General features: G+C 74.5%; 45 protein-coding genes (1 of these 45 cut by a window edge). 25 read left to right on the forward strand and 20 right to left on the reverse strand.

Annotated elements, in window-relative coordinates; all coding sequences use genetic code 11:
* The first annotated feature begins 208 nt into the window (after positions 1 to 208).
* Positions 209 to 889 carry a uracil-DNA glycosylase gene (locus ACFW3D_RS03235; protein ID WP_500500737.1) on the forward strand — a complete coding sequence of 227 codons (681 nt, stop codon included), beginning with the start codon at positions 209 to 211 and terminating at the stop codon, positions 887 to 889.
* Positions 890 to 985: 96 nt separating this feature from the next.
* Here the strand turns inward: ACFW3D_RS03235 and ACFW3D_RS03240 are convergent, their stop codons facing one another.
* Together ACFW3D_RS03240 and ACFW3D_RS03245 are read right to left on the reverse strand one after the other, a co-directional pair.
* Positions 986 to 1495, reverse strand: coding sequence for a DinB family protein (locus tag ACFW3D_RS03240; protein WP_500500739.1), 510 nt, complete (start codon positions 1493 to 1495; stop codon positions 986 to 988).
* A 40-nt stretch (positions 1496 to 1535) separates the two neighbouring features.
* Positions 1536 to 2132, reverse strand: a complete 597-nt coding sequence (locus ACFW3D_RS03245) for a TetR/AcrR family transcriptional regulator (RefSeq protein WP_500500741.1) — start codon at positions 2130 to 2132, stop codon at positions 1536 to 1538.
* 583 nt (positions 2133 to 2715) lie between these two features.
* Here ACFW3D_RS03245 and ACFW3D_RS03250 point away from each other — a divergent pair.
* Positions 2716 to 3927 (forward strand): FAD-dependent monooxygenase, encoded by a 1212-nt coding sequence (locus tag ACFW3D_RS03250; RefSeq protein ID WP_500500742.1) that lies wholly within the window; start codon positions 2716 to 2718, stop codon positions 3925 to 3927.
* A 13-nt stretch (positions 3928 to 3940) separates the two neighbouring features.
* Positions 3941 to 4855: a Gfo/Idh/MocA family protein gene (locus ACFW3D_RS03255; protein WP_500500743.1), complete on the forward strand. Its 915-nt coding sequence runs from the start codon at positions 3941 to 3943 to the stop codon at positions 4853 to 4855.
* Here the strand turns inward: ACFW3D_RS03255 and lnt are convergent.
* Complete coding sequence (gene lnt, locus ACFW3D_RS03260; RefSeq protein ID WP_500500744.1) at positions 4827 to 6356, reverse strand: apolipoprotein N-acyltransferase; 1530 nt, start codon at positions 6354 to 6356, stop codon at positions 4827 to 4829. The two genes, ACFW3D_RS03255 and lnt, sit on opposite strands and share 29 nt — an antisense overlap.
* A gap of 187 nt (positions 6357 to 6543) precedes the next feature.
* Here lnt and ACFW3D_RS03265 point away from each other — a divergent pair, with 187 nt between their 5' ends.
* Positions 6544 to 8964, forward strand: a complete 2421-nt coding sequence (locus ACFW3D_RS03265; protein WP_500500746.1) for a SpoIIE family protein phosphatase — start codon at positions 6544 to 6546, stop codon at positions 8962 to 8964.
* A gap of 626 nt (positions 8965 to 9590) precedes the next feature.
* Here the strand turns inward: ACFW3D_RS03265 and ACFW3D_RS03270 are convergent.
* The gene (locus tag ACFW3D_RS03270) at positions 9591 to 10292 is read right to left on the reverse strand and encodes a hypothetical protein (protein ID WP_500500747.1); all 702 of its coding nucleotides are present in this window, start codon (positions 10290 to 10292) and stop codon (positions 9591 to 9593) included.
* A 146-nt stretch (positions 10293 to 10438) separates the two neighbouring features.
* Here ACFW3D_RS03270 and ACFW3D_RS03275 point away from each other — a divergent pair, with 146 nt between their 5' ends.
* The 5 genes from ACFW3D_RS03275 to ACFW3D_RS03295 all read left to right on the forward strand — a co-directional run bounded on the left by ACFW3D_RS03275 (position 10439) and on the right by ACFW3D_RS03295 (position 14454).
* Positions 10439 to 11314 (forward strand): Fpg/Nei family DNA glycosylase, encoded by an 876-nt coding sequence (locus ACFW3D_RS03275; RefSeq protein ID WP_500500749.1) that lies wholly within the window; start codon positions 10439 to 10441, stop codon positions 11312 to 11314.
* Between the two features lie 63 nt (positions 11315 to 11377).
* Positions 11378 to 11989 (forward strand): NAD(P)-dependent oxidoreductase, encoded by a 612-nt coding sequence (locus ACFW3D_RS03280; protein ID WP_500500751.1) that lies wholly within the window; start codon positions 11378 to 11380, stop codon positions 11987 to 11989.
* Positions 11990 to 12103: 114 nt separating this feature from the next.
* Positions 12104 to 12640 (forward strand): DoxX family protein, encoded by a 537-nt coding sequence (locus ACFW3D_RS03285; RefSeq protein WP_500500753.1) that lies wholly within the window; start codon positions 12104 to 12106, stop codon positions 12638 to 12640.
* 68 nt (positions 12641 to 12708) lie between these two features.
* Positions 12709 to 13875, forward strand: a complete 1167-nt coding sequence (locus ACFW3D_RS03290; RefSeq protein WP_500500755.1) for a lactate 2-monooxygenase — start codon at positions 12709 to 12711, stop codon at positions 13873 to 13875.
* A gap of 168 nt (positions 13876 to 14043) precedes the next feature.
* Entirely contained in the window at positions 14044 to 14454 is a 411-nt protein-coding gene (locus ACFW3D_RS03295) for a hypothetical protein (protein ID WP_500500757.1), read from the forward strand.
* 69 nt (positions 14455 to 14523) lie between these two features.
* Here the strand turns inward: ACFW3D_RS03295 and ACFW3D_RS03300 are convergent, their stop codons facing one another.
* Positions 14524 to 15234 carry a methyltransferase domain-containing protein gene (locus tag ACFW3D_RS03300; protein WP_500500759.1) on the reverse strand — a complete coding sequence of 237 codons (711 nt, stop codon included), beginning with the start codon at positions 15232 to 15234 and terminating at the stop codon, positions 14524 to 14526.
* 133 nt (positions 15235 to 15367) lie between these two features.
* Here ACFW3D_RS03300 and ACFW3D_RS03305 point away from each other — a divergent pair, with 133 nt between their 5' ends.
* Positions 15368 to 15781 carry a VOC family protein gene (locus ACFW3D_RS03305; RefSeq protein WP_500500761.1) on the forward strand — a complete coding sequence of 138 codons (414 nt, stop codon included), beginning with the start codon at positions 15368 to 15370 and terminating at the stop codon, positions 15779 to 15781.
* Here the strand turns inward: ACFW3D_RS03305 and ACFW3D_RS03310 are convergent.
* On the reverse strand, positions 15756 to 17669 hold the full coding sequence (locus tag ACFW3D_RS03310; RefSeq protein ID WP_500500763.1) for a PAS domain S-box protein: 1914 nt from the start codon (positions 17667 to 17669) through the stop codon (positions 15756 to 15758). The genes ACFW3D_RS03305 and ACFW3D_RS03310 overlap by 26 nt on opposite strands.
* A gap of 236 nt (positions 17670 to 17905) precedes the next feature.
* Here ACFW3D_RS03310 and ACFW3D_RS03315 point away from each other — a divergent pair, with 236 nt between their 5' ends.
* Complete coding sequence (locus ACFW3D_RS03315) at positions 17906 to 20320, forward strand: phosphoketolase family protein (RefSeq protein WP_500501199.1); 2415 nt, start codon at positions 17906 to 17908, stop codon at positions 20318 to 20320.
* 22 nt (positions 20321 to 20342) lie between these two features.
* Here the strand turns inward: ACFW3D_RS03315 and ACFW3D_RS03320 are convergent, their stop codons facing one another.
* Positions 20343 to 21215 (reverse strand): DMT family protein, encoded by an 873-nt coding sequence (locus ACFW3D_RS03320; protein WP_500500765.1) that lies wholly within the window; start codon positions 21213 to 21215, stop codon positions 20343 to 20345.
* 635 nt (positions 21216 to 21850) lie between these two features.
* Here ACFW3D_RS03320 and ACFW3D_RS03325 point away from each other — a divergent pair.
* On the forward strand, positions 21851 to 22615 hold the full coding sequence (locus tag ACFW3D_RS03325) for a DUF4097 family beta strand repeat-containing protein (RefSeq protein ID WP_500500767.1): 765 nt from the start codon (positions 21851 to 21853) through the stop codon (positions 22613 to 22615).
* Between the two features lie 70 nt (positions 22616 to 22685).
* On the opposite strand, the gene ACFW3D_RS03330 is transcribed toward ACFW3D_RS03325, so the two are convergent.
* The 4 genes from ACFW3D_RS03330 to ACFW3D_RS03345 form a co-directional block, all read right to left on the reverse strand.
* A complete protein-coding gene (locus tag ACFW3D_RS03330) occupies positions 22686 to 23525 on the reverse strand; it encodes a carbohydrate ABC transporter permease (protein WP_500500769.1) in 840 nt (279 codons plus the stop codon).
* Complete coding sequence (locus ACFW3D_RS03335; RefSeq protein ID WP_499600938.1) at positions 23522 to 24406, reverse strand: carbohydrate ABC transporter permease; 885 nt, start codon at positions 24404 to 24406, stop codon at positions 23522 to 23524. The genes ACFW3D_RS03330 and ACFW3D_RS03335 overlap by 4 nt, the downstream gene beginning before the upstream one ends.
* Positions 24407 to 24548: 142 nt before the next feature.
* On the reverse strand, positions 24549 to 25823 hold the full coding sequence (locus tag ACFW3D_RS03340) for an ABC transporter substrate-binding protein (protein WP_500500770.1): 1275 nt from the start codon (positions 25821 to 25823) through the stop codon (positions 24549 to 24551).
* 9 nt (positions 25824 to 25832) lie between these two features.
* Positions 25833 to 26885: a carbohydrate kinase family protein gene (locus ACFW3D_RS03345; RefSeq protein ID WP_500500772.1), complete on the reverse strand. Its 1053-nt coding sequence runs from the start codon at positions 26883 to 26885 to the stop codon at positions 25833 to 25835.
* Between the two features lie 197 nt (positions 26886 to 27082).
* Here ACFW3D_RS03345 and ACFW3D_RS03350 point away from each other — a divergent pair, with 197 nt between their 5' ends.
* From ACFW3D_RS03350 to ACFW3D_RS03370, 5 genes are all read left to right on the forward strand, one after another.
* Entirely contained in the window at positions 27083 to 27835 is a 753-nt protein-coding gene (locus tag ACFW3D_RS03350; protein ID WP_500500774.1) for a DeoR/GlpR family DNA-binding transcription regulator, read from the forward strand.
* The gene (locus ACFW3D_RS03355) at positions 27832 to 29175 is read left to right on the forward strand and encodes a 6-phospho-beta-glucosidase (protein ID WP_500500776.1); all 1344 of its coding nucleotides are present in this window, start codon (positions 27832 to 27834) and stop codon (positions 29173 to 29175) included. Before ACFW3D_RS03350 ends, ACFW3D_RS03355 begins: the two co-directional genes overlap by 4 nt.
* A 14-nt stretch (positions 29176 to 29189) precedes the next feature.
* A complete protein-coding gene (locus ACFW3D_RS03360; RefSeq protein ID WP_500500778.1) occupies positions 29190 to 32309 on the forward strand; it encodes an alpha-mannosidase in 3120 nt (1039 codons plus the stop codon).
* 281 nt (positions 32310 to 32590) lie between these two features.
* Entirely contained in the window at positions 32591 to 35581 is a 2991-nt protein-coding gene (locus ACFW3D_RS03365; RefSeq protein ID WP_500500779.1) for a glycoside hydrolase family 2 TIM barrel-domain containing protein, read from the forward strand.
* A gap of 133 nt (positions 35582 to 35714) precedes the next feature.
* A complete protein-coding gene (locus ACFW3D_RS03370; RefSeq protein WP_500500780.1) occupies positions 35715 to 36992 on the forward strand; it encodes a glycoside hydrolase family 18 protein in 1278 nt (425 codons plus the stop codon).
* Between the two features lie 66 nt (positions 36993 to 37058).
* Here the strand turns inward: ACFW3D_RS03370 and ACFW3D_RS03375 are convergent, their stop codons facing one another.
* Positions 37059 to 37820: a CAP domain-containing protein gene (locus ACFW3D_RS03375; RefSeq protein WP_500500782.1), complete on the reverse strand. Its 762-nt coding sequence runs from the start codon at positions 37818 to 37820 to the stop codon at positions 37059 to 37061.
* Between the two features lie 448 nt (positions 37821 to 38268).
* Between ACFW3D_RS03375 and cobF the strand changes: the two genes are divergently transcribed.
* Both cobF and ACFW3D_RS03385 read left to right on the forward strand, forming a co-directional pair.
* Entirely contained in the window at positions 38269 to 39036 is a 768-nt protein-coding gene (gene cobF, locus ACFW3D_RS03380) for a precorrin-6A synthase (deacetylating) (protein WP_500500784.1), read from the forward strand.
* Positions 39037 to 39136: 100 nt separating this feature from the next.
* Positions 39137 to 40546, forward strand: a complete 1410-nt coding sequence (locus tag ACFW3D_RS03385; protein ID WP_500500786.1) for an MFS transporter — start codon at positions 39137 to 39139, stop codon at positions 40544 to 40546.
* Between the two features lie 188 nt (positions 40547 to 40734).
* On the opposite strand, the gene ACFW3D_RS03390 is transcribed toward ACFW3D_RS03385, so the two are convergent.
* Positions 40735 to 41796, reverse strand: a complete 1062-nt coding sequence (locus tag ACFW3D_RS03390; RefSeq protein ID WP_500500788.1) for a DUF3800 domain-containing protein — start codon at positions 41794 to 41796, stop codon at positions 40735 to 40737.
* 188 nt (positions 41797 to 41984) lie between these two features.
* On the opposite strand from ACFW3D_RS03390, the gene ACFW3D_RS03395 reads away from it, so the two are divergent.
* Positions 41985 to 43718 carry an RNA ligase family protein gene (locus ACFW3D_RS03395; protein WP_500500789.1) on the forward strand — a complete coding sequence of 578 codons (1734 nt, stop codon included), beginning with the start codon at positions 41985 to 41987 and terminating at the stop codon, positions 43716 to 43718.
* A gap of 1 nt (position 43719) precedes the next feature.
* Complete coding sequence (locus ACFW3D_RS03400) at positions 43720 to 46551, forward strand: poly(A) polymerase (protein ID WP_500500791.1); 2832 nt, start codon at positions 43720 to 43722, stop codon at positions 46549 to 46551.
* A 269-nt stretch (positions 46552 to 46820) separates the two neighbouring features.
* Here the strand turns inward: ACFW3D_RS03400 and ACFW3D_RS03405 are convergent, their stop codons facing one another.
* The gene (locus ACFW3D_RS03405; RefSeq protein WP_500500793.1) at positions 46821 to 47825 is read right to left on the reverse strand and encodes a methyltransferase; all 1005 of its coding nucleotides are present in this window, start codon (positions 47823 to 47825) and stop codon (positions 46821 to 46823) included.
* A 187-nt stretch (positions 47826 to 48012) separates the two neighbouring features.
* Between ACFW3D_RS03405 and ACFW3D_RS03410 the strand changes: the two genes are divergently transcribed.
* Complete coding sequence (locus ACFW3D_RS03410; protein ID WP_500500795.1) at positions 48013 to 49332, forward strand: acyltransferase family protein; 1320 nt, start codon at positions 48013 to 48015, stop codon at positions 49330 to 49332.
* A gap of 692 nt (positions 49333 to 50024) precedes the next feature.
* On the opposite strand, the gene ACFW3D_RS03415 is transcribed toward ACFW3D_RS03410, so the two are convergent.
* Genes ACFW3D_RS03415 through ACFW3D_RS03430 form a run of 4 tightly spaced genes read right to left on the reverse strand, consistent with a single transcriptional unit; the run spans position 50025 to position 53416 of the window.
* Entirely contained in the window at positions 50025 to 50684 is a 660-nt protein-coding gene (locus tag ACFW3D_RS03415) for a response regulator (protein ID WP_500500797.1), read from the reverse strand.
* A 2-nt stretch (positions 50685 to 50686) separates the two neighbouring features.
* Complete coding sequence (locus ACFW3D_RS03420) at positions 50687 to 51655, reverse strand: sensor histidine kinase (RefSeq protein WP_500500799.1); 969 nt, start codon at positions 51653 to 51655, stop codon at positions 50687 to 50689.
* Positions 51656 to 51708: 53 nt separating this feature from the next.
* Positions 51709 to 52926 (reverse strand): cation:proton antiporter, encoded by a 1218-nt coding sequence (locus ACFW3D_RS03425; protein WP_500500801.1) that lies wholly within the window; start codon positions 52924 to 52926, stop codon positions 51709 to 51711.
* Between the two features lie 4 nt (positions 52927 to 52930).
* Entirely contained in the window at positions 52931 to 53416 is a 486-nt protein-coding gene (locus ACFW3D_RS03430; RefSeq protein ID WP_500500803.1) for a cation:proton antiporter regulatory subunit, read from the reverse strand.
* A gap of 320 nt (positions 53417 to 53736) precedes the next feature.
* Here ACFW3D_RS03430 and ACFW3D_RS03435 point away from each other — a divergent pair, with 320 nt between their 5' ends.
* A complete protein-coding gene (locus ACFW3D_RS03435) occupies positions 53737 to 54504 on the forward strand; it encodes a CAP domain-containing protein (RefSeq protein ID WP_500500805.1) in 768 nt (255 codons plus the stop codon).
* Positions 54505 to 54543: 39 nt separating this feature from the next.
* Here the strand turns inward: ACFW3D_RS03435 and ACFW3D_RS03440 are convergent, their stop codons facing one another.
* Positions 54544 to 55905: a sensor histidine kinase gene (locus tag ACFW3D_RS03440; protein WP_500500807.1), complete on the reverse strand. Its 1362-nt coding sequence runs from the start codon at positions 55903 to 55905 to the stop codon at positions 54544 to 54546.
* Positions 55902 to 56603, reverse strand: a complete 702-nt coding sequence (locus ACFW3D_RS03445) for a response regulator transcription factor (RefSeq protein WP_500500809.1) — start codon at positions 56601 to 56603, stop codon at positions 55902 to 55904. The genes ACFW3D_RS03440 and ACFW3D_RS03445 overlap by 4 nt, the downstream gene beginning before the upstream one ends.
* 36 nt (positions 56604 to 56639) lie before the next feature.
* Here ACFW3D_RS03445 and ACFW3D_RS03450 point away from each other — a divergent pair, with 36 nt between their 5' ends.
* Positions 56640 to 57209 (forward strand): hypothetical protein, encoded by a 570-nt coding sequence (locus tag ACFW3D_RS03450; RefSeq protein ID WP_500500811.1) that lies wholly within the window; start codon positions 56640 to 56642, stop codon positions 57207 to 57209.
* A gap of 34 nt (positions 57210 to 57243) precedes the next feature.
* Positions 57244 to 57457, forward strand: the 5' portion of a protein-coding gene (locus ACFW3D_RS03455; protein ID WP_500500813.1) for a flavin reductase family protein. The gene runs 401 nt beyond the window's last position; 214 of the gene's 615 nt are visible here — the first part of the coding sequence; it begins with the start codon at positions 57244 to 57246; its stop codon lies beyond the right edge, outside the window.

The raw sequence follows: 57457 nt of genomic DNA on the forward strand, positions 1-57457 counted from the left end.
ACGCTCGGCCGGCCGCCCCGCAGCCGGACAGCGCCCCGGCCTGAGCGGCGAGGGGGGGGGGGCGGGGCCCGCCCCCCCCCCCCCCGCCGCGGTGCCGGGCGCGGGGGGCGCCCCCCCCCCCGGCGGCCCCCCCCCCGGCCGGGCGGATTGTCAGTGCGGAACGGTACGTTCGTCCCCAGTAACGGATCGCGTACCGGAGGTTCCCGACGTGCCCATCACGCTGCCCGAGTCCTGGCAGGCCGTCCTCGGTGAGGAGCTGGAGAAGCCCTACTTCACCCAGCTCACCGAGTTCGTGGAGGAGGAGCGCGGGAAGTACAAGGTCTTCCCGCCGCGCGAGCAGGTCTTCGCGGCCCTGGAGGCCACTCCCTACGACAAGGTGAAGGTGCTGGTCCTCGGCCAGGACCCGTACCACGGCGAGGGCCAGGGGCACGGCCTCTGCTTCTCCGTGCAGCCCGGCGTCAAGACGCCGCCCTCGCTGCGGAACATCTTCAAGGAGATGAAGGAGGAGTACGGCTACCCGATCCCCGACAACGGCTACCTGATGCCGTGGGCCGAGCAGGGCGTGCTGCTGCTCAACGCGGTGCTGACGGTGCGCGAGGCGGAGGCCAACTCGCACAAGGGCAAGGGCTGGGAGAAGTTCACCGACGCGGTCATCAAGGCCGTCGCGTCCCGGCCCGACCCGGCGGTCTTCGTCCTGTGGGGCAACTACGCCAAGAAGAAGCTGCCGCTGATCGACACCGAGCGGCACGCGGTCGTCCAGGGCGCCCACCCGTCGCCGCTGTCGGCCAAGCTCTTCCTCGGCAGCCGCCCCTTCACCCAGATCGACGAGGCGCTCAAGGCGCAGGGTCACGACCCGGTGGACTGGCGCATCCCGGACCTGGGCGAGTGAGGCCCGGCCCGGGCCGGGCGGCGCACGGGGGTCGTCGCCCGGCCCGGGCCCGGGGGGTACCCCGCGCCCGGCCGGAGGGGGTGCCGGAGCGCGGCGTCAGTCGCCCGTGACCCCGTCGATGCGCTCGCGGATCAGGTCGGCGTGGCCGTTGTGGCGGGCGTACTCCTCGATCATGTGGACGTAGATCCAGCGCAGTGAGACCTCGTGCCGTCCGCGCCGCAGCCCGACCTCGTCGAGCGACCGGCCGCGGGTCACCTCGCGGGCGTGCGCGATCTCCGCGCGCCACGTGGCGAACGCCTCGGCGGTGTCGGCCTTGTCCAGGTTGTGGAACTCACCGTCGGGGTCCTCCTCGGTGAGGTAGAGCGGTGGCACCTCCTCTCCGGCGAACACGGTCCGGAACCAGCCCTGTTCGACCCCGGCCATGTGCCGGACCAGGCCGAGCAGGGTGAGGTCGGACGGGGGCGCGGCGGCCGTGCGAAGCTGCTCGTCGTCCAGGCCGTCGCACTTCATCGCGAGGGTGTCGCGGTGGAAGTCCAGCCAGCTCTCCAGCATGGTGCGCTCGTCGGCGATGTAGGGCGGGTCGGTGCGCTCCGGTGACGTCGTCATGGCCGCCATGATGGCGGGGACCACCGACAGCGTCGACGCGTCAACCGCCGGAGCCGGCGCCGAGCATCCCCCGCAGCAGGTCGGCCGCAGCCGCCCGCAACTCGGCCTCGGGCGGCGGCGACACGGACCCCGCGCCCGCGACGGAGTGGAAGAGGACGCCGTCGCACCACGCGATGAGGGACCGCGCGTGCCGCTCCGGCTCGGCGGATCCCACGGCGCGCAGCATCGCCTCCAACTGCTCGCGGAACGCACGGCCGGCGGTGTCGTAGACCATCCGCAACTCGGGGCGCCGGGTGGCCTCCAGGGCGAGCTCCAGCCGGGCCCGGGTGAGGTCGCGGGCCTCGGTGACCGAGCGGTGCAGGAAGAACGCGAGCAGCGCGGCCAGGCCCTCGGGGCCGGCCGCGGGGGCCGGAGTCCCGGCGGCGTGGGCGGTCTGCGACTCGCGGAAGGCCAGCCTGCGGACCGCCGCCTCCAGGAGGGCCGCACGGGTCCGGGCGTGGTTGGACGTGGAGCCCTGCGGCAGACCGGCCGCCTCGTCGACCGCGCGGTGGGTCAGCCCCCGCATCCCGCGCTCCGCGAGCAGTGTGAGTGCGGTGTCGGCGATCAGCTCGGCCCGGGACGTCTGCGCGGTGCTCATGACGGCAACCTACCGGCCGCCCCGGACCCGACCCGTCCGGCCCGCGGGCCGGGGAGCTGCATCGCTGCCAACCGGGCGCGGTGCGGCCGGGAGTTCGCTGCGCGCGTTACCCGGGCGGCGGCGCCCGGATTCGGCGTGGCCGGGTGGCCGCTGAGCGCGCTCGTCGGCGACGGGGGTCGGCGCGGCGCGGCCCCGCCGCCGTCGGGCCGGGGGCAACCGGCTCCTTTGCGGGACGGGGCGGCCCGGTAGGCGGTCACCCGACCCGGAGCGTCGGGGTGTCGTGCCGAGGGCCGGGGAGATCCTCGTCCTCGCCTGTGCTCCCGCCGGTCGGCGGGCCGTGCGGAGGGATTCCGGATCCCCTGTCGAGGCTTCGGGCGGCGGCGTCACCGGGTTCGGGGTCGCGGGACGCCGCCCTTCCGCAGGTCCCAGCGCGCCTCCGGCGGCGGGGGCGTGCCCCGGCTCGGCCCCGTTGGTGGTCTCGTCCCGGGGCGGACCCGCTCCTCGGGGTGAACCCTCCACCGCCCACTACAGATGTAGTACGGTTGTCACTACACCTGTAGTGGGCGGAAGGGGAGCGGACGCCATGAGCCGTGCATCGCAGCAGCCGCACGCCGTCGTCGTCGGGGCCGGCATCGGGGGTCTGGCGGCCGCCGTGGCTTTGCGGCGGCGCGGATGGCGGGTGACCGTCCTGGAGCGCGCGGCGGCGCTCGAGCCGGTCGGCGCCGGGATCGGCATCGCGCCCAACGCCCTGCGCGCGCTGGACGTGCTCGGGGTCGGGGACGCCGTGCGCGCCATGGCCGCCTTCCAGGGCGAGGGCGGGCTGCGCCGGCCCGACGGACGCTGGCTGTCGCGGACCAGCGGCGAGGCCGCCGCCGAGCGGTTCGGCGGGCCCGTGGTCATCGCCCACCGGGCGGAGCTGGTGGCCGTCCTCTCCGGACTCCTGCCGGACGGTGCGCTGCGCACCGGGACCCGGGTCGTGTCCGCCTCCCCCGAGGGGAAGGTGACCACCGAGGACGGCACGGTCGACGCCGATCTGGTGGTCGCCGCCGACGGGATCAACTCCGCCGTGCGCGGCGCGCTCTTCCCGGCGCACCCGGGGCCCGTCTACAGCGGGTTCACCAGCTGGCGTACGGTCGTGCCCGCGCCCGCCGCGTACCTGCCGCACGAGACCTGGGGGCGCGGCAGGCTGTGGGGCACCGTCCCGCTCACCGGCGGCCGCGTCTACTGCTACGCCACCGCCGTGACCCCGCCCGGCGGCCGCGCCCCCGACGGGGACGAACGCGCCGAGCTGCGGCGGCTGTTCGGCCACTGGCACCAGCCGATCCCCGAGCTGATCGGCGCCGCCGCCCCAGGGACCGTCCTGCGCAACGACGTCCACCACCTGGCGCGCCCGCTTCCCGCCTTCCACCAGGGGCGCATCGCCCTGCTCGGCGACGCCGCGCACGCCATGACGCCCAACCTCGGCCAGGGCGGCTGCCAGGCCCTGGAGGACGCCGTCGTCCTCGCGCACCTCGCCGCCCCCGACGCCGGGGAGGAGGCCGTGGCGGGCGCCCTGGCCGCGTACACCGCGCGGCGGCTGCCCCGCACGACCGCGGTCGTGCGCCGCTCCTGGAGCATCGGGCGGCTCACCACCTGGTCGTCGCGGCCCGCCGTGGCCCTGCGCGACGGCCTGTTCGCCACCGTCAACCGGGTCGGCCCGCGCCTGGCGCTGCGCAGTCTCGACGGGATCGCCGACTGGCGCCCGCCGACCGGCCCGTATGCTGCCGACGGCACAGGTAGGGCACGGCAGGCGTAGGCGGGAGCGGCACATGGAACCCCTCAGGATCGGGGTCATCGGACTCGGCGACATCGCGCGCAAGGCGTACCTGCCGGTGCTCACGGCCCAGCCGGGGGTCGAGCTCCACCTGCAAACCCGCACCCGCGCGACCCTCGACACCGTCGGCGACACCCACCGCGTCCCGGCCCCGCACCGCCACGACACCCTCGACGCCCTGCTCGACCAGGGGCTCGACGGTGCGTTCGTGCACGCCCCCACCGAGACGCACGTTGAGATCACCGAACGCCTCATCGCCGCCGGCGTCCCCGTCTACGTCGACAAGCCGCTCGCCTACGACCTGGCCGGGGCCGAGCACCTGGTGCGGCTCGCCGAGGAGCGAGGCGTCGGGCTGACGGTCGGCTTCAACCGCCGCCACGCCCCCGGTTACGTGCAGTGCGCCGACCACCCGCGCGACCTGATCCTCATGCAGAAGAACCGCATCGGCCATCCGGAGACCGCGCGCACCGTCGTCTTCGACGACTTCATCCACGTCGTCGACACCCTGCGCTTCCTCCTCCCCGGCCCCGTCGAGCACACCGACGTCCGGGCGCGGGTCCGCGGCGGGCTGCTCCACCACGTCACGCTGCAGCTGTCCGGCGACGGCTTCACCGCGATCGGCGTGATGAACCGGATGAGCGGCTCCAGCGAGGAGGTCCTGGAGGTCATGGGCCAGGACAGCAAGCGCCAGGTGTTCAACCTGGCCGAGGTCGTCGACCACAAGGGCCAGCCCACCGTCCGCCGCCGCGGCGACTGGGTTCCCGTCGCCCGCCAGCGCGGCATAGAGGGCATCGCCCTCGCGTTCCTCGACGCCGTACGGCACGGCAAGCCCCTCGACGCCCGCGACGCGCTGCAGACCCACGAACTGTGCGAGCGCATCGTCACCGCCGTGACCGAGCAGACCTCCTGAGCGCCGCCTCGTACACGCCCGTCCCGGCCAGCACCAGCACCGCCAGCCGGGGCACCCAGTCGCCGAGCCGGTCGTACGGGCTGCGCCCCGAGCTCAGCGGCACGTCGTAGACCTGCGCCGCGCTGCGCGACGTGCCCAGCGCCGGGCCGATCCGCTCGCCGCGGGCGTCGTGGACCACGCTGATCCCGGTCAGCGTCGCGTGCACCATGGGCCGCCAGGACTCCGCCGAGCGCAGCGCCGCCAGCGAGGCGTGCTGCGCGGGCGCCCAGCTGCCCTGGAACGAGGACGTCGAGGACTGCGCCACCAGCAGCTGCGCCCCGTCGTCCGCGAGGTGCCGGCTCATGTCGGGGAAGGCCGACTCGAAGCACACCAGGGGGCCCAGCCGTACCGCGCCCGCGTCCATCACCACCTGGCGGTCGCCGCGGATCCGGTCCTCGCCGGCCGCCCTGCCCACCGACGTGGCCCAGCCCAGCACGGTGCGGGCCGGCACGTACTCGCCGAAGGGCACCAGCCGCATCTTGTCGTAGCTCGGGCCGACCGGGCCGTCCGGGCCCATCAGCACCGAGGTCTTCGATATCCCCAGGCCGTCCGCCCGCCGGGCGTCGACGTTGACCAGGATGTCGGCGCCGACGTCCCGGGACAGCGCGGCCAGCCGGTCCGCGAGGTCGGGGCGCTCCGACAGGTCGAAGCCGACGCTGCTCTCCCCCCACACCACCAGGTCCACGCCCCGGCCCGCGAGCGTACGGGTCAGCCGCTCCCCCCGGTCGAAGCGCGGCTGCGGCCCGTCGATCACCCCCGGCTGCACCACCGCCACCCGCACGGACTCCCCGCTGCGGGACGGGACCGGCGCCCAGGCCCACACCGCCGTCGTGCCCACCGCCGCGGCCGCCAGCACGGACCCGGCGGCCGCCCGGCCGGAGGGCACCGCGAGGAGCGCGGCCAGGGCAGTGTTCACCGCCACCACCAGGAAGGTGACCAGCCACACGCCCCCGACCGAGGCCAGCCGCAGCGCCGGCGTGACCTGCCACTGGCTCGCCCCCAGCAGCCCCCACGGCCCGCCCAGGTACTCCCACGACCGCACCAGCTCGACCAGCAGCCAGGCGCACGGCACCAGCACCGTCGCCGCCACCACCGAGCGCCGGCCGGGCGTGCCCCCGAGCAGCCGCCGCACCAGCCAGCCCCACGGCGCCCACAGGGCCCCCAGCAGCAGCGCTATGAGCACGATGAAGACGTGCAGGCTCGGGATCAGCCAGTGGTGCACGGCCACCATGAAGCCGGCCCCGCCCAGCCATCCGTCCAGCGCGGCCCGCCGCCCCGTCGGCGCGGCCCGCGCCAGCAGCATCCACGGCACCAGGGCGACGTACGCCAGCCACCACAGCGACGGCGCGGGGAAGGCCAGCGCCGGCAGCGCCCCCGCCACCGCGGCGGCCGCGCCACGCGTCCAGGGCGAGGCGAGCCGGGGGGAGGCCGTCAGCGGCTCGTCGACCTTGACCGTCGTCACCTGTGCCACTCCTCACGCTCGCCTGGCCTCAGTCTCGTTCGTCCGGACGGCCTTGCCCAGAGGGCGACAGCGCGTGAGCCGGCGGTCCCGTGCCGTGCACGCCCCGCCGCCGCTGCGCACGCCGGTTGAGACTGCCCCGGCGGGGGACCATGCTGAGGGGAACGGCCATGAGGACGAGGACGTACCCATGGGAAGGCGCACCGGCCACCGGGAGCACGGGGGAGGGGAGGAGCGCCACGGGCCGACGCCGCCCGCGGCCGCGGCCGTCGCTGCCGGTGACACCGGAGTGCTGACCGCCTGGGGCGAGGACGCCCGCCGCCTGCTCGGCTGGTCCTCCGCCGAGGTCCTCGGCCGGGCCGCCCGCACCCTGCTCGCCGACCCGCTGCCCTTCGCCGCACTGCGCCGGATCGCCGCCGGACGCTCCTGGGCGGGCCCCGTCGTCCTCCGCCACCGCGACGGCCGCCGGCTGCCGGTCCGGCTCGGTCTGCGCCTGCTCACCGACGCCGCGGGCACCGCGCACTGGACCGTCACCGCGACCGCGAACACCCCCGGTCGTGAACTGGACGCCCGGGTCCTCGACCAGCTCCCGGTCGCCGTCGCCGTCTACGACCACGAGGTACGGCTGCGCACCGCCAACGCCGCGATGGAGCGCCTGGTCGGCAGGCGGGTGGCGGAGGTGCGCGGACTGCGGCTGCGCGAGTTCATGCACGGAGCGGCCTTCGAGGAGTTCGACCGCGTCCAGGAGGAGGTGGTGAAGAACGGTGAGACCGCGCGCCTGGAGAGCCTGGGCCGCCCGCCCGGTGACGACCGCGACCACGCCTACGCGATGGTGGTCTTCCCGCTGAGGGACGGATCGGGGCAGGTCACCGGGGTGTCCGCCGCGGTCTACGAGACGACCGAGCAGTTCCACGCCCGACGCCGGCTGGACATCGTCAACGAGGCGAGCACCTGCATCGGCACCACCCTCGACGTCACCCGCACCGCGCAGGAGCTCGCCGACGTCGCCGTACGCCGCTTCGCCGACATGGTCAGCGTCGACCTGCTGGACTCCGTCGTGCGCGGTGAGGAGCCGGGCCCGCTGCCCGCCACCGGCGCCCTCGCCCTGCGCCGCGTCGCCCAGCAGTCCGTGCTTCCCGATTGCCCCGAGGCCGCCGCCCAGGTCGGCGAGCTGGACACGGTCCCCGCGTACTCACCGGCCGCACGCGCCCTGGTCACCGGGCGGGGTTCGCTGCACTGCACCCACGAGCCGGACATCCGGCGCTGGACCGAGTACGACCTCGCCCGCGGCAAGAGCGTCGTCGAATACGGCGTGCACTCGCTGATGATCGTCCCGCTGCGCGCCCGGGGCACCACCCTGGGACTGGCGATCTTCATCCGGCACCGGACCCTCGACCCCTTCCACGCCGACGACCTGCTGCTCGCCGAGGAGATCGCCGCCAGGGCCGCCGTCTGCGTGGACAACGCCCGCCGCTACTCCAGGGAACGCTCCACCGCCCTCACCCTGCAGCGCAGCATGCTCCCGCGGCGCTCCCCGCGGCAGGCCGCCGTCCAGGTCGCCTCCCGCTACCTCCCGGCCGGGTCCCGGGCGGGCGTGGGCGGCGACTGGTTCGACGTGATCCCGCTCAGCGGCGCCCGGGTGGCGCTCGTGGTGGGCGACGTCGTCGGCCACGGCGTGCACGCCTCGGCGACGATGGGACGGCTGCGCACCGCGGTCCGCACCCTCGCCGACGTCGACCTGGCGCCCGACGAACTCCTCACCCAGCTCGACGACCTGGTGGTACGCCTCGACATGGAGGAGGGGCAGGGCATCGCGGGCGGCTCCGACCAGTTCTCCGGAGACGTCGGCGCCACCTGCCTGTACGCGGTCTACGACCCCGTCTCCCGGCGCTGCACCATGGCACGCGCCGGCCACCCGCTGCCCGCCGTGGTGCTGCCCGGCGGCCGGGCCGAGTTCCCCGACCTCCCCGCGGGCCCGCCGCTGGGACTCGGCGGGCTGCCCTTCGAGTCGGCGGAACTGGAACTGCCCGAGGGCAGCCTGCTGGCCCTCTACACCGACGGCCTCATCGAATCGGCCGGGCACGACGTCGACGCTGGGCTCGCCCTGCTCGCCCGCACCCTCACCCGGCCCGCCGGGAGCCTGGAGGAACTCTGCGACAACGTGCTGTACGGGCTTCTGCCGGACCGGCCCGGTGACGACATCGCCCTGCTGGTCGCCCGTACCAGGGCGCTCGACGCCCACCACGTCGCGACCTGGGAACTGCCCGACGACCCGGCCGTCGTCGCCGACGCGCGCGGTGCGGCCGCGGAGCAACTCCGGGAATGGGGGCTCGGGGAGGCCGTGTTCATCACCGAACTGGTCGTCAGCGAGCTGGTCACCAACGCGATCCGCTACGCCGGCGGCGGCCCGATCCAGCTGAGGCTGATCCGCGACACCACCTTGATCTGCGAGGTCTCCGACACCAGCAGCACCGCCCCGCACCTGCGCCGCGCCCGCGTCTTCGACGAGGGCGGCCGCGGCCTGCTGCTCGTCGCCCAGCTCACCCGGCGCTGGGGCTCCCGCCAGACCCCCACCGGCAAGACGATCTGGGCCGAACAGGAACTGCCCTGACCCGCCCGGCCCCGCCAAGCCGCCCACGTGGGCCGCGCCCGGTTCGGAACCGGCGCCGGCCCCCAAGGCCGGCCTTGACGCTGCGCCAGGCACCGAGCGGCACCGGATCACGCGGTAGCCGGCTCGGGCCGCGCCCCTCCTGAAGCGAAGCCGGACTCGACGTGGCGCCCGTCCCGAGCGGTGGCGACCGGCTCGGGCTGTGCCCGGCCTGGTCCTGCATCGGCCTCCAGCGGGAGCCTTGAAGCCGCGTCCGTCCCGGAGCGGCATTGGCTTTGATGCGCTGCCGGGCTCAGACGACGCCGTGCCTCGGCGTGGCGCCTGCCCTGCGGTCGTGCCCGGTTCGAAGCGCTCCCTGGACAAGTGCGAGACCGCGGGGTCGGCAGTCCGCGCCGACGGGGCGGAGCGCCGGGGCCGGCCGTCGCGCGGCCACCGCTCCGTCGACGGCCCTGCCGCGCGGCGTCTCGCGCGGGTGACCGCGCCCTTCTCGGGCGTCGGGGAGATCCGGTACCGCGGCCGCGGGGAACGGCCGGCCTTGCGTCCGCGTCGACGTCGAACCCGTCCCCGACCTCCGAACGGCGCCGGCCTGACCCGGCGCCGTTCTGGGGCTGCGTCAGCCCGTGGGCCGCTCAGTCCCCGCGGGACCAGTCGCCCTGGTGGCCGCCGTTCCACTGGTGGCCGCCGGGGCCGCCGCCGGCGCGGTGGCGGCCGCCGAGGTGCCCCGGCTCGCCCGAGCGGTGCGCGGCGATGGCGCGGGTCACGGCCTCCTGCCAGTCCTCGCTGTCCCAGCTGCCGTTGGCGCGGGCGTGGCGGCCCGGGGTGGGGGCGCCGTCCGGGGCGTCCGCCCGTGGGGTGCCGTGCGTGCCGGATCCCGTACCGGTGCTCTTGGCGGTGCCCGTACCTGTGTGCGTGCCCGTGCTCGTGGACGCGGCCTTCGTGACCACCGCCGTGTCGGCCTTCGGGGTCTCGGCGGAGACGGCGGCGCCCGCGGCGGTCGGCACGAAGGCGTCCTCGACGGCGCCGTCCGGCACGGTCCTGACCGGCTCCTGGGCGGCCTCGGCGATGCCGGCCGCGCCGCCGTGCGGCATCAGCATGGACAGTCCCGCGACGGCGCCGGTCGCCGTCAGCACGGCCGTGCCCACGGACGCTCGACCGGGCCCGCGGCGCTGCCCGCGGTGGCGGCCGCCGACGACCTCTCCGCTGATGACCCTGACCTCCGTGGCCTCACCGGCCTCCACCGGCTGCGGCCGGGGTATCACCTCGGTGGGGTCCAGCGCACCGGGGTCCGGATGGTTCGGTGCCTCGGCGGGCAGGGGGAGAGAATCGGCCATGGCTGCGATCATTCACATCCGGCGGCCCGATGTCCAGTTCTACCGAAGATCCAACTGTCTGTTCATGGTGAGGTATTGACGCCGACACCGGGTGGAGCCGCGGTTCGCCGTTCGCACCCCGCCGCCCTCGGGCGCACACTGGTCGCATGCCGGAGCTGCCCGAAGTCGAAGCCCTGGCCGGGTTCCTCACCGGCCGCATGGCCGGGCACGCCATCGCCCGGGTCCTGCCGGTGGCGGTGAGCGTCCTCAAGACGTACGACCCGCCACTGGACGCGCTGCACGGGCGCACCGTGACCTCCGTCGGCCGGCGCGGCAAGTTCCTGGTGTTCACCACCGACGACGGCACGGGCCCGTACCTCGCCGTCCACCTGGCCCGCGGCGGCTGGCTGCGCTGGAAGGACGACCTGCCCGCGACCCCGCCCCGCCCCGGCAAGGGCCCGCTCGCGCTGCGGCTGCTGATGGCGGAACCGCAGGGAGCCGGCTTCGACCTGACGGAGGCGGGGACGCAGAAACGGCTGGCCGTCCACTGCGTACGGGACCTCCAGGACGTCCCCGGCATCGCCCGACTCGGCCCCGAACCGCTCGGCCCCGCCTTCACCCGCGAGGTCTTCGCGGGACTGCTCTCCGGCGAACGCCGCCGCATCAAGGGCGTCCTGCGCGACCAGGGCGTCATCGCCGGTGTCGGCAACGCCTATTCGGACGAGGTGCTGCACGCCGCCCGGATGTCGCCCTACGCGCTCGCCGCGAACCTCTCCGAGGAGGAGGTCAGCCGGTTGTACGAAGCGCTGCGGACCACTCTCCAGGACGCCGTCGAACGCTCCCGCGGCCTGGCCGCGGGCGATCTGAAGGGTGAGAAGAAGACCGGGCTGCGGGTGCACGGGCGCACCGGCGAGCCGTGCCCCGTCTGCGGCGACACGATCCGCGAGGTCTCCTTCAGCGACTCCTCCCTGCAGTACTGCCCGACCTGCCAGACCGGCGGCAAGCCGCTCGCCGACCGCAGGATGTCGCGGCTGCTGAAGTAGCCGCCCGGCGGGCGGTGGCCCAGGATGGCTGGTGACCGTTCCCCGACCCGGAGCCACGCCGACATGCGCATCGCGATCTTCGGAGCCACCGGCCATGTGGGACGCGAACTCGTCGCGCAGGCGCTCGACGCGGGCCACGAGGTCACCGTCCTCGCCCGCGACCCCGCAGGGATCCCCCCGCACGAACGGCTGACGGTGGTGCCCGGCGACGTCCGGGACCCCGAGGCCGTCGGCCGCGTCATCGCGGGCGCCGACGGGGTGCTCAGCGCCCTCGGCACCCGCTCACCGCGCGGCGGGACCGTGTGCGCCGACGGGATGCGGTGCATCCTCCCCGCCATGCGGGCGCACGGCGTACGGCGACTGGTGGCGGTCGGCGCGTACGGGTCGGGACCGGGCAGGCGCGGTGCGTACCGGGCCGCGACCTCGCTGGTCATCCCGGCGATCATGCGGGACAAGGACCGGCAGGAGGAGGTGATCCGCGCCGAGGGCGACCTGTGGACGATCGTGCGGCCCGCGGTCATCACCGGCGGCCGCTACTCCGGTGTCTACCGCACCGGATCCGACCTGCGGCTCGGTCTCGCCTCCCGGGTCAGCCGGGCCGATCTCGCCGACTTCATGCTCCGCGCCCTCGGCTCCGAGGACTGCGTACGGCAGGCCGTGGCCATCGCCTCCTGACCCGGCTCCCGGTGCCCCTCACGACCGCCCGGACGGCCCACCGCGGGCGGCGCGCCCCGCGGCGGGCGCCGAGACTGTCCGTACGCGCCCGCACCGCCCCGGAAGGACCCCGCCATGCCCAACAGCCGCCGCAAGGACCTCGGACTGCTCGCGCTCCGCCTCGGGGCCGGCGCGGTGCTCGTCGCGCATGGCTCCCAGAAGCTCTTCGGCTGGTTCGGCGGCCACGGGCTGGAGGGCACGGGCGAGGCGATGGAGTCCATGGGCTTCCGGCCCGGCCGGCGCAGCGCGCTCGCCTCGGGCCTGGCCGAGGCGGGCGGCGGCACCCTGCTGGCGCTCGGCCTGGCCACCCCGGCGGCGGGCGCGGCCGCCGCCGGCGGGATGGCCGGCGCCGTCTCCGTGCACCTGCCGGCCGGCTTCTTCTCCGCCTCGGGCGGCTTCGAGCACCCGGCCTTCCTCGGCTTCACGGCCGCCGCGATCGGCTTGGCCGGGCCCGGCCGCTACTCGCTGGACCACCTGACGGGCGACGTACTGGACTGCCCCTGGACGGTCGCGGTCTCCTTCGCGGCCAGCGCCGTCGCCGCGGCGGTGGTGATCTCCCGGCGCAACGCCGCCGTACGCGCCGACATGGCCGCCGAACTGCCGGCGGTCTGACCGGACGGTGGACGCGGCGGCCCGGCCCTGACACAGTCCTGCTCTCGGCACCGAGAGACGGGACAGGGATGGGCGACCGGGCGGACCACCAGTACGAGATCTACCTCAACGGGCTCGCGGGCGTGCTGCCCGCCCTCCCCACCGACCTGACACGGCTGGAGGGGCTGGCCGCCGAGCGCCTGGCCCCCGGACCCTTCGGCTACGTCGCCGGCAGTGCGGGCAGCGGCAGCACGGAACGCGCCAACCGGGAGGCCCTGGACAGGCTGCGGATCGTGCCGCGCATGCTGCGCGACGTGTCCGCGCGCGACCTGACGGTGGAGGTCCTCGGCCGCACGCTGGGCGCCCCGCTCGCGCTGGGCCCCGTCGGCGTGCTGTCGATCGTGCACCCCGACGCCGAGCGCGCGGCCGCCCGTGCCGCCGCGGCGCAGGGGGTGCCGTTCGTGCTCTCCTCGGCGTCCAGCACGCCCATGGAAGAGGTCGCCGAGGCCATGGGCGACGCCGAGCGCTGGTTCCAGCTGTACTGGGCCAAGGACCGCGAGGTGACGCGCAGCTTCCTGGGCCGCGCCAAGGCCGCCGGGTACACCGCGCTACTCGTCACCCTCGACACCCCGCTGCTCGCCTGGCGGCCCCGCGACCTGGACCAGGCGTACCTGCCCTTCCTCAAGGGCATCGGCACCGCCAACTACTTCACCGACCCCGCGTTCCTCGCGGGCCTCGCCAAGCCCGTCGAGGAGGACCTGAACGCCGCCGTCCTGCGCTTCGTCGGAATGTTCGCCGACCCGGGCAAGACCTGGCCCGACCTCGCCTTCCTGCGCGAGAACTGGGACGGCCCGATCGTCCTCAAGGGCATCCAGCACCCCGACGACGCCCGCCTGGCCGCCGACGCCGGCATGGACGGCGTCGTCGTCTCCAACCATGGCGGCCGCCAGGTCAACGGCGCGATCGGCGCCGCCGACGCCCTCCCCGCGGTGGCCCGCGCCGTCGGCGACCGCCTCGCCGTCCTCTTCGACAGCGGCGTCCGCACCGGCGACGACGTCCTGAAGGCCCTCGCCCTCGGCGCCTCCGCGGTCCTCCTGGGCCGCCCCTACGCCTACGGCCTCGGCCTCGCCGGCCAGGCGGGCGTCGAGCACGTCATCCGGTGCCTGCTCGCCGAGTTCGACCTCACCCTCGCCCTGTCGGGCCACTCCCGCCCGGCGGACCTGGGCCCGGAGGCGCTGCAGCACGCGGGCGTGTGACCCGTCCCCGCGGTGGCCCGCGCCCGGATCGGAGCGGTGCGGGTCGACCGCGCTCCCCGGCGGCCGCTACCGTGCGATCGGAAAATGATGCCGTGCCACCCCGCGGCGGGAGACGGACCCTTCGTCCTCCGCCGCAAGAATCCGCTCCTGCTGTCCGGAAGAACTCGTATGACGAACGTCGCTCCCCTCGGACCCTTCGGCAGGATCGCGAGCCAGTCCGCCTTCGCGGCCCGTGCCGATGAACTCCGGAGCCTGGTGGGCGCGATTCCCGAAGGGGAACGGGGAAAGATCGCCGGGTATCTTCGCTCCGGCACTCCCGTCATCGCCCTGATGGGATTCTCGGAGGACATCCTGGGGGCCGGGTTCTCCCGTTCCGGCGGCACCGCCATCATGAGCGACGGCCGGTTCTTCTGGCGGCTCGATGCGGCCGACTATGTGGAGCACTACGGGATCGGACTTCCGGAGGAGTTCATCGCCCACGGCACCTCCCGTCGGTGGATCGCCCCGGTCCTGTCCGGCGGCGAGGTCATCGAGGTCGACGAGCGCCTCGGCGAACTCAGGCGAGCCGGGGCCCTGTGACCAGAGCCCGTCAGCACCGATGCCTCTACCTGCCCGGTCCCGACCCGGGCCGACCGGGCCAGGGCTCGGCTAGCCCGCCGGCTTGCGGACGCGGAAGGCGAACTGGCCGCAGTAGGTGAGCTTGCGGAGGTTCGCCAGGGCGGCACCGCGCTTCGTACGCTGCGCCCAGGTGTCGATCTCGGCGTTCAGGGGCGACGCCTCGTCCCAGTAGCGGCCGTACTCGGGCGGCCGCCCGTGGTACGAGCGCATGATGAGGGTCACCCCGTCCAGCGAGGGCCGGATCTCCTCCAGGGTGAGCCCGGCCTCCTCGACCAGCACCCGGAAGCCGTACGGCGTGTAGTTCCAGAGGCTGAAGGAGTGGTACGGCTCGAACTGCGAGGTGCTGCCGATGAAGACCGCGCCCGGCCGCAGCACCCGGCCGATCTCCGCCAGCAGCTCCCTCGGACGGGAGACGTGCTCGAACACCTGGTGCGAGTAGATCAGCGGGACGGCGCCGGTGCGGAAGGGCAGCCGGACGCCGTCGTAGTGGAGGACCGGGTCGCCGCCGGCGGTGCGCTGCCGTGCCTCGGGGGAGTCGCTGATGTCGACGCCCACCCAGCGCACCTGCGGGTCGTGCCGGCGGAACAGCGCGGCCGAGGTGCCGCGGCCGCAGCCGAGGTCCACCACCCGGTCCGGTGTCCGGCCGGAGGTCATGGCCTCGTCGAGGTAGAAGCGCGACGTCACCTGCCGGGCGTGGTCGTCGGGGATGCAGTCGCGCATGAGCTCCCACAGGGTTGCCATGGAACCGATGCTACGGACGGGCCGCGGACCGGGAACGGCGGCGCGCGGCCGTGGCCGCGCCCGCACCGCCGTCCGGGCCCCGGCTCGCCCATCGCGGACCGGAACCGACCGCAAGGCAGGCGAGCATGACGGCATGACGACGACATTCCGCGGTCTGGCCACCGTCCGTCACCACGCGCAGGACCTCGCGGCCGCGAAGGCCTGGTACACCGAACTGCTCGGCATCGAGCCCTACTTCGACACCCCGGACTACATCGAGTTCCGCCTCGGCGACCACAGCCGGGAACTGGGCGTCTCCCGCACGCCGTCCGCGCCCGCCGGTGTGGTCGCCTACTGGCACGTCGACGACCTCGACGCGGTCTGGGAGCGGCTGCTTGCCCTGGGCGCGCGCCCCCACGAGGCGCCGCGCGACCACGGCAACGGATTCGTCGCGGGCGCGGCCGTCGACCCCTTCGGGAACCTGCTCGGCGTGATGTACAACCCGCACTTCGTCGAGGTGGCCGAGGCGACCGCCCCCGGCGTCACCCGTGCGCCAGCCGGAGGGTGAACCACACCGTCTTGCCCTCGCTGGACGGCCGGGTGCCCCAGCCCGCGGCCAGGGCCTCCACCAGCAGCAGGCCGCGTCCCGACTCGTCGCCGAGCTCGGCCGGCCGGCGCTGCGGGATGTGCGTGCTGTGGTCGGTGACCTCGACGGTGATCTCCCGGTCGGTACGGTGCAGCCGCAGCCGCAGCGGCCCCTGGGCGTGCCGCACGGCGTTGGTGAGGACCTCCGAGGCCAGCAGGCAGGCGGCGTCCGAGACCTCCTCGCAGCCCCACTGCGCCAGGGTGTCGCGCACGAAGCCGCGCGCGTCGGCGACCGCCGAGGGGACGGCCGTCACCTCCATGGCGGTCGCGGCGAGCGGCGCCTCGGGCAGCCTGGCCAGCAGCAGGGTTACGTCGTCGGCGTGGCCGTCGGCGTCGGGGCGGAGCGAGGCCAGCACCATGTCGGCGGCCTCCTCGAGGCCGGGGGAACGGGCGAAGGCGGTGCGCAGCTCCGAGCCGAGCCTGCGCAGCTGTTCGTCGATGTCGGAGCGCGGCGTCTCGACCAGGCCGTCGGTGTAGAGCACGAGCGTCGACCCGGCGGGGACGGGCAGGCACACCTGCTGGTGCGGTACGTCGCCCACACCGAGGGGCACACTGATCGGCGCGGGCAGTTCGCGCACGGCGGCGCCCGGGCCCGGGTCCACCAGCAGCACCGGCAGATGGCCCGCCGAGCAGACCGTCACCTCGCCCGCGTCCGGGTCCACCACCAGGTAGCAGCAGGTGACGAGCTGGTCGGGCAGGTCGGTGACGAAGGCGTCCAGCGCCTGCATCAACTGCCGTGGGGGTATCCCGGTCTTGGCCAGCGCACGGGCCGCCGACCGGAGCTGCCCCATCACCGCGGCGGCCTCCAGGCCACGCCCCATCACGTCCCCGATGAGCACGCCGACCTGACCGCCGCCGAGCGGGATGAGGTCGAACCAGTCGCCGCCGACGCCCGCGCCCTGCGTGGCGGGGAAGTAACGGCTGGCGGTGCGCATGCCGGGCGGCTCGGGCGGCGACCCCATGAGGCTGCGCTGCAGGGTCAGCGCGATGTGCCGCTGCTGCCGGTACAGCTCCGTCAGCTCCTCCTCGGCGCGCCTGAGGTCGGCGATGTCGCGCACGATGGAGCAGGCGCCCACGATGGCCCCGTCGCGGCCGCGGATCGGCCAGAGGGTCACGTCGACGTCCAGCAGCTGCCCGGTGCTGGTCACCCGCAGCGTCTCGAAGTGCTCCACCCGCTCGCCGCGGGCGAGCCGTTCGAGCAGAGCCGCGATCTCCTCCTTCATGTGCGCCGGCGCCAGCATGGACACGTGCCGTCCGATGGCCTCCTCCGCCGAGTAGCCGTACAGCCGCTGCGCCGCCGCGTTCCAGTAGGTGATGCGGCCGTCGAGGGTCTTGGCGAGGATCGCGTCCTGGGACGACTCGACGAGCACCGCCAGCTCGTTGATGCGCTCCTCGGCGGCCTTGCGCTCGCTGACGTCGCGCACCGCCGCCGAGATCAGCAGGCCGTCGGCGGTCTGCAGCGGGCTCAGGCTGATCTCGACGGGGAACTCCCGGCCGTCCTTCCGCAGTCCGTACAGCTCCAGCCCGGCGCCCATCGGCCGCACCTGCTGGTTGTCCGCGTAGCCGTGCCGGTAGGCGGGGTGGTGGCCGCGGAAGCGATCGGGGACCAGCACCTCGACGGGGCGGCCCAGCAGTTCCTGGCGGGTGTGGCCGAACAGGGACTCGGTCTGGGCGTTGACCAGTCTGATGACGCCGGTGCCGTCCACGATGACCATCGCGTCGGGGGCCGCCTCGAGCAGCGCGCGGAACATCTCTCCCGCGGCCGGGTCTGCGACGGCCGGCGCCGCCGTGTCGGTCCGGGTCTTGTGCATCGTGGTCCCCCTGTCGATCCGGGCGTCCTTACGGGGCCGATTCCGGGACCGTAGGGCCTGACGGCGGGCGGCACCGGGGATGCGCCGAAAGCGGTCCGGTTCGCCCGAATCCGCTCAATCCGCGATCTTCCCCGCCTCCTCCTGCGGCACGCGCACTCCAGATCACGGCCCGTGTCGGACATCCCGTCGGCGCCCGGACAGCCGGAAGAGGCCCCATCCGGCCCTAGCGGACCGTCATCGCGAATGCCGAGTCTGGGAAGGAGAGGTCCCCCGTACCCGATGTCCCGGAGGAAGCCATGCACGACGAGGAGCTCCGTGCCCTCGACGCCCATTGGCGCGCCGCGAACTACCTGGCGGTCGGCCAGATCTACCTGATGGGAAATCCGCTCCTGGCCGAACCGCTCCGCCCCGAGCACATCAAGCCACGGCTGCTCGGCCACTGGGGCACATCCCCCGGCCTCAACCTCGTCCACACCCACCTCAACCGGGTGATCAAGGCCCGCGGGCAGCGGGCGCTCGCCGTCTGGGGGCCGGGGCACGGCGGCCCGGCCGTCCTGGCGAACTCGTGGCTGGAGGGCACGTACTCGCGGACCTACCCGGACGTCCCCCGCGACGCGGAGGGGATGGGCCGGCTGTTCCGGCAGTTCTCCTTCCCCGGCGGAGTGCCGAGCCACGTCGCACCGGAGACCCCCGGCTCCATCCACGAGGGCGGTGAGCTGGGCTACTCGCTCTCGCACGCCTACGGCGCCGCCTTCGACCACCCCGGGCTCGTCGTCACCTGCGTGATCGGCGACGGCGAGGCCGAGACCGGGCCGCTCGCCGCGTCCTGGCACTCCAACAAGTTCCTCGACCCGGTCCACGACGGGGCCGTCCTGCCGGTCCTGCACCTGAACGGCTACAAGATCGCCAACCCCACCGTGCTCGCCCGGATCCCGGAGAGCGAGCTCGACGAACTGCTCCGCGGCTACGGCCACGAACCGCTGCACGTCACCGGTGACGACCCGCCGGCGGTGCACGCGGCGATGGCCGAGGCGATGGACGCAGCCCTGGACCGCATCGCGGAGATCCAGGCCGCCGCACGCGAGGGCGGCGAGCGCGGGCGCCCGCGGTGGCCGGTGATCGTACTGCGCACGCCCAAGGGGTGGACCGGCCCGGCCGAGGTCGACGGCCTGCCCGTGGAGGGCACCTGGCGCGCCCATCAGGTGCCGTTGCCCGCGGTCCGCGACAACCCGCAGCACCTGCGGCAGCTCGAGGAGTGGATGCGTTCCTACCGGCCGCACGAGCTGTTCGACGAGCATGGCGCGCCCACCGCGCAGGTGCTGGCCTGCGTCCCCGAGGGCGACCTGCGGCTCGGCGCCACCCCCTACGCCAACGGCGGTCTGCTGCTGCGCGACCTGCCCGTGCCGCCCCTGGAGCGGTTCGCCGTCGAGGTCGACAAGCCCGGTGCGACCCTGCACGAGCCCACCCGGGTCCTCGGCGGGCTGCTGGAAAGCGTCATGGCCGGCACCGCCGAGCGCCGCGACTTCCGGCTCGTCGGCCCCGACGAGACCGCCTCCAACCGGCTCGACGCCGTCTACGAGGCAAGCGGCAAGGCCTGGCAGGCCGAGGTCCTCCCCGTCGACGAACACCTCGACCGGCACGGGCGCGTCATGGAGATCCTCTCCGAGCACACCTGCCAGGGCTGGCTGGAGGGATACCTCCTCACCGGCAGGCACGGGCTGTTCTCCTGCTACGAGGCCTTCGTCCACATCGTCGACTCGATGGTGAACCAGCACGTCAAGTGGCTGCGCACCACCCGGGCGCTGCCCTGGCGGCGTCCCATCGCCTCCCTGAACTACCTGCTGACCTCGCACGTGTGGCGGCAGGATCACAACGGCTTCTCCCACCAGGACCCCGGCTTCATCGACCACATCCTCAACAAGGCGCCCGAGGTCGTGCGGGTCTACCTGCCGCCGGACACCAACACGCTGCTGTCGACCGCCGAGCACGTGCTGCACAGCCGCGACTACGTCAACGTCGTCGTCGCCGGCAAGCAGCCCTGCTTCGACTGGCTCGACCTCGATGCCGCCCGCGCCCACTGCGCCCGCGGCGCCGGTGTGTGGCAGTGGGCGGGCACCGAGGACGGCACCCGCGAACCGGACGTCGTCCTCGCCTGCGCCGGGGACGTCCCCACCCAGGAGGTGCTGGCCGCCGCCTCGCTGATCCGCCGTCATCTGCCGGAGCTGGCCGTACGGGTGGTCAACGTGGTCGACCTGGCGCGGCTGCTGCCCAAGGAAGAGCACCCGCACGGCATGGCGGACCCGGACTACGACGCGCTCCTCACCCGCGACAAGCCGGTGATCTTCGCCTACCACGGCTACCCGTGGCTCATCCACCGGCTCGCCTACCGCCGTGCCGGCCACGCCCACCTGCACGTGCGCGGCTACAAGGAGATCGGCACCACGACCACACCCTTCGACATGGTCGTCCGCAACGACCTCGACCGCTTCCGGCTGGTCATGGACGTCATCGACCGCGTGCCGGGGCTCGCGGTGCGGGCCGCGCCGGTACGCCAGCTGATGGAGGACGCCCGGCTGCGGCACCACGCGTGGATCCGCGAGCACGGCACGGACCTGCCGGAGGTCGCCGACTGGACGTGGCCGGGGCGGTGACCCGCTGACCGGCGGTCCTCCCTCACGGCGCGCCGCCCGCGGCCGACGCGGGCGGCGCGTCCTGCTCCGCCTCCCCGAACCGCGCGAGAGCCAGCGCCCCCGCGATCGACAGCACGAAGCCGAGCACGGCGAGCGGGGCCCGGTCGTGCCGCGTGGAGTCCCCCAGCCACACCACCCCGAAGAGCGCGGGCCACAGCGACTCGGTGATGACCATCGCGGCCGTCGCCGCGGTCACCGAGCCGGACTGGAGGGCGTCGACGAGGAAGAGGAAACCGGTGATCCCCGAGATGACGACGGCGTACGTCGCCGGGTCCGCGAGCAGTTCGCCCGGTTCGAACCCGATCAGCATCCGCACCGCCACCGCCACGACGCCGAAGGCGAGCCCGGCCACGGCGCCGAGCACCGCAGCCCGGCTGCGCGTCGCGCGGCGTTCCACGATCCGGCCGGCGACCGCCAGCACCACCGCCGTGACGAGGATCGCCAGCCGCAGCCGCAGGTCACCCTCGCCCCCGCCGTCCCGCCCCGCGGAGACGGCCAGTACCGCGAGCCCGAGGCAGACCGCCCCGACCGCCGTCCACTCCGCCGCGCGCAACCGCACCTTCAGCAGCACCGCCGCCACCACAGCGGTGACCGCGAGCGAGGACGCCAGCGCCGCCTCGACCACGAACAGCGCCACGGACCGCAGCGCGACCAGTTCCGCCGCGAAGCCCAGCGCGTCCATCCCGACGCCCGCGACGAACGGCCAGCAGCGCAGCGCCGCGAGCAGCGTCCGCGCACCCGAGCGCGGCGCCCCCGGCGAGGCGGCGGCGGCCCGGCGCGCGCCCATGGCCTGTATCACCGTCGCCGTCCCCATCAGCACGGCGGCACAGAGGGCGAAGGCGATACCGGGTCCCATGCACGGACCGTAACCGCCTGAGCCGTGCGCCCGGTGCGACCGCCACGCGCTTCGCGGCGGTGCGGATGCGGGGGGTTCTCCGCCGCGTCCCCCACCGGAGCCTTCCCCGGCCCCGCGCCGAACGGCGGCGACCCCGCGAGCACCTGCCCGGCCGGCAGGAACAGCGCGCCGGGCAGCGCCGGTTCACGGGCTTCGCCGTGCGGCCCGTGCTCGTCGACCGAGCCGTACCGGTCCGGCAGCACCCCGGTCGGGCCGGACAGAGCGGCCTTGGCGCCGGCGTGCCCGGCGACGTGCGAGGCGGTGCCCGCGGTGCCGGCGGGGCCAGGGTGGCCACGCCCACCGGGAACGGGCCCACGTGCGAGACGGTGGAGAAGGCCGGCAGCCGCTTCAAGTGCCGTTGCCGCCGGCGCATCACCGCCCCCACCAGCGCGGTCAGCCCCCCGCGCGCCGCGCGCTCGCTCGCTGCCACCCGTGCGCCGCACCTGCCGCGACGCTCCCGATGGATGCGCGTGCACCCGCGCCCGGGCAGGCAGGTCACCCCAACGGGGGATCGGGAATGCGCCGTTCGCGGAGATATGCTCCGGAGGGGACGGAGGGTGACGAGGGGCAGGACGAGGGGCAAGGAGTGAGCTGTGATGAAGAGTCGGTCTGCCGTGGCGGCCGTGTTCGCCCTCGTCGCGGGCGGGTTCCTGGTCTCCTGCGACGCGGGGGGCGGCGCGCGGGAACGGCCCGCAGCCGCGGGCCCCGGCTCACCGTCCGCGCCCGGCGCGGACAGCGATGCGAGCGGCGGCACGCCCTCCTCGTCCCCGCCGCATGCGTACGAGGTGTCCGGCGTCAGGGCGCTGACCGTGCACAACGTGAACGGCACCGTGCGCGTCACCGCGGGCAGCGGGCCGGTGTCGGTGGTGGAGACGCTGGAATACGGCGCCGTCAAGCCCACCACCCGCCACCAGGTGAAGGACGGCACCCTGGAACTGACCGGCACCGGCTGCGGGGACAGCAGCCCCTGCCGGGTCGACTACACGGTGACGGTCCCCGCCGCCACGCCGGTCACCGTCAGGCTCGGCAACGGCGACGTGGACGTCGAGGGGGTGACCGGGCCGGTGGACCTCACCACGCGCAACGGCGGTGTCAGGGGCGCCGCGCTGGGCGCCCGCGAGGCGACGCTGAAGAGCGAGAACGGCACCGTCGAGGCGGCGTTCGCCGCCGCGCCGCGGGACGTCGACGCCGGCACCGGGAACGGCGCGGTCACGGTCGTCGTGCCCGCGGGCCGCTCGTACGACGTCCGGGCCGCGGCCGCCGTCGGGATGCGGGAGGTGAGCGTGCCGGCCGACCCCTCCTCGCCGCACCGGATCACCGCGACCACCCGGACCGGTGTCGTCACGGTGCGCACGGGCTGACCGCCCGCTTCACGTTTTCGGGACGCGGGGTGCCGAGGCCGGCCGCGGCACCCCGCGTCCCGGTGGCGGATCAGCCGCGGACGGCCCCCTCGGTCGCGCCCGCGATGAAGCCCCGCGCGAAGAGCGCGAAGACCAGCACCAGGGGCGCGGAGGCGAGCAGCACGGCGGCCATCACGACGCTGTAGTCGGTGGAGCGGCCGACGTTGAGCTGGGCCAGGGCGACCTGGAGCGTGATGTGCTCGGGGTTGACCAGGGCGATCAGCGGCCAGACGTAGTCGTTCCAGGCGTTGACGAAGGCGTAGATGCCGAGGAACGCCAGCGCGGGGCGGATCATGGGCAGCACCACGTGCCAGTACTGGCGCAGGAAGCCGCAGCCGTCCATGCGGGCGGCGTCGAGGAGTTCGTCGGGAACGCCGCCGCTGATGTACTGGCGCAGCCAGAAGATGCCGAAGGCGTTGGCGAGCGCGGGCGGGATGAGCGCCTTGAGCGTGCCGAGCCAGCCCAGGTGCATCATGATCAGGTACTGCGGGATGATCGCCAGCTGCAGCGGCAGCATCATGAAGACGAGCAGCACCCCGAAGAGCCACCTGCGTCCGGGGAAGTCGAACTTGGCGAAGGCGAAGGCCGCGATCGAGTCGACGAAGAGCACGAGCACGGTCGAGACGCAGGCGACGGCCAGCGTGTTGAGCATCGAGCCGAAGAAGTCGACGCTGTCCAGCACCGTGCGGACGTTGTCCAGCAGGTGCGGGCCGAAGGAGACCTTGGGCGGCGTCCGGTAGATGTCGCGCGTGGTGTTGGTCGCCATGACGATCGTCCAGTAGAACGGGAAGACCGAGACGAGGACCGCGGCGATCAGCACGAGGTGGGCGTAGAGCCCCTTGGGCCGCAGCGACCGTGCGGTGCGCGTCATGACTTCCTCCCGCGCTGGACGAGGCGCCAGTTGACGGCGACGAGCACCAGGATGAGCACGAAGAACGCCCAGACGATGGCGGCGCCGTAGCCGAAGTCGTTGTTGGAGAACGCCGATTGGTAGAAGTAGAGCAGTGTGGTCAGGCCGGCCTGACCGGGGCCGCCGAGATTGGCGTTGGCCGCGTTGCTGCCGAACAGCACCTGCGGTTCGGTGAAGCTCTGCAGGCCGTTGACGGTCGAGATGACCACCGTGAAGAGGATGACCGGACGCAGGATCGGCACCGTGATGCGGAAGAAGGTCCGCACCGGCCCGGCCCCGTCGATCCGTGCCGCCTCGTAGACCTCGCCGGGGATGGCCTGCATCCCCGCCAGGTAGATGATCATGTTGTAGCCGGTCCACTGCCAGGTCATCAGCAGCGCGATGACCAGCTTGATGGTCCACGGATTGCTCATCCACTGGACCTCGGGCAGGCCGGCCATGTGCAGGATCGCGTTGACCAGGCCGAAGTTGTTGCTGAAGACCGCGCCGAAGAAGATCGCGATGGCGACGATGGAGGTGACGTTCGGCAGGAAGAGCGCGATCCGGTAGAAGGACTTGAACCGCCGCACGGAGTTGAGCAGCGTGGCCAGCACCAGGGCCCCGAAGAGCGTCGGCACCGTCGACAGCACCCAGATGGCCAGGGTGTTGCGGATCGACAGCCAGAAGACCGGGTCGTCCATCAGGAAGCGGAACTGCTGCAACCCGACGAACTGCATCTCGCCGATGCCGTCCCAGCGCTGGAAGGCCAGGTAGAGCGAGTAGAACACCGGCCAGAGCATGAAGACGCCGAAGACCAGGTAGAACGGCGAGATCGCCAGGTACTGCGGCCAGAAGGAGAGCACCCCGCGCCGGGCGGCCCGCGCCGCCGGCGGCAGGTGGTGCGCGGGCGCGGAACGGCGCGGACGGAAGCGCGGCCGCCCCGGCCCGCCGTCGGTGGTGCCCACCGCGACGGAGCCGGGGCCGGTGGTCGGAGGCGCCGCCATGTCAGCGCACGCCCTGCCGCTGCGCGATCTGCTTCGCCTGGGCCACGGCGTCCTTCCACGCGTCGTCCGGCTTCTTGCCCTTGGTCTCGACGTTGGTCAGCTCGGTCTTGTACGTCGCCATCAGGGCCGCGTCCGCCGGGGCCTCGTACGCCGCGGGGATCGCCTTGGCCGCCGGCCCGAAGACGTCGATGGTCTTCTGGCCGCCGAAGTACGGGTCGCCGGCGGTCATCTGCGGCATGGCGTACGCCGCGGGGGCGGCCGGGAAGATCGCGGCGTCGGCGAAGCCACGGGCGTCGTTGGCGGGGCTCAGCAGCCAGCTCACGACCTTGAAGGCCTGCTCGGGGTTGCGGCACTGGCGGGGCAGCGCCAGGAACGAGCCGCCGAGGTTGGACGGGCCGCCCGGCATCGGGGCCACCCGCCACTTGCCCTTGGCGTCGGGGGCGGCGGAGGAGATGTCCAGGGCGTGCCAGGCGGCGCCGAGTTCGGTCGCCAGGGTGCCCTTGGCGATGGCCGCGTTCCAGCTGTTGTCGTTGATCTTGGCGTCGAGCCCCAGCTCGTACGGCCGGACGGCCAGGTCCCAGGCGGCGCGGATGTGGTCCTGGTCGCCGACGAAGTGGTTGTCGGTGTCGATGAAGCGCTGCGTGCCCTGTCCGACGGCGATGTCGAAGACCGCGCTCGCGCTGTTGATCAGCGACGCCGACGGCACCGCCCTGTGCAGTTCCCGGCCGGCGTCGAGCCAGTCGTCCCAGGTCTTGATCTGCGCCGCGACCTCGTTCGGTTCGGAGGGCAGCCCGGCCTGCTCGAAGAAGTCCGCCCGGTAGAACATCGCGGTGGGGCCGATGTCGATCGGGAAGCCGATCTGCCGGCCGTCCTCGCTCCGCGCCAGCTTGGTCTTCCACTCCAGGTACTGCGGGGCGACGTCCTTGAAGCCCAGTTCGTTCAGGTCCAGGAAGCGGTTGGCGTTGGGCAGGAAGGAGGCCATGTCCTCGCCCTTGATGCCGGTGATGTCGGGCACGGACTGGCCGCCGGTCAGCGTCGTGAGCAGCTTCTGCTTGAAGTCGCCGCCTATCTGCGCGGACTTCAGGGTCACCGCGGTGAAGTGTGCCTCGGCGTCCTTGACAACCTTGTCACTCAGCCCGCCGCCCCAGTACCAGAGCGTGAGGTTCTTGCCGTTCCTGGTGCCGCCCGCTCCGCCGCCGCCGCACGCGGCGGTGAGGCCGGCGGCCGCGGCGGTGAGCACGGTCGCCTGCAGGAATCGTCTGCGGGAAAGGTCCACGGGGTTCTCCTACTGCTCGGGCTGATCGGCGTGGTGCGGGCCGGCGGCGGTCGTCGCGGCGGCCGGCACGGCGTGGTCGAGGAAGGCGTACGCGGAACGCAGTTCGTCGTTGCCGGGGGAGTCGCGCACGGCCCGCCACCAGCGGCCGACGGCCGCCAGGTCCGGTGCGGCGGCGGCGCCCCCGATCCGCCCGACGGACAGCGCGGCGACGAGGTTGGCGAAGCGCAGCCGGTCGGCGAGCGGCCGGCCGGCCAGGGTGGCGGCGACCAGCCCGGCACCGAAGACGTCGCCGGCGCCGGTGGTGTCGGCGGCGTCCACCGGAAGGCCGGCCACCGACGCGGTCTCGCCCGTCGTGGAGTCCACCGCCAGCGCGCCCCCGGCGCCGTCGGTGACCACGGCGAGCGGTACCAGGTCGGCCAGCCGGGACAGCGCCGCCCGCGGGGTGGTGGTGCGGGTGTAGGCCATCGCCTCGTCGGCGTTGGGCATGAAGGCGTGGCACAGGGCGAGCTGCTCCAGCACCGCCGGGCTCCAGCGCTCCGAGGGGTCCCAGCCGACGTCGGCGAAGACCAGGGTGCCCGCGGCGTGCGCGCGCCCCACCCACTCCAGCGGCTCGGCGCCGATGTGGGCGATCGCGGCCCGGCTGGGCGGCGGTTCGCCGATCATCGCGTCCGGGCCGAGCGGCGGCTCCTGGCCGTGGGTGACCAGCGCCCGGTCGCCGTCGTACGCGAGGGAGACGGTCACCGGCGTCGGCCATCCGGCGAACCGGCGCGAGCGCGACAGGTCGACGCCCTCGGTGACGGACAGCTCGTGCCACAGGTGCGTGCCGAGCAGGTCCTCGCCGAAGGCCGCGGACAGCGACGTACGCAGCCCCAGCCTGCTCAGCGCGACCGCGAAGTTGGCGATCCCGCCGGGGGAGGTGCCCATGTCCTTGGTCCACACCTCGGCGCCCGGGGTGGGCGCCGAGGGGAGCCCGGTGAAACCCAGGTCGAAGAAGAGCAGCCCTGACAGGAAGACATCGGCTGCCTCCTCCCGGGTGCTGCCGGCGTGTGTCGACCGCGGCATTGCGACCTACCTCTCCAGGGGCACCGGGGCGGAGAGCGCCCGGTGCTTCGTGTCCCCCCGGTCCAGGCCCGGACGGGGGGACGCCCCGGCCTGAAGTAGGCAAGAGCTTGCATGCTGTGCAGTGGTTTGACAAGGGTCAATCACAAACCTGCTCGACTTTGATTGACTTTGCAGAGAGCCCGGGTAGGGTTCGGGACATGCTCCCCGACCGACGACATGAGCTGATCCTCCGCGCACTGCGGTCGGACGGCCCCACCTCGGTGACCGTGCTGGCCGACCGGATCGGCGCCAGCCAGGCCACGATCCGCCGCGACCTCATGCAGCTCGAGGACGAGGGCCTGCTGAAGCGCGTCTACGGCGGCGCGGTCCCGCTGACCGGCGAGGACGACCCGTTCCCGGACGTCGCCGCGGTCCGCGTCGAGGCCAAGGACGCCATCGCCGTCCGCTGCGCCGAGATCATCCAGGACGGCGAGACCGTCCTGCTGGACATCGGGACCACCGCCCTGCGGGTCGCCCGGCAGCTGCGCGGCCGCTCGCTCACCGTGATCACCAGCAACCTCGCGGTCTACGAGGAGCTGCAGGACGAGAAGGACGTGCAGCTGGTGCTGCTCGGCGGGGTGGTGCGCCGCGAGTACCGCTCCCTGGTCGGCTTCCTCACCGAGGACAACCTGCGCCAGGTCCGGGCCGACCGGCTGGTCATGGGCACCAGCGGCATCCGCCCGGACGGGCAGATACTGGACACGACCGCCGTGGAGGTGCCCGTCAAACGGGCCATGATCGCGGCGAGCGACCAGGTGGTGCTCGTGGCGGACGCCGGGAAGTTCCCCGGCACCGGCATGGCCCGGGTGTGCGGGCCGGAGGACATCGACGTCGTGGTGACCAACGCCCCGGCGGACACGACGACCCGGACCTCGCTGCGCGAGGCGGGGGTGGAGGTGGTCGAGGCATGAGGCTCACGATTCTCGGTGGTGGCGGCTTCCGCGTCCCGCTGGTCCACCGCGCCCTGCTGGAGGACCGCGCGGAGGGCCGGGTCACCCACGTCACCCTGCACGACCTGGACCCCGCACGCCTGGACGCCATCGTCCGGGTGCTGCGGCAGCAGGCGCAGGGCCACCCCGACGCGCCCGGGGTCACCGTCACGACCGACCTCGACGAAGCGGTCACCGGCGCCGACTTCGTGTTCTCCGCGATCCGCGTCGGCGGCCTCGCGGGACGCGTCGTCGACGAGCGCGTCGCCCTCGACGAGGGGGTCCTCGGCCAGGAGACGGTCGGCGCCGGCGGCATCGCCTACGGGCTGCGCACCATCCCCGTCGCCGTCGACATCGCCCGCCGCATCGCGCGGCTCGCGCCCGACGCCTGGGTCATCAACTTCACCAACCCCGCCGGCATGGTCACCGAGGCCATGTCCCACCACCTCGGCGACCGCGTCATCGGCATCTGCGACTCGCCCGTCGGCCTCGGCAAGCGCGTGGCGCGCGCCCTCGGCGTCGACCCCGGCCGGGCCTGGTTCGACTACGCGGGCCTGAACCACCTCGGCTGGCTGCGCGCGGTCCGAGTGGACGGCGTCGACCTGCTCCCGCGGCTGCTGGCCGACGAGGCGGCGCTCACCTCCTTCGAGGAGGGCAAGCTCTTCGGCGCCGACTGGCTGCGCACCCTCGGCTCGGTGCCCAACGAGTACCTGAACTACTACTACTCCAACCGCGAGGCCGTCGCCGCCGCGCGCGACGCCGAGCACACCCGCGGCGCCTTCCTCCTGGAGCAGCAGCAGCGCTTCTACGAGAAGATGCGCGCCCCGGGCACCGAGCCCTTCGCCGCCTGGGACGCCACCCGCCTGGAGCGCGAGACCACTTACGGCGCCGACGTCCGGGAGGCCGCGGGAGCCGGTGAACGCGACTCGTGCGACCTGGAGTCCGGCGGCTACGAGAAGGTCGCCCTCGCCCTGATGCGGGCCATCGCCCTCGACGAGCGCACCACGCTGATCCTCAACGTCCGCAACCGCCGGGCCCTCGACCCGCTCGACTCCGAGGCCGTCGTCGAGGTGCCCTGCCACGTGGACGCCAACGGGGCCCGCCCCATCGTCGGCGATCCGCTGCCCGGCCACGCCGTCGGCCTGGTCACCGCCGTCAAGGCGGTCGAGCGCGACGTCATCACCGCCGCCACCACCGGCGACGGCGCGGCCGCACTGCGGGCCTTCGCGCTGCACCCGCTCGTCGACTCCGTCGCCGTCGCCCGCCGCCTGCTCGACGGATACCGCAAGCACGTACCCGACCTCGCCTACCTCCGGGACTGAGGGGACCAGCACCCATGCACGACGACCGCAAGCAGGTCGAGGCGCGCCTCGACCGCGTCCTCGAACAGCGCATCCGCCCAGCGGTGTACGGCGCGTCGGTACCGCTGACGCTCACCGCGTGGCACGTGGAGGGCGAACCGGTGCCGGTGGGCGAGGCGCTGGCCGCCGAGTACGTGCCCTTCGCGACCGGCGACCGCTGGGGCACCCCCTGGTCGACCAGCTGGATACGCGCCCGGGGCACGGTCCCCGCCGAGTGGGCCGGCCGCCGCGTGGAGGCCGTCTTCGACCTCGGCTTCATCGGCGACTGGCCCGGCGGCCAGGCCGAGGCCCTGGTCCACGACGCCTCCGGCACCCCGGTCAAGGGCATCGAGCCGCGCAACCAGTACGTGCCCGTCGCGAACCCCGCGGCCGGCGGTGAACCGGTGGAGCTGCTGCTGGAGGCCGCCGCCAACCCCGACATCCTGGCCAAGGGCTTCCTGCCGACCCCGCTCGGCGACCGGCTCACCGCCCCCGCCGAGCCGCTGTACACGATGGCGCGCGCCGACCTCGCCGTGCTGGACGAGGACGTGTGGCACCTCGTCCTCGACATCGAGGTCGCCGGCGAGCTGATGCGCGAGCTGTCCACGAACGAGCCGCGCCGCCACGAACTGCTGCGCGCCCTGGAGCGGATGCTCGACGCCCTCGACATCGCCGACGTCGCCGGCACCGCGGCCGCGGCCCGCGCCGAACTCGCCGGGGTGCTCTCCCGGCCCGCGCACGCCAGCGCCCACACGCTGTCCGCGGTCGGCCACGCCCACATCGACAGTGCGTGGCTGTGGCCGCTGCGCGAGACCAAGCGCAAGACCGCCCGGACCTTCTCCAATGTGACCGCGCTCGCCGCCGACTACCCGGAGCTGGTGTTCGCCTGCTCCCAGGCCCAGCAGTACGCCTGGGTCAAGGAGCGCAACCCCGAGGTGTACCGCCGCATGCAGGAGGCGGCGAAGGCCGGCAACTGGGTGCCGGTGGGCGGCATGTGGGTGGAGGCCGACGGCAACCTGCCGGGCGGCGAGGCGATGGCCCGCCAGCTGATCCACGGCAAGCGCTTCTTCGCCGAGGAGTTCGGCGTCGAGTGCCGGGGGGTGTGGCTGCCCGACTCCTTCGGCTACACCGGCGCCTACCCGCAGATCGCCCGGCTGGCCGGGATGGAGTGGTTCCTCACGCAGAAGATCTCGTGGAACCAGACGAACAAGATGCCGCACCACACCTTCTGGTGGGAGGGCATCGACGGCACCCGCATCTTCACGCACTTCCCGCCCGTCGACACCTACAACGCGGTCTTCTCCGGCGAGGAGATGGCCCACGCCGTGCGCAACTACGCGGACAAGGGCGGCGGCACGCGTTCCCTGGTCCCCTTCGGCCACGGCGACGGCGGGGGCGGCCCCACCCGCGAGATGCTGGAGAAGGCCCGGCGCCTGCGCGACCTGGAGGGCTCGGCCAAGGTCGTCGTCCAGGACCCGGACACCTTCTTCCGCGAGGCCCGGGAGGAGTACGAGGACGCCCCGGTGTGGTCCGGCGAGCTCTACCTGGAGCTGCACCGCGCCACGTACACCAGCCAGGCCCGCACCAAGTCCGGCAACCGGCGGGGCGAGCACCTGCTGCGCGAGGCCGAGCTGTGGGCCGCCACGGCCGCGCTGCGCGACCCCTCGTACGCGTACCCGTACGAGGACCTCGACCGGCTGTGGAAGACGGTCCTGCTCCACCAGTTCCACGACATCCTGCCCGGCTCCTCCATCGCCTGGGTGCACCGCGAGGCCGAGGCGACCTACGCCCGCCTGAAGGAGGAGCTGGAGGCGATCACCGCAGGCGCCGCCGCGGTGGTGGCCGGCGACCCCGGCACCGGGCGGTCGGCGCCGTGGGTGTTCAACACCTCGCCGCGGCCCCGGGCAGAGGTCGTCACCGTGCCGGCGGCGCCGGACGGAGCCGGCGGCCAGCCCCTCGCCGACGGCACGGTGGCGGTCTTCGCCGAGCTGCCCGCCTCCGGCGCGGGGCCCCTCGTGGCGGCCGAGCCGGGCGGGAGGGTGACCGTCACCGAGCGCGTCCTGGACAACGGGCTGGTCCGCGTCGAACTCGACGACGACGGCCTGCTCACCTCGGTGTTCGACCTGAGAGCGGGCCGCGAGGTGCTGGCCCCCGGCGAGCGCGGCAACCTGCTGCGGCTGCACACCGACCTGCCCAACCAGTGGGACGCCTGGGACATCGACCGGCACTACCGGCGGCAGTACACCGACCTGACGGCCGTGGACGCGATCACCGTCGTCGAGGAGGGCCCGCTCGTCGGCGCGATCCGCGTCGAGCGGTCCTTCGGCGGCTCCCGCCTCGCGCAGACCGTACGGCTGCGCGCGGGCAGCCCGCGGATCGACTTCGACACGGAGATCGACTGGCACGAGAGCGAGAAGATCCTCAAGGCGGCCTTCCCGCTGGACGTGCACGCCGACCGCAGCGCCGCCGAGATCCAGTTCGGGCACGTCTTCCGGCCCACCCACACCAACACCAGCTGGGACGCGGCCCGTTTCGAGGTCTTCTGCCACCGCTGGGTGCATGTCGCGGAGCCGGGGTACGGGGTGGCCGTGATCAACGACTCGACCTACGGCCACGACGTGGGCCGCACCTCGCGCGAGGACGGCGGCACGACCACGACGCTGCGGCTCAGCCTCGTCCGGGCGCCCCGCGTCCCCGACCCGCACGCCGACCAGGGCACGCACCGCATGACGTACGCGCTGCTGCCCGGCGCGGCCGTCGAGGACGCCGTGGCGGGCGGCTACGAGCTCAACCTGCCGCTGCGCGTCACCGCCGGGGCCGCGGACGCCGATCCGGCCGCGCCCCTGGTGACGCTCGACGGCACGCGGGCCGCGATCGAGGCGGTCAAGCTCGCCGACGACCGCTCCGGCGACGTGGTCGTCCGGCTCTACGAGTCCCTCGGCGGGCGCGCCGCGACGACCCTGCGGGCCTCGTTCCCCGTGGCGCGGGTGCAGGTGACCGACCTGCTGGAACGCCCGCTGGAGGGGGAGGACGCGGAGCTCGGGCCCGACGGCGGGATCCGGCTGGCCCTGCGGCCGTTCCAGATCCTCACCCTGCGTCTCACGCCGCGCGCGTAGCCGCCCCACCGCCCGGAACGGTCCGGCGACCGGCCACCATCGACCGTTCCGGGCCGTCCGGGGCGGGCGCACCACGCCCGCCCGGGACTTCGCCCCGCCCGGCCGTCACCCCGTGCCGTCGCAGCGGACCCTCGTCCTCCCCGGCGCCGATCGCGCCGCACCGCGGGCCCCGACCCGTGGCCGCCGGGCCACCCCCGGCGACGCCGCCCGGTCCTCGTCCCCACGGGCCCGCCGTCACCGCGCCCCCACCGCGAACCGACCGCTTCCGGGAGGGAACCCCCATGCAGGACCGTCGTCCCGCAGCAGCAGAGCCCGCCGTTCCGATCGACCCGTGGGACGCCCCCGAGCTGACGGGCTGGCGCCGGCTGCCCATGCACGCCGTCCTCCGCCCCGACGCGCCGCGCGTCGCTCTGGACGGACGCTGGCGCTTCCAGTTGCTGCCCACCCCGCGCACTCCGCTCGCCGGCCGCTGGGCCGAGACGGACGTGCCCGGCTGCTGGACCGTCCAGGACTTCGACGACATCCACGGTGTGCGGGACCTGCCGCACTACACCAATGTGACGATGCCCTTCCCCGACATGCCCCCCTCACCGCCGGCCGGGCGCAACCCGACCGGGGTGTACGAGCGGGAGGCCGAGGTGCCCGCCGACTGGGCGGGTCGGCGGGTCGTGCTCCACGTCGGGGCCGCCGAGAGCGTGCTGATCGCGCACGTCAACGGTACCGCCGTCGGGGTGGGCAAGGACTCCCGCCTCGCCTCGGAGTTCGACGTCACGCACGCGGTGCGCCCGGGGGAGCGCAACACCGTGCGCCTGACCGTCGTCAAATGGTCCGACGCGACGTTCCTCGAGGACCAGGACCAGTGGTGGCACGGCGGTATCACCCGCTCCGTCCACCTCTACGCCACCGACCCGCTCCACCTGGCGGACGTGGGGATCACGGCCGTGCCCGGCGGCACCCTCGACGTCGCGGTCAAGGTCCGCAGCGGGGCGGGCGCGCTCCCGGCCGGCTGGAGCGTCTCCGGACTGCTGTGCACCCCGGACGGCATCCTGCGGCTCCCCGCCGACGAGGCCTTCGCGCGGGCCAACGTCGCGAGCGAGCGGGTCTCGGACTTCCTCGGCGAGGCCCGCATCCGGGCCACCGTGCCCGGCGTGCGCCCCTGGACCGCCGAGACCCCGCACCTGTACGACCTGACCGTGCGGCTGCACCGCGCGGACGGCACCGTGGCCGACGAGTCGCGCCACCGCGTCGGCTTCCGCAGTGTGCAGATCTCCGGGGCCGACCTGCTGGTCAACGGCGTCCGGGTCTACTTCCGCGGCGTCAACCGGCACGACTTCCACCCGCTGACCGGGCGCGTGGTCGACGCCGAGGAGATGCGGGCCGACCTGTGCCTGCTCAAGCGTTACGGCTTCAACGCGGTGCGCACCGCGCACTATCCGCCCGATCCGGCGCTGCTCTCCCTCGCCGACGAACTCGGTCTGTACGTCGTGGACGAGGCCGACATCGAGACCCACGACCACGCCCACGAACTGGCCGACGACCCCCGCTACCTGGGGGCGTTCACCGACCGGGTGGCGCGGATGGTGCTGCGGGACCGCAACCACCCCAGCGTGGTCGTCTGGTCGCTGGGCAACGAGAGCGACCACGGCGCCAACCACGACGCCGCCGCGGGGTGGCTGCGGCGCACCGATCCGACCCGGCCGGTGCAGTACGAGGGCGCGATCAAGGACGCCTGGGAGGAGGCGCAGTCCGCGAGCGACATCATCTGCCCGATGTACGCCTCCATCGAGGAGATCACGGCCGGCCCGCACTCCAAGCCGCTCATCCTGTGCGAGTACTCGCACGCCATGGGCAACAGCAACGGCTCCCTGGCCGACTACTGGCGGGCCATCGAGTCCACCCCGGGTCTGCAGGGCGGCTTCGTCTGGGAGTTCAGGGACCACGGCATCCTGCAGCGGCTCACCGGGGAGCGGGCCGGCCGCCCGGCCGGGCCCGACGCCCCCGCCGGCGCGTACGCCGACGGCGTGACCGCCCCCGGCTACCGCTGGGCGTACGGCGGCGACTTCGGCGACACGCCGAACGACGGCGCCTTCTGCGCCGACGGCCTGGTCCTGCCCGACCGGACGCCCAAGCCCGCGATGGCCGAGCACCGTGAGATCGCCGCCCCGCTGCGGTTGGAGCTCACCCCCGACCGCCGGCAGGCGCGGATCACCAACCGGCAGCACTTCACGAACCTGGCCTGGCTGAGCGCGCGGTGGCACATCGGCGACTCCGGCACCGCACCCGCCCGGCTGCCGGACCTCGCGCCGGGGGAGAGCGCGGTGGTGCCGCTGCCCACCAGCCTGCTGCCGCACGGCGACTCGCACCTGACCCTGCGGGTCACGACGGCCGAGGACTCGCCCTGGGCGCCGCGCGGCACGCTGGTGTGCGCCCCGCAGGTGGTGCTCGACGAGGACCACCGGGACCTGCTCACCCGGGCGGGCGCCGTGCTCGCCCCGGACGGGGCGGTGGAACTCGACGACGCCGGGCTGCTCCGGCACCCGCTGCTCACCGCGCCGCCCGTGCTGACGCTGTGGCGGGCGCCCACCGACAACGACGAGTGGGGTGGCATCGCCGGCCGCTGGCGCGCCTGGGGCCTGGACGCGCTGCGACGCATCCTGGTGTCGGTCGGCAGGGAGGGCGCGAGCGTGGTGGTGCGCTCGGAGTACGCGACGGACGGCGCGGGCACCGTCGGCCACGAGCAGGTCCTCACGCCGCTGCTGAACGGCGGCCTGCTCGTCGACGAGACCGCGGTGCTGCCGGAGGCGCTGAACGACGTGCCGCGGGTCGGCACCGTCTTCGAGACCGTTGCGGGTCTCGACACGCTGGAATGGTTCGGCCGGGGCCCGGGCGAGACCTACCCCGACCGGTGCGTGGGCGCGACCACGGGACTCCACCGGGCGGACGTGGACGCCCTGTTCACGCCGTACCTGAGGCCGCAGGAGAGCGGCGGGCGGCACGGCGTGCGGCGCTTCGGCCTCACCGGGGCGGCGGCCGCGCCGGGGATCGCCGTCCACCTGGACGCCCCGCGCCAGGTGAGCGTCACCCGCTACCGCGCCGCGGAGCTCACGGTCGCGGAGCACCACGACGAACTCGTGCCGCGCGCCACGTGCGTGGTCCACCTGGACGCCGCCCACCGCGGGGTCGGCACCGCCTCCTGCGGGCCCGACACCCTGCCGGCGTACCGGGTCGGGCCGGGCACCCACCGCTGGTCCTGGACGCTGATGCCGATCTGACGAGCGGTCATCGGCAGACGAGGAGCGGGGACTTCCGCATTGGTGCAGACCATTGACCTCATTGGTCTAGTCCTTCTAGGGTGTCCCCGCACCCACGCGCGCTCACGACCGCTTCCTCACCAGAGGTGACTCCATGCCCAGACAGCAGGGATCACGGTTCCGCAGAGCCCTGGTCGGCCTCGTCGCCGCCGGCACGGCGCTGCTCACCGCGAGCCTGGTCACCGGCCCCGCCGCGGCCCAGCCGGCTCCCGCGGCGGCGTCCCACGGCCACCACGCCCCGCACGCCCCGCACGCCACGTCGAAGGTCGTCGGCTACTTCATCGACTGGGGCGTCTACGCCCGCGACTACCACGTGAAGAACATCGTCACCTCGGGCGCCGCTTCCCGGCTCACCCACATCAACTACGCCTTCGGCAACGTCACGGACGGCAAGTGCGCCGTCGGCGACGCCTGGGCGGACTACCAGAAGCCCTACGACGCGGCCGGCAGCGTGGACGGCGTCGCCGACGGCACCGAGGAAGGCGCGCTGCACGGCAACTTCAACCAGTTGCGCAAGCTGAAGAAGAAGTACCCGCACATCAAGATCCTCTGGAGCTTCGGCGGCTGGACCTGGTCGCCGGGCTTCACCCAGGCCGCGGCCGACCCGGAGGCCTTCGCCGACTCGTGCTACGACGTGGTCGAGGACCCGCGCTGGGCCGATGTCTTCGACGGCATCGACATCGACTGGGAGTACCCCAACGCCTGCGGCATGTCCTGCGACACCAGCGGCCCGAGCGCGTACAAGGACCTGATGGCCGCCGTTCGCCACCGCTTCGGCAAGAAGAACCTGGTCACCGCCGCCATCACCGCCGACGCCTCCGACGGCGGCAGGATCGACGCGGCCGACTACGCGGGCGCCGCGAAGTACGTCGACTGGTACAACCCCATGACCTACGACTACTTCGGCACCTGGTCCGCCGCGGGCCCGACCGCCCCGCACTCGCCGCTCACCTCCTACCGCGGCATCCCGGAGAAGACCTCCAACGCGGCGGCGACCGTCCACAAGCTGCGCGGCCTCGGCATCCCGGCCCGCAAACTCCTGCTCGGCCTCGGCTTCTACGGCCGCGGCTGGACCGGGGTGACGAGGACGGCTCCCGGCGGCGACGCCACGGGACCCGCCCCGGGCACATGGGAGGCGGGCAGCGAGGACTACAAGGTGCTCAAGACCCGCTGCCCGGCCACGCGCGTGGTGGCCGGCACCGCCTATGCCCGTTGCGGAGACGAGTGGTGGAGCTACGACACCCCGCTCACCCTCCGGGGCAAGGCGGCCTGGGTGAAGTCGCAGGGGCTCGGCGGCGCCTTCTTCTGGGAGCTGAGCGGGGACACCGCCGACGGTGAGCTGATCAACGCGCTCGGCCGCGGCCTGCGCTGATCCCGCCACGACCACGCCGGGAGGTCCGGCCGCCACGGGGGCGGCCGGCCCTCCCGGCGTACTGCTTCAGCGCGCGGCGCCGAAGTCCTGCGTCCAGTAGTTGCCGGGCTGCGCCAGCGCGATCCCTATTTCCTTGAAGGAGCAGTCCAGTATGTTCCGCTTGTGACCGGGGCTGGCCATCCAGGCGCTCATCACGCTGGAGGCGGAGGAGTAGCCGTAGGCCACGTTCTCGCCGTAGCTGCTCCAGTTGTAGCCCACCGAGGAGATGCGGTCGGCGGGTGACGAGCCGTCGGAGCCGGTGTGCGACATGCTCTGGTGCGAGGCCATGTCCTTGCTGTGGTCCTGCGCGGCCTCGTTCAGCTTGGCGTTGACCTTCAGGGCCGTGCAGCCGGCCTTGGCCCGCTCCTGGTTCACCATGTCGAGCACGGTGGCCGAGGCTCCCGTGAGCGTGGCGCCCGAGCCCGCGGCCGGGGCGGCGGACGGTGCCGAAGAGGGCGCCGAGGACGGTGCGGAGGCGGGGGCCGAGGGCGCGGAGGAGGGAGCCCGGGACGGCTTCCCGCCCCACCCTCCGTCCTTCGTCCACGTCCCGTTGCCGGTCCAGTTGCCGGAGCCGGCGGCCGACCCGTTCGCGGCCCCGTTCCAGGACCCGGCCCAGGAGCCGTGGTTCCAGCGGCCCTGGCCCTGACCCTGGCCCTGGGACCCGTCGTACCGCGGGCCCTGCTGGCCGCCGACGCAAGCCATGGCCACCGAGGGCACACCCACGGCGGCGACGGCGAGGGCGGCGACCGTAATCTTCCGGAAGTGCTTCGTCCGGCGGTGCTTCGTCATTGCGTGACCTCGTTCGAAGGTTCGGCGTGCGTGTTCACAACCCGCCTGAGCCGCCGTGACGGCTGGCAGGCCCGGCCATTGTGTGGACCGTCCCGAACATCGGGCAATGAAAGATCGGTACTACGCGGACTCGTAGCCACCAGGACTCTTGCGCCGGGCGCGTGGGCGTGCCGCGCCACCGGACGCGTCGTCCGGAAGGAACCTGATGGGCCCTCAGATCGCGTTCCCCGCCCCGGGAGCAGCCCATGACGCCGTACGGATCGGATACCGTCGCCCCCCTGTGCGAATTATGTCCCATTCCGTTCCGGATAGAGCTTATATGCCGTGCCGCCATCGGCTACTAAGTCGCACCGTAACCACCCAATCCAGCGTGAGGGACATCACAGGGCGTCCCGGGAACAGTTGCCGCGATGGCCGTCACGGACGCACCGCAGGGCACAATCACCGCATGCGACACATCCTCGTCATCGGCATCGGCGCGGGCGATCCCGAACACCTCACCCTTCAGGCGGTCAAGGCGATCGGCCGTACGGACGTTTTCCTCGTCCTCGGCAAACCCGAGGAGCGCCAGGACCTGATCCGTCTGCGCCGGCGGATGCTCGACGAGCACGCCCGCCCCGGTCACCGCCTCGTCGAGGTTCCCGACGCCGAGCGCGACCGCACCGCGCCCGGCTACGCGGACGCCGTCGAGGACTGGCGCCGGCGCCGCGCCGACCTGGTGGCGGACCTCCTCGACGCCCACCTCGGTCCCGGCGAGACGGGCGCCTTCCTGGTCTGGGGCGACCCCTCCCTCTACGACAGCGTGATCGCCGTCGTGGAGGAGGTCCTCGCCCGCCGGCCCGGCTCCTTCACGCACGAGGTCGTCCCCGGCATCAGCAGCGTCGCCGCCCTCGCGGCCCGCCACCGCCTCACCCTCACCCGGGTCGGCCGCCCCCTGCAGATCACCACCGGCCGTCGGCTCGCCGAGGGCTTCCCCGGGGACGCCGACGACGTGGTGGTCATGCTCGACGGCCGTGCGGCCTTCGCCGGGATCGACCCCGAGGGCCTGGAGATCCACTACGGCGCGTACCTCGGCACCGAGGACGAGATCCTCATCTCCGGCCCGCTCGCCGAGACCGCGGAACGCATCCTGCGCGCCCGCACCGAGGCCCGGGAGCGCAAGGGCTGGATCATGGACACCTACCTGCTGCGCCGCCGCTCCGACGGGACGCGCTGAGCCGCGCTCAGTACGCCTGGTCGGTCGCGTGAAGCGGACCTTTCACCCCTTAATGTGACATCCGGTACTGAAGCGCTGCGTACGGGATGAGGTCGAGGACGTGCCCTTCGCGGAGGCCGCCGACGGCGACGGGCCCGCGCCCGCCGCCGTGCCGGGCCCGGGCGCCCGGTCGTGGTCACGGGCGCCGCTGCTCGCGGTGTGCGCCGGGTACTTCATGGTCATCCTGGACGTGACCGTCATCAACGTCGCCGTGCCCGTGGTCGGCCGCGAACTGCACGCCTCGCTCACCGGGATCCAGTGGATCACCGACGGGTACACCATGGTGTTCGCCGGGCTGCTGCTCACCGGCGGCGCGCTCGGCGACCGGCTGGGCAACCGCCGGGTCTTCTGCACCGGCGTGGCCGTGTTCACCGCGTCCTCGGCCGCGTGCGCGCTGGCACCGGACGCCCCGGCCCTGGTCGCCGCGCGGCTCGCCGAGGGAGCCGGGGCGGCGCTGATCGTGCCCGGCTCCCTGGCCCTGCTCCAGCAGGCCTACCCGGTCCCGGCCGCGCGCTCGCGGGCCGTCGGGCTGTGGGGCTCGATGGCCGGCATCGCGGCGTCCGCGGGCCCGCTGCTCGGCGGGCTGCTCGTCTCCACGGTGGGCTGGCGGTGGGTCTTCCTGGTCAACCTGCCCGTCGGCGCCGCCTGCCTGGCGCTGACGCTGCGCCACGTGGCCCCCTCGCCCCGGCGGGCCGACCGGGCCCTGGACTGGCCCGCGCAGTGCGCGGTCGTGGCCGCGGTCGCCCTGCTGACCGCCGTGCTCAACGAGGCCGGACGGCGCGGGTGGTCCGATCCCGCGGTCCTCGCCGGTGCCGGGCTGGCCCTCCTCGCCGCCGCGGCGTTCGCGGTGCGCGAGCGGCTGGCCCGCTCACCCGCGATCCCGCCGCGCATGCTGGGCTCCAGAGCCGTCGGCGGCGGATCGCTGACCGGACTGCTGTTCAACTTCGCCTTCTACGGCATGGTGTTCACCGCCAGCCTCTACTTCCAGCACCAGCGCGGCTACAGCGCGCTCGGTACCGGCCTCGCCCTCCTCCCGGCCGTGGCGACGACCATGTTCGCCTCCGTCCTGTCCGGACGGCTGGCCCGCAGGACCGGGGACCGCCCGCTGGTGGTCAGCGGCATGCTGCTGGGCGCCCTCGGACTGGCCGGCTGGGCCGCGGCGGGGCCCGACCCGGCCTACCCGCTGCTCGTCGCCCCGATGATGGCCGCGGGCTTCGGCACCTCCTTCGCCCTCACCGGCACGACCACCACCGTGATGGCGGCCGCGCCCCCCGGCTACTCGGGCACCGCCTCCGCCCTGTTCAACACCGCCCGCCAGATCGGCAGCGCGGCCGGCGTGGCCCTCGGCGGCACCCTCCTGGCCACCGCCGCCGACTACGGCACGGGCCTGCGCCTCGCCATGGCCGCCGGCGCCCTGGCCTACCTGACCGCCGCCGTCCTGGCCCTGCGGTGCGTACCGCGCAGGCCCTAGCCTTTCCGGTCCGAGGTGCACGGCTCCGGGCGCGGGCGGCCGGAACCCGTGACGGGATCGGGTGCGTCGACGACCGCTCCCGAACGGTCGTCGGCGAGCGGCCCGAAGCGGGCACCGCGATCGTGTGGTCGACTCGCCACCGCGGGCCCCGACGGGACCAGGAGCGGTGCCGCGGCGCGCGACGAGGCTCAGCGGTGCGGGCTGAGGCGGCCTCGGCCGGGCCCGGCCGCGGACGGCACGGGCCCCAGCCGCGACCAACTCCGGTCGTCGCCCCACACCGAGAGCGGATCCACGTAGGGGCGCAGCAGTCCGGTCAGCACCGGGTCGCCGCGCCCGGCGAGTTCGTCCGAGGCCAGTTTCCGCGCCACCCCCGCGAGGAAGTCGGCGAGCTGGATCCGCGGGTCGTGGCGCGACTCGGCCAGCCGGAGCCCCGCCAGACGGCGGCCCGGGGGCAGTGACGCCCCGAGCCGTGCGATCCGTTCCTCGGTGAGCGTGTTCTGCCGGTCGTGGACGACGTGCACCGGCGCTCCGTCCTCGCCCCAGCGTGCGACCGTACGTTCCAGCGCGGGGAACAGCGGATCCAGCGGCTCCACCGCCCCCGGCTCCGCGGACAGCCGCGCCCGGAACGCCTCCGCCCGGGGCCTCGCCCGCCGCAGCACCGCGAGGACCCCGGACCGACCGCCGTCCCCGCCGGGTGCCGGACGCAACGCCTCCAGCGCCCGGTAGAACGCGTCGACGGGCGCTTCCCCGTCCTCGTGGTTCCTCCTGCGCACCAGGTCGTTGGCGGCGCGGAGGAACGCCTGCCACCCCGAGGGCTCCACGGTGCCGCGCCCCTCGCGGTACAGCACCGCCGCCGCGGCCGCCGCGGCCGGCCCCCCGGCCAGCACGTCGAGGACCGCCACGAGCACGAAGTACGCCTTGTCGGTGAGGTGCACGGACGCGTGACCGTGCAGCGGGCCCGCGGGGCCGAGCAGCCACTCCAGCACCGCGCGGTGCTTCTCCCGCAGCAGATGGTTGGCCTTGTACTCCTCGGCGGGCGACCTGATCCGCTCCCGTATCTCCCGCAGCGCCCCGGCGGCGGCGTCGCCCGCGACGCACACGCCCGCGTGGGCGAAGACATCCGTGTTCCCGCCGATCAGGTTCTCGCCGTCGGAGCCCGACTCGTCGCAGGCGACCTCCAGGAACGTCACGCGCCCATCATCGCGCCCACCCCCCGTCGCCACCACGCATTTTGCGGTCCCTCCCGGCATCCGCCGGGACGGCGGCGGCGCCGTCCGCAGGCCGGCCCAAGTCGATCCGGAGCGGGCGCACTCGCATCGGCCGTCCCGTTCCACCGGACTTCCCGCTCCCCGATGGCGCCCCGGTTATGCGGTGGCCCACGGGGTCCGGCGCTCCTACAGTGAGCGCGCAAGAGAACGTCACGGGGGATTCCGGCACCATGCGCACGCACTATCCACGCACTCCGCACCTGCCCTGGTCGCCCGGGGCCACGCCGGACGACCTGCGCGCCGGGGACCCCGGAGCGCTCCGCGGCCGCGAGGTCGTCGTCACCGAGAAGCTCGACGGCGAGAACACCACGCTCTACCGGGACGGGATGCACGCCAGGTCGCCGGACTCCGCCCACCACCCCTCCCGCGCGTGGGTCAAGGCGCTCCAGGGGCGGATCGGCCGCTCCCTCCCGCCCGGCCTGCGGGTGTGCGGGGAGAACCTGCACGCCCGCCACTCCCTCGCCTACGAGGACCTGGACAGCTGGTTCTACGGATTCTCCGTCTGGGACGGCGACCGCTGCCTGGACTGGGACCGCACGGTCGGTTTCCTGCGGCGGCTCGGGATCCCGGCGCCCCCCGTGCTGTGGCGCGGCACGTACGACGAACGCGCGCTGCGCGCCCTGCGCCTGGACACCGCGCACCAGGAGGGCTACGTCGTCCGCACCGTGGACGGCTTCGCGTACGGCGAGTTCGGCCGCCACGTCGCCAAGTGGGTGCGCGCCGGCCATGTGACGACCGGCACCCACTGGATGCACGCCCCGGTCGTGGAGAACGGGCTGGGCGCGGCCGCCCCGCTGTGGGCGGTGCGCTCCGGCGCGGACCCCGACACCGCGGCGCTGGCCGCCGCGGTGGACGTCGCCGCCACCGGCCCCGGTGCCGCCGGGCGCGCCGCCGACGTCTGCGCCCGGCTGGACGTCCTCGGCCGCACCGGGGACGCCCGGCTGGCCGGGGTCCTGGCCGTCCTGCTGCACGGCACCCCCCGCGCCCGCCTGGCGGCCCGCCTCGCCGGACCCCTCGGCATGCCCGGGGCCCGGCGCGTGGCCGACCTCGCCGGACTCCACCCGGCACTGCACCGCCCCTACCCCGACGAGGACCGGGCGGCCGGCCTCGCCCGCATGGCGCTCGCCGCCGACCTGGGGGTCCTGCACGCCGTGGCGGCCGCGGCGGCGCCCGACGCCGAGGCCCGCGAGCAGACCGAGTGGTCGGCGCTGCACGCCGAGGAGGCAGGTCTGCTCGGCCCCGACCCGCTCGGCCCCCTGCGCGACGGAATGCGCGCCGCCCTCGCCGGGCTGGACGCCGACGCCGCGGACCGCTGCTGGGCGGAGGCCCGCACGGCGTACGCCGCCGGGCGGATCGGCGGCGCGAAGGAGGCCGTTGCCGCCACCTGGCGGTGGCGCTCTGCGGAGTTTCCCCGCCTGATCCACCTGACGGGACCCGCGGGAAGCGGCAAGAGCACCTTCGCCGGCACGCTGCCCGGCAGCGCCGTCCGCATCGCCCTGGACGACCTGCGCCTCGCCCGCGGCTCCCGTGCCGACCAGCGCGCCAACACGGACGTCCTGCGCGAGGGACTGCGCAGGCTGGACACCGCCCTCACCGGGCGTGCGACGGTGGTGTGGGACGCGACGTCCCTCAACCCGCACCAGCGCTCCCTGGTGCACGCGGTGGCCCGCCGCCGCGACGCCCTGGTCACCCACGTGGTGGCCCTGGTCGACGAGGAGGAGCTGGCCCGGCGCAACGCCGGTCGCGCCCACCCGGTGCCGCCGGCCGTACTGACCGCGCAGGCCCGCCGGTTCGCCCCGCCGTACCCAGGCGAGGCCCACCGCACCTGGTACGTCGGCGCGGGCGGCACCGTCGAGGACACCGACGGCTCGCTCGGCGGCGCCGCGGCCGGACAGGAGGCGTGACATGCGCACCAGCGAGGAGATCTATCACCGCGTCCGCTGGGACGCCCGGTTCGACCCGGCGCGCTTCGTGATCGGCGTGCACCAGCGCGGCGCCGCGCCCGAGCGGATCCCGCTGCCCGCCTTCGTGCCGGGCGGCGACATCCCCTGGCATCGCGTGCTGTTCGTCGAGGCGGACGGCGAACTCGTCTGGGACCGGGCCACCGGTACCGACCGCATCGACGCCACCGACGCCGGACGGGTCCGCGACCCGCGCCTGCTGCGTCCGCCGTTCTTCGCCGCCCGCGTCCCGCACGCCTGGGACGAGGACGGGCAGGCCTGGCGGCCCGCCGAGCGGGTGGCCGCGGTCCGGACGGGAGGGGCGGACGGCGGCCGGCTGCGCGTCCTGACCTGGAACACCCTGTGGGACCGGTACGACAGCCACCGCATCGGCACCGCCCGCCGCCGCCCCCTGCTGCTGCGCGCCCTGGAGGAGGCGGGCGCCGACGTCATCGCCCTCCAGGAGGTCGAGCCCGCGCTGCTCGACATGCTGCTGCGGGCCGGCTGGGTACGCTCCGGCTACACCCTCGGCACCGACCCGGCCGGACGCGACACCGACGACACCGGCGTGCTGCTGCTCAGCCGGCTGCCCGTACGGGAGGCCGCCCAGCACGCCCTCGGGCCGCACAAGGCCGTCGTCGCGATCACCGTCGAGACGTCCGCCGGACCGCTCGTCGTCGCCGCCACCCACCTCAGCAGCGACCATTCCGACGACGGCCCGGCCCGCAGGCAGGCCGAACTCGCCCGGCTCGCCGAGGGACTCGCGGGCGTCGAGGGCGACCTGCTGCTGCTCGGCGACTTCAACGACGGAGGCGAGGGGCCGCCACTCGCCCTCGGCCTGCGCGACGCCTGGACCGAGGCGCACGGGCCGCACGACCGCACGCCCACCTTCGACCCGGCCGTCAATCCGCTGGCCGCGGTCTCCTCGCTCAGCGGCCGTGCCTCCCGGCTCGACCGCGTCCTGCTGCGCGGGGGCGGACCCCGTGTCACCGGCGCCGTCCTGCGCGGCGACACCCCGGCGGAGGAGGGGCTGTTCGTCTCCGACCACTACGGCGTGGAGGTCTCCCTTTCCCTCACGGCCGGTGCGCAGGACGAGGCCGAAGACGTCCTGGACCTGCCGCCCACCGCGCGCACCGCCGTGGCCTGGCTGCCACCGGACGAGCTGTGGCCCGCCGTCCAGGCGGTCCGCCGCGACCACGACCCGCAGATCCACCGCTGGCCGCCGCACGTCAACCTGCTCTTCGGCTTCGTACCGGAGTCCGCCTTCGAGCGCGCCGCGCCCCTGCTGTCCCGGGCCGCGGCCGGCGTCCCGCCCTTCACCGCCCGCCTCGACGGTGTGCACACCTTCGGGCACCGCGAGGACGCGACCGTCTGGCTCGACCCCGCGGCCGACGGCGGCACCTCCTGGGCGGTCCTCCAGCACGCCCTCGCCCGCCGCTTCCCCCGCTGCCGGGGCCGCGCCGAGGGCTACACCCCGCATCTGTCGCTCGGCCGTACCCGGGACCCGCTGCGGGTCGCCGCCGACTGCGCGGCCCGGCTGCGCGGGACGACGGCGCAGGTCGGCCGGCTGGTCCTGCTCTCCCGGCGCGGGGACGAACCGATGCGGGTCCGGGCCACGGTCGCCCTCGGCACGGGGGAGGTGCGCTGGGTACCGGAGACGGCCGGCAGCCCCAGCACTCCCGACGACCTGCCGCACGCGGAGGAGACCGCGCGGCGCGTCGCCGGGGCCCTGGGAGGCGGCGTCGTCCACCTCGCCGGCTCCCGCCGCATGGGCTGCGCGCTGCCCGGCGCCGACCTCGACCTCGTCGCGGCGCTGCCGGGCAACGCCGACCTGGGCGCGGTCCGGGACAAGGTGACGGCCGCGCTGCCGGAGGCCACCCGCGTACGGGAGGTGACGGGCGCCCGCGTGCCGGGACTGCGCTTCCGCGTCGGCGCGCTCGACGTCGACCTCGTCGTCGTCGCCACCGGGGGCCTGGCCCCTGCCGAGGCCGTGGCCCGCCGCACCGAACTGGGCGAGGACGCCGCCGTCGCGCTCAGCGCCGTCAGCGACGCCGACGCGGTCCTCGAACTCGCCGGTGACCACGGCCGCTTCGCCGGTCTCGCCCGTGACGTCAAGGCCTGGGCCCGGGCACGCGGCCTGGACTCCGCCCCCTTCGGCGGCCTGCCCGGACTGGCCTGGGCACTGCTCGCCGCCCGCACCGCCCACGACGCCCCCGGCCTGACCGGCACCGCGCTGCTCCGGCATTTCTTCGCCACCTGGGCCGCCTGGGACTGGCGTCAACCGGTCGGTGCCGCCGGGCAGTCGGGCGCGGCGGTCTCCATCGCCACCCCCACCGAGCCCGTCCGCCCGTGCACCGCGCAGGTCGGCCCGGACGGACGCGACCTGCTCGCCCAGGAGCTCTACCGAGCCTGGGAACTGCTGGAGTCCGCGGCCGGCGAGGGCGCCGATCCCCGCCCGGCCCTCGCCGCCCCGCCCCCGCTCCACCGCCGCTACGCGGCCTGGGCGGTACTGGCCGTCCACGGGGCGACGGAGGCGGAGTTCGAGGACACCCTCGGCCGGGTCCGGGGCCGCGTCCGCGCGCTTCTCACCGCGCTGGAGGACGCCGGCACCGGCGGCGTCCACGCCTGGCCCCGCCCCTTCCGCGCCGCACCCCGCTCCGCCCACTACGCCATCGGCCTCGGCCCCACCCCGCCCGACGCGGCCGTCCTCGCCCGGATCACCGGGGAGTGGAGCCGCGGACTCCCCGGTGTCGAGGTGACCCGGGTGGAGGGCGGCGCCGTACCGACGCCGCGGTGAGGGCGGCACGCCTCTTCCCCGGTCGGCATCCGGGCCCCGAGGGGCGCGAGACCGCGGGTGAGGCGCACCACGGGGGCGTCCGCGCCTGGCCCCTCCCGTTCCGCCCACTACGCCATCGGCCTGCCCGATGCGGCCGTCCTCGCCCGGATCACCGGAGCGTGGTGCCGCGGGTGGAGGGCGGCGCCGTACCGACGCCGCGGTGAGGGCCCCACGCTCGCTCCGCGACGCAGCGGGAGGACGAGGAGTGCCGCGGCCGCCGCCTCCGGAGGTCAGACGGCCGTGAACTCGACGACGCCGATGTCCCCCGCCGTGCGCACCGAGGACACCCGCAGCCCCGCGTCCGCGCCGAGCGCGGTCAGCGCGGCCACCCCGCGCTCCCGGCCGCCGAAGTACACCAGCATGCGCAGGTCCATCGCGGCCACCGTCGACTCCTGGTCGGCGCCCACCTTCTCCACGACGAGCACCCGGCCGTGCTCCCCGGCGGCCTCGGCGCAGCGGCGCAGGACGGCCCGCGCCGCGTCGTCGTCCCAGTCGTGCAGGATCGCGCAGAGCAGGTAGCCGCCGGCCCCCTTGGGCAGTGCCTCGAAGAAGCTCCCCCCGACCGCGTCACCGCGGTCGTCGACCCCGGCCGCCGCCAGCGTCGCGCGGGCCGTGTCGGCCGTGGCGGGCTGGTCCAGCACGGTGCCGCGCAGCTCCGGGAAGGCGGTGAGCAGCGCCGCCAGCAGTGTGCCGTTGCCGCCGCCCACGTCGACCACGTGCCCCAGCGCGCCCCAGTCGTACGCCGGGACCAGGGCGGTCGCCCACTCGGCGACGTCCACGCCCATCTGCCGGTCGTACGAGCGGGTCCGCGCCCCGTCGGCCGCCAGGTCCTCCCAGAACCCGCGGCCGTACTGCCGGGGGAAGGCGGCCGTGCCCGTGCGCACGCTGTGCGGAAGCTGCACGAAGGCCAGTTCGGCCCGGCCGAGGCCGCCCTCGGTGTCCAGCCACTCCCGCAGCCCGCCCGGGTGGTCCGATCTCAGCTCCTCGCCCCGGGACGTCAGCCGGTACCGCCCGCCGCCGTCCCGCGCGACCACCCCGACCCCGGCCAGGTGCCGCAGCAGGCGGTCCAGCGCGCCCGACTCCGCCCCGGTGTCCTGCGCCAGCTCGGTGGCGGTACGGGGACCCTCCGTCAGATGGTCCGCCACCCTGAGCGTCGCCGCCGTCCGCAGCGCCATCGGGGTCACCAGATCCGCCAACCGCCACAGGGACACGTCCTGTTGTTCCTCGTCCGTCATCAGCGACTCCCTCTCCTCACGACCGGCCGACCGGCCGACCGGCCGACCGGCCGACCGGCCGAGCCTCGCCCCGGCGTACGGGCCCCGCAAGCGATTTACGCCGGTCAGGTTGCATTGCGGGCACGAAACGGTTGCAGCGGACACCAATCGCCGCGCCGCGCAAGGGTGTCGGGCAGCATGACCGGTCATGGAGCGTGACCGGTACGTCGACTTCCTGCGGGCCCTGGCGATCTGCACGGTCGTGCTCGGCCACTGGCTGATCACCGCCCTGGTCAGCGAGCCGGGCGGGGGCATCGTGGCGCCCGAGCTCCTGGCGGAGATCCCCTGGACGCAGTGGCTGACCCTGGGTTTCCAGATCATGCCGCTGTTCTTCCTGGCCGGGGGCCATGCCGCGGGCGGCTCCTGGGCCCGCACCCGGGCTGCGGGTGGCACGGCGGCTCCCTGGGTGGCGCGCCGCGCCCTGCGCCTGCTCCTGCCCGCGGCCGCCTACTGCGGGCTGGTGGTGCTCGCCGTCGCGATCTGCTCGGCGGCCGGCGTGGACCGGGGCACGCTCCGGCTCGCCGGATGGGCGATGGCCATGCAGTTCTGGTTCCTTCCGGTGTACCTGCTGCTCAGTGCCCTGACCCCGGTACTGCACGCGGCACACCGGCGCTGGGGGCTGCGGGTTCCCGTGGTGATGGGCGCGGTCGCCGTCGTGGTGGGTGCGGGGGTGACGGCGGGTGCTCCGGCCGCCACCGGGCTCGTCGACTACGTACTGGTCTGGGGCGTGGCCTACCAGCTCGGGTTCTGCTGGCGCGACGGCCGGCTGACCCGCCTGCCCGCCGCCGGGATGGCGCTCGGCGGAGCGCTGGCCTTCACGGCGCTGATCACCCTCGGGCCGTACCCGGTGAGCCTGATCAGGGTCACCGGGGAGACCGTCGGCAACGCCGACCCCCCGTCGCCCGCCATGCTGGCCTGGGTGGTGGCCCAGACGGGCGGATGCCTGCTGGTCGCGCCGGCCGTGCGGCGGGCACTGAACGGCGCGCGCGTGGGGCGGGCCGTCGGGTACCTGGGCCGCGCGAGCATGACCCTGTACCTGTGGCACATGCTGCCCGTGCTGCTCGTCGCCGTGTTCTACCTGGTCGGCCTCGCCCCCGGGGCCGCCCTCGGCAGCGCCGCGTGGTGGGCGCTGCGTGTGCCCTGGCTGCTGGTGCTCGCGGTGCTCCTGGCGGGCGTACTGGCCGTACTGCGCCCGCTGGAACGCGCGCTGGCCCGCCTGTACGCCGCCGTCGCCCCGCCGCCCGGCGCCCGCCACGAGCGCCCCGCCCTCCTCTGGACCGGCCTCGCCTGCAGCGTCACGGCCCTCGCCTACTGGTCGGTGCACGGCCTCGCCCCCGACGGCCGCTTCCCCACCCTGCCCGCCCTCGCGTTCGCCCTCGGCGCGGCACTTGTGGCGCTGCCCCACCGCCCGGCGGCACGCCCGACCCGAGAGGGGGAACCGGGGACGCCCGCGGAAGAGGCCGCCTGACCCCGCCCTTGCCGCCGGGCGGCGGGTTCGTCGCGTGGATCGTGGCGGCCTCCGTGGTGGCCCTTGGGGTGGTTCGACTGGGCGCGGGTGACGCGGCGGTCCGGCGGGGGTGCCGTCCGGCCCCGCGGCACGGTGGCCTCCTGGGGCGCGGGCGGGGTCGCATGACGCCGTGTCATCTTCGGGGCGGGCCGGATGTCGTGGACGCCGACCGCGCACCCTCGCGGCAGCGCAGCGGTCCGACGGGTGCTCCGGCTGGAGCCCGCAAGGCGGCCCCGCCCGCCCGGACGCGGCGCTCGGCGCGTGCGGTGGTCCGGTCCTGCGCGAGGCGAGTTCCGCCAGCGCGTCAAAGGTGGCGACGAGTACCTCGCGCCGCTCGGCGCGGTACTCGGGCGAGGGTCCCAGGCCGTCGATCGCCCCGTCCCAGGCGGCGAGGAGGGCGGTCTTCCACTCCCGGACCGTCGCGGCCGCGGGGAGCACCGCACCGGCCCAGCCGCGGGCGGCGATCAGGTGCAGCAGCTCCACGTTGCAGGGCACGGCCACGCCCCAGTACTCGTCGGGCTCCAGCGTCCCCGGGGCGCCGGCCACGGCGTCCTCGACCTCGCGGACCAGCCGCCCGGTGAGCCGGGACAGATGGTCCGCCGCCGTGTCCTCGTCGAAGTTGCCGCTGCCCCAGCCGCCCATCGTTCCTCCGCTCACGGTTCGATCAGCCCGGCCCGGATCGCGTACCGGGTGAGTTCCAGACGGTCGCGCAGGCCGAGCTTCTGGAGGATGTTGGCACGGTGGCGCTCGACCGTCTTGGCGCTGATGAAGAGGATGTCCCCGATCTCCTTGGAGGTGTGGCCCTCGGCGACCAGCTTCAGGATCTCCTCCTCCCGGTCGGTGACCGCCCGCGCGGGCAGCGGCTCGCCCTGCCGGGCGCGTTCCAGCAGGTTGCGCACCAGCGCGGTGACCGCCCCCGGGTAGATGAACGGCTCGTCGCGCACCGCCGCCCGGCAGGCCTCCACCAGGTCGCGGTCGGCGACGGACTTCGGGACGTAACCGCTGGCCCCGGCGCGCAGGGCCTCGAAGAAGAACTGCTCGTTGTCGTGCATCGTCAGCATGAGGATGCGCAGCCCGGGCCGCAGCCGGGACAGTTCGCGGGCCGCCTGGAGCCCGGTGAGGCGGGGCATGGCGATGTCGAGGACGGCCAGGTCGAGTTCGTGGGTGCGGGCCTGCTCGATGGCCTCGGCGCCGTCCCCGGCCTCCGCGACGACCGTCAGGTCGGGTTCGTCGTCGAGGATCATCCGCACGCCGCGGCGCACCAGCGCGTGGTCGTCGGCGAGCAGGATCCGGGTCTTCGCCGCCTCGGGCACGGTCAGTGGTCCTCCTCGCGCACGGGTGCGTCGGGCTCGCGGACGGGTACGTCGAGCCGTACCTCGGTACCGCCGGCGGGTCCCGGACCGAGCGTGAGCCGTGCCCCGACCAGCAGGGCGCGTTCGCGCATCCCCCGGATCCCGGCGCCTTCCGGGGCGGCGCCGAGGCCCTTGCCGTCGTCGCGGACGGTCAGGCGCGCACCGGCGGCGCTGCGTTCCAGCAGGAGGTCCACCCGGCCCGCGCCGGCATGGCGCGCGGTGTTGGTCAGGCCCTCCTGGGCGACCCGGTACAGGACCAGCTCGGTCTGCTCGTCCAGGGCGGGCAGCTCGGGGTCGAGGCGGAGCCCCACCGCCAGGGCCGGGGAGGTGAACTCGGCGGTCAGCGCCCGCAGTGCGCTGGGCAGCCCGAGCTCCTCCAGGACGCCTGGCCGCAGCCGGCGCGCGATGCGGCGGATCTCCTCCAGGCTCCCGCGGGTGGTCTCGCGGACCTGGTGCAGCTCCCCGCGCAGCGGGCCGGGGGCCAGTTCGGAGACGTGCTTGAGCTGGAGCAGCACCGCCGTGAGCGTCTGTCCCACCTCGTCGTGGAGTTCCTGAGCGATGCGCTTCCGTTCGGCCTCCTGGCCGGACAGCACGCGGGCGCTGCCGGCGGCCTGTTCGCTCTCCAGCCGGTCGAGCATGGTGTTGAACGTCGCGATGAGCTCGGCGACCTCGCCGTGCCCGGCGGCGGCCGGCCGGCTGCCCGGCCGCAGCAGGTCCGCCGCCGCCATGGCCCGGGTCAGCCGGCGCAGCGGCGCCAGCCCGACCCGGAGCAGCACGGCGTTGGCGACCAGCATCGCGGCCAGGCCCGCCACGACCACCGCCGCCTCGGCCGGCAGTACGGGGGAGGAGACCGTGACCGGCCCGAGCAGCAGCATCGCCGCCACCATCAGCACGACGGCGTTGAGCAGGAAGATCCGCCAGAACAGCGACACGGCCCAGGCCTCCTCTCGGGGTGACGTGCGGGAACGGGGGGACCGTCGCGGGATCAGTCCCCGGCGACCGGGGCCGGGGTCCGCTCCGGCTCGGCGTCGCTCTTGCGCACCGTGGCGCGGCGCCGCGTCAGCGCCCGTGCCAGCGGCTCGGTGTAGCGGGCCGTCAGCGGGCCGAAGACGACCAGCAGCAGGACGTACGCCGTGGCCAGCGGGCCCAGGGCGGGCTCGATGCCCGCCGTGACCCCGAGACCGGCGATGACGATGGAGAACTCGCCCCGCGCCACCAGTGCGCCGCCCGCCCGCCACCTGCCGCGCACCGCGACGCCGGCGCGACGCGCCGCCCAGTAGCCGGTGGCGATCTTGGTGAGTGCGGTGACGACCGCGAGCGCCAGCGCCGGCAGCAGGACCGGCGGGATGCTGGCCGGGTCGGTGTGCAGACCGAAGAAGACGAAGAACACGGCCGCGAACAGGTCCCGCAGCGGGCTCAGCAGCGAGTGCGCGCCCTCGGCGACCTCCCCGGACAGCGCGATGCCCACCAGGAAGGCGCCCACCGCCGCCGACACCTGCAGCTGCTGGGCGATGCCCGCCACCAGCAGGGTCAGGCCCAGCACGACCAGCAGCAGCTTCTCCGGGTCGTCACTGGAGACGAACCGGGAGATGACGCGCCCGAAGCGGACCGCGATCAGCAGCACCAGGCCCGCCGCGCCCAGCGCCACGGCCAGCGTCACACTGCCCGCCGCCCAGCCCACCCCGGCCAGCAGGGCGGTGAGGATCGGCAGGTACACCGCCATCGCCAGGTCCTCCAGGACCAGGATGCTGAGGATGACCGGCGTCTCGCGGTTGCCGAGCCGTCCGAGGTCGCCCAGCACCTTGGCGATGACCCCGGAGGAGGAGATCCAGGTGACGCCCGCCAGTACGACGGCGGCCACCGGGCCCCAGCCGAGCAGCAGCGCCGCCGCCGCGCCGGGCAGGGCGTTGAGCGCGATGTCGACCAGGCCCGACGGGTACTGCGTCCGCAGGTTCCCGATCAGGTCGCTCGCGGTGTACTCCAGGCCGAGCATCAACAGCAGCAGGATGACGCCTATCTCGGCGCCGATGGCCACGAACTCCTCGCTGGTGCCCAGCGGGAGGATGCCGCCCTCGCCGAAGGCGAGTCCGGCCAGCAGGTAGAGGGGGATGGGGGAGAAGCGCAACCGTCCGGCGACCCGGCCGAGCAGGCCGAGACCGAGGATGATGGCGCCGAACTCGATGAGGAAGACCGCGGAGTGCAAGGGCTCACTCCCGCCCGAGTATCGCGGCGGCGGCCCCGACACCCTCACGGGTGCCGATGACGATCAGCGTGTCGCCGCCCGACAGGCGGAAGTCCGGTGCGGGGGAGGGGATCGCGTCCGCCCTGCGCAGCACGGCCACGATGGAGGCGCCGGTGTCCGTGCGCATCCGCGTCTCGCCCAGCAGACGGCCGTTCCAGTGCGAGGTGACGGGCAGTTCGATCCGCTCCGCCACCAGTCCGAGGTCGGTGGTGTGCAGCAGGTTCGGGCTGTGGTGCGTCGGCATCAGCGCGTCGATCAGCGACATCGCCTCGGCCCCGGTCAGCCGCAGCGACTGTGCGCACGCGTCCGGGTCGTCGGCGCGGTACACGTTCACCGTCCGCGATCCGTCGCGGTGGGCGACCACCGACAGATGGCGCCGGTCCCGCGTGGTGAGGTCGTACCGGACACCGATGCCCGGCAATGGTGTCGTGCTCATCCGCGGAGCAGGCACAGCTCGATTCCCTTCACGGACGGCGTCCGCCGCCCGGTTCCTTGTCCGTTTCGCCCCCCTGTGGATCCTCATCCTTTCATCCGGGCGAACCGGGCCGGTATGGGTGCTGACACCCATCGCGGGCCCCTGTGACGGTGCCCACACCGCGTACGGAAAAGGCCCGGAGAACCGGTGTCCTACCTGAGCGCAGCCTTATGTGTTCTTGAAGATCCGCTCCGGACGTGGGAGTTCTCCGCCCGGGGCGCCTAGGGTCACAGTGCCCGGCACATCACGTTCGGACGTGCCCGGTGGAAGTCCCGTCGTCCGGAGGTACCCCGAGCATGAGTTCCCACAGGAAACGACGCCCCGCCCGCCGCGCCCCCTCGGCGCGGTCCTGGCCGCTGGCCGCCGCGGTGGCGACGGTCGCCGCGGGCGCCCTGGTCGGGGTCGGTGCGCAGTACGGGAACAACGGCGGCAAGGACGAGGCCCCGCTGGCGGCCGGCGACCGGGAGGCCGACGACCCCGTCGCCTCCGACGCGCGCCCGGAGACCGCGAGCCCGAGCCCGACGACCGCGAGCCCCAGTGCCTCCGCCACCCCGGAGCGGCGCAAGCCGGCCACGCGGCACACCCGCACCCCGCGGCCCTCCGCCACGCCGACCCGCACGGTGGTCCCGTCACCGGCGAAGACCACCGTCGCGGCGCAGCCCACGCGGTCCGGCGCCGACGACTCGGTGGTCGAGGAGATCGTCCGGCTGGTGAACGAGGAGCGCGCCTCCGCCGGATGCCGTCCGGTGACGCTGGAGGACCGGCTGACCGAGGCCGCCCAGGACTACACGGACGTGATGGCCCGCTCGGGCGAGCTCTCCCACACCGGGCCCGACGGGTCCACCATGGCCGGGCGCGTCGAGGCGGCCGGGTACCAGTGGTCGGCCCTCGGCGAGAACATAGCCGTGGGCCAGCGGACCGCCGCCGCCGTGATGGACGCCTGGATGCACAGCGAGGGACACCGGGCGAACATCCTCAACTGCAACTTCGAGCAGATCGGAGTGGGCGTGAACACGTCGTCCAACGGCCCTTGGTGGACCCAGGACTTCGGCACGCCCCGCTGAACCGCCGACCGGCCGGTCAGCTGGGGCGGCCGGTCGGCCTCAGGCCGGGTGCGGGTGACGCCTCGCGCGTCGGGCCGCTTTCCTTCCCCCCACAGGCGGCCCGCCGGTGAGCCCGAGCGTCACCCGCACCCTCGCGCCGCCCAGCGGGCCCCTGGTGATCTCCATGCCGCCGTCCGCGGCGGTCGCCGCCCGCTGCACGATGTCCAGGCCGAGGCCCGTGGAACCGCCGACGCTCACCCCGCGGGCCCGGGCGGTGTCCGGGTCGCCGATGCCCGGCCCGGCGTCGTCCACCGTGAGCAGCACCGCCCGGTCGGTCCGCCCCACCGTCACCGCCAGCGCCGTGCCCTGCGGGGTGTGCCGGAACACGTTGCCGACCAACGCGTCGACGACCACCGCGAGGTCGTCCTCGCCGAGCGGGACCGGGGTCTCCTCCGCCGTCGCCTCCAGGCGGCACGACCGCCCCTGCTGCGCGGCCAGGACGGACCAGAACTCGACCCGGCCGCGCACCACGGCCGACGCGTCGCACTCCTGTGCGCGGCCCGTGCGTTCGGGCGGGGCCGACAGCGGTGTGCGGGCCGTGTCGATGATCGAGTCCAGTTCGCGTTCCAGGTGCGCGATCGCGGCCTCCAGGTCCTCGCCCCGGTAGCCCGGGACCTGCGCCGCGATCCGCTCGGCCTCCAGCTGCAACCGGGTCAGCGGGGTCCGCAGGCGGTGCGAGAGGTCCGCCACCAGCTCCCGTTCCAGGGCGAGCAGTTCGACGACCCGGTCGGCCATGGTGTTGAAGGCCACCCCGGCCTCCTGCAGTTCCGGCGGCCCGGCGGGCTCGACCCGGATGCCCAGTTCCCCGGCGCCGAGCGAGCGCGAGGCGCGGGACAGGCCCCGGGAGGCGCGCACCACGCGCGCGCCCAGCCGGTCCGCCACCAGCACCGACCCCGCCACCAGGCCCAGCGCGAGCAGCGCCATCATCGCCCAGGACGCCTTCACCCCTCGGTCCAGGTCGGCGCGGGGGACGAAGGCCTCCACCACCGCCACCCGGTCCCGGGCCAGGATCACCGGCTGCAGGTAGACCCAGCCGGCGGAGGTGTCCGAGGCCATGGTCCGGCGTCCGTCGGCCGCCCGGTCGAGGGCCTCCTGGGAGGCGTGCACCGTACCGACCAGCTGCCCGTCGGGCAGCCGTACGCTCAGGTGGTCCCCCGAGTCCAGCCCCGCCACCGCCTGCTGGACGTCGGCGGGCCGGGTGGTGAGGGCGAGCACCGGCGCCAGCGCCGCGGCCCGCTGCTCGGCGACGGTGGTCGCCCGCGTACGGGCCTCGGACTGCACCAGCAGCGCGAGCGGGATCAGGAAGGACAGCGCGACCATCGACGTCACCGCCAGCGCCACCCCGGCCAGGGCGCGTCTCATCGCGGCGTCACCAGCTTGATGCCGACGCCCCGGACGGTGTGCAGGTAGCGCGGCTGCGAGGCCCGCTCGCCCAGCTTGCGGCGCAGCGCCGACAGATGGACGTCGATCGTCTGGTCCTCCACGTACGTCTGCTGCCACACGTCCGCCAGGATGCGGCTGCGCGGCACCACCCGGTCCGCGTGCTCCGCCAGATAGGCGAGCAGGTCGAACTCCCGTCGCGTCAGCCGCAGTTCCCGCCCGTCGTGGTATGCCACCCGGGCCGGTGCGTCGATCAGCAGACCGCCCACCCGAAGCCCGCCGGCCGTGCCCTCCGGGACCGGCGCCGGCGGCTGCGCCGGCGCCGACCGGCGCAGCACAGCGGTCAGCCGGGCCACCAACTGGCCCCCGGAGAAGGGCTTCACCAGGTAGTCGTCGGCACCCGCGTTCAGCAGCCGGATCACCTCGCTGTCGTCGTCCCGCGCGGTGGTGACGAGGACCGGGACCCGCGAGATGCCGCGCAGCATCCGCAGCACGTCCACCCCGTCCAGGTCCGGCAGCCCGAGGTCGAGCACCACGGCGTCCGGCGGGCGTTGCGCGGCCTGCCGCAGCGCCTCGAAGCCGTAGGCCGAGCTGTGCACCGTGTGGCCGTTCGCGGTCAGCACCTCGACCAGCCTGGCGCGTATCGCGGGGTCGTCCTCGACCAGGAGTACGGATGCCATGTGGAGGGACAGTAGCCGGTCGGGAAAGATGGCGGGGTGCCCCGGTACCTGCGCTACGTCGTCATATGGCTCTCGTGCACCGCGGTCAGCGTGACCGCGGTCATGCTCACCGTGGGCTTCGTGGTGGGTTCGACGCGCCCGACGCCGCCCGTCGCGCGGGACGTCCCCGAGAGCGCGCTCGCCACCGGCAGTCCGTCCCCCGCGAAGCCGTCCCCCGCACGCTCCGTGCCGGCGTCCCCCGCGGCGAAGCGCACCCCCGCCCACTCCACCGTCCGGCGGCCCACCCCGACCCCGGTCCGCCCGGCCACCACCGCGCCCGCGCCCCCCACCCGCACCGCCCGTCCGTCGGCCACGCCGGTCGACTGCGGGACCGGCGGCGCCGGCGTCCACACCCTGCAGTCCCAGGGCGGCCAGGCCTCGGTGCGCTTCGGCGAGGACGCCGTCTGCCTCGTCTCCGCCGTGCCCGCCAGCGGGTTCACCGTCTCCACCCGGCGCGACGGGGCTCAGCAGTTGACCGTGACCTTCTCCGGCGACCGGCACCGCTCCGAGATCGTCGCCACGACCACCCCGCAGAGCAAGGCGACCATCCGCGAGGTGTCCTGGTGACCGGGAGGGGACGGCGACCGGGATACTGGGCGCCATGCGTATCGACTTCGATCCCGAGGCCATGGGCCGGACCCCGTTCTACAAGCTCCTGACCTCGGTGGTCGTACCGCGCCCCATCGCCTGGGTCTCGACGCTCAGCGAGGCGGGGACGGCCAACCTCGCACCGCACTCCTTCTTCACGGTCGCGTGCGTCAGCCCGCCGGTGGTGCAGTTCACCTCCGTGGGGCGGAAGGACTCGCTGCGCAACA

The sequence above is a fragment of the Streptomyces sp. NPDC058864 genome (assembly GCF_042742985.1).
In the GTDB taxonomy this organism is placed as follows: Bacteria; Actinomycetota; Actinomycetes; order Streptomycetales; family Streptomycetaceae; genus Actinacidiphila.

Bases quoted from the DNA above. Each gene is read 5' to 3' on its own strand.
- ACFW3D_RS03240 (WP_500500739.1), bottom strand. From the start codon at position 1,495: ATGACGACGTCACCGGAGCGCACCGACCCGCCCTACATCGCCGACGAG.
- ACFW3D_RS03245 (WP_500500741.1), bottom strand. From the start codon at position 2,132: ATGAGCACCGCGCAGACGTCCCGGGCCGAGCTGATCGCCGACACCGCA.
- ACFW3D_RS03250 (WP_500500742.1), top strand. From the start codon at position 2,716: ATGAGCCGTGCATCGCAGCAGCCGCACGCCGTCGTCGTCGGGGCCGGC.
- ACFW3D_RS03255 (WP_500500743.1), top strand. From the start codon at position 3,941: ATGGAACCCCTCAGGATCGGGGTCATCGGACTCGGCGACATCGCGCGC.
- ACFW3D_RS03265 (WP_500500746.1), top strand. From the start codon at position 6,544: ATGGGAAGGCGCACCGGCCACCGGGAGCACGGGGGAGGGGAGGAGCGC.
- ACFW3D_RS03270 (WP_500500747.1), bottom strand. From the start codon at position 10,292: ATGGCCGATTCTCTCCCCCTGCCCGCCGAGGCACCGAACCATCCGGAC.
- ACFW3D_RS03275 (WP_500500749.1), top strand. From the start codon at position 10,439: ATGCCGGAGCTGCCCGAAGTCGAAGCCCTGGCCGGGTTCCTCACCGGC.
- ACFW3D_RS03280 (WP_500500751.1), top strand. From the start codon at position 11,378: ATGCGCATCGCGATCTTCGGAGCCACCGGCCATGTGGGACGCGAACTC.
- ACFW3D_RS03285 (WP_500500753.1), top strand. From the start codon at position 12,104: ATGCCCAACAGCCGCCGCAAGGACCTCGGACTGCTCGCGCTCCGCCTC.
- ACFW3D_RS03290 (WP_500500755.1), top strand. From the start codon at position 12,709: ATGGGCGACCGGGCGGACCACCAGTACGAGATCTACCTCAACGGGCTC.
- ACFW3D_RS03295 (WP_500500757.1), top strand. From the start codon at position 14,044: ATGACGAACGTCGCTCCCCTCGGACCCTTCGGCAGGATCGCGAGCCAG.
- ACFW3D_RS03300 (WP_500500759.1), bottom strand. From the start codon at position 15,234: ATGGCAACCCTGTGGGAGCTCATGCGCGACTGCATCCCCGACGACCAC.
- ACFW3D_RS03305 (WP_500500761.1), top strand. From the start codon at position 15,368: ATGACGACGACATTCCGCGGTCTGGCCACCGTCCGTCACCACGCGCAG.
- ACFW3D_RS03310 (WP_500500763.1), bottom strand. From the start codon at position 17,669: ATGCACAAGACCCGGACCGACACGGCGGCGCCGGCCGTCGCAGACCCG.
- ACFW3D_RS03320 (WP_500500765.1), bottom strand. From the start codon at position 21,215: ATGGGACCCGGTATCGCCTTCGCCCTCTGTGCCGCCGTGCTGATGGGG.
- ACFW3D_RS03325 (WP_500500767.1), top strand. From the start codon at position 21,851: ATGAAGAGTCGGTCTGCCGTGGCGGCCGTGTTCGCCCTCGTCGCGGGC.
- ACFW3D_RS03330 (WP_500500769.1), bottom strand. From the start codon at position 23,525: ATGACGCGCACCGCACGGTCGCTGCGGCCCAAGGGGCTCTACGCCCAC.
- ACFW3D_RS03345 (WP_500500772.1), bottom strand. From the start codon at position 26,885: ATGCCGCGGTCGACACACGCCGGCAGCACCCGGGAGGAGGCAGCCGAT.
- ACFW3D_RS03350 (WP_500500774.1), top strand. From the start codon at position 27,083: ATGCTCCCCGACCGACGACATGAGCTGATCCTCCGCGCACTGCGGTCG.
- ACFW3D_RS03355 (WP_500500776.1), top strand. From the start codon at position 27,832: ATGAGGCTCACGATTCTCGGTGGTGGCGGCTTCCGCGTCCCGCTGGTC.
- ACFW3D_RS03360 (WP_500500778.1), top strand. From the start codon at position 29,190: ATGCACGACGACCGCAAGCAGGTCGAGGCGCGCCTCGACCGCGTCCTC.
- ACFW3D_RS03365 (WP_500500779.1), top strand. From the start codon at position 32,591: ATGCAGGACCGTCGTCCCGCAGCAGCAGAGCCCGCCGTTCCGATCGAC.
- ACFW3D_RS03370 (WP_500500780.1), top strand. From the start codon at position 35,715: ATGCCCAGACAGCAGGGATCACGGTTCCGCAGAGCCCTGGTCGGCCTC.
- ACFW3D_RS03375 (WP_500500782.1), bottom strand. From the start codon at position 37,820: ATGACGAAGCACCGCCGGACGAAGCACTTCCGGAAGATTACGGTCGCC.
- cobF (WP_500500784.1), top strand. From the start codon at position 38,269: ATGCGACACATCCTCGTCATCGGCATCGGCGCGGGCGATCCCGAACAC.
- ACFW3D_RS03390 (WP_500500788.1), bottom strand. From the start codon at position 41,796: ATGCCGGGAGGGACCGCAAAATGCGTGGTGGCGACGGGGGGTGGGCGC.
- ACFW3D_RS03395 (WP_500500789.1), top strand. From the start codon at position 41,985: ATGCGCACGCACTATCCACGCACTCCGCACCTGCCCTGGTCGCCCGGG.
- ACFW3D_RS03400 (WP_500500791.1), top strand. From the start codon at position 43,720: ATGCGCACCAGCGAGGAGATCTATCACCGCGTCCGCTGGGACGCCCGG.
- ACFW3D_RS03405 (WP_500500793.1), bottom strand. From the start codon at position 47,825: ATGACGGACGAGGAACAACAGGACGTGTCCCTGTGGCGGTTGGCGGAT.
- ACFW3D_RS03410 (WP_500500795.1), top strand. From the start codon at position 48,013: ATGGAGCGTGACCGGTACGTCGACTTCCTGCGGGCCCTGGCGATCTGC.
- ACFW3D_RS03435 (WP_500500805.1), top strand. From the start codon at position 53,737: ATGAGTTCCCACAGGAAACGACGCCCCGCCCGCCGCGCCCCCTCGGCG.
- ACFW3D_RS03440 (WP_500500807.1), bottom strand. From the start codon at position 55,905: ATGAGACGCGCCCTGGCCGGGGTGGCGCTGGCGGTGACGTCGATGGTC.
- ACFW3D_RS03445 (WP_500500809.1), bottom strand. From the start codon at position 56,603: ATGGCATCCGTACTCCTGGTCGAGGACGACCCCGCGATACGCGCCAGG.